Origin of the sequence: Flavobacterium tructae (genome assembly GCF_001853485.1) — a bacterium.
In the GTDB taxonomy this organism is placed as follows: Bacteria; Bacteroidota; Bacteroidia; order Flavobacteriales; family Flavobacteriaceae; genus Flavobacterium; species Flavobacterium tructae.
In genome coordinates, this window is record NZ_MIKE01000011.1 from 980,415 (window position 1) to 1,038,085 (window position 57,671).

The 57,671-nt window shown below is 36.1% G+C and carries 47 protein-coding genes (2 of these 47 cut by a window edge); 25 read left to right on the forward strand and 22 right to left on the reverse strand.

What is annotated here, in order from left to right; translation table 11 throughout:
• The 4 genes from BHE19_RS22245 to BHE19_RS06225 form a co-directional block, all read left to right on the forward strand.
• A protein-coding gene (locus tag BHE19_RS22245; RefSeq protein WP_083342473.1) for a T9SS sorting signal type C domain-containing protein crosses the window boundary here: on the forward strand, positions 1-1,436 show its end. It extends 2,782 nt beyond the left edge of the window; 1,436 of the gene's 4,218 nt are visible here — the last part of the coding sequence; its start codon lies off the left edge, out of view; the stop codon is at positions 1,434-1,436.
• Positions 1,437-1,614: 178 nt separating this feature from the next.
• The gene (locus BHE19_RS06215) at positions 1,615-5,643 is read left to right on the forward strand and encodes a T9SS sorting signal type C domain-containing protein (protein ID WP_070906370.1); all 4,029 of its coding nucleotides are present in this window, start codon (positions 1,615-1,617) and stop codon (positions 5,641-5,643) included.
• A 170-nt stretch (positions 5,644-5,813) separates the two neighbouring features.
• Positions 5,814-9,674 carry a T9SS sorting signal type C domain-containing protein gene (locus BHE19_RS06220; protein ID WP_233431359.1) on the forward strand — a complete coding sequence of 1,287 codons (3,861 nt, stop codon included), beginning with the start codon at positions 5,814-5,816 and terminating at the stop codon, positions 9,672-9,674.
• A 468-nt stretch (positions 9,675-10,142) separates the two neighbouring features.
• Positions 10,143-13,643: a T9SS sorting signal type C domain-containing protein gene (locus BHE19_RS06225; protein WP_070906371.1), complete on the forward strand. Its 3,501-nt coding sequence runs from the start codon at positions 10,143-10,145 to the stop codon at positions 13,641-13,643.
• Positions 13,644-13,660: 17 nt separating this feature from the next.
• Here BHE19_RS06225 and BHE19_RS06230 read toward each other — a convergent pair whose 3' ends face one another.
• From BHE19_RS06230 to BHE19_RS06245, 4 genes are all read right to left on the reverse strand, one after another.
• Positions 13,661-14,527: a cupin-like domain-containing protein gene (locus tag BHE19_RS06230; RefSeq protein WP_083342474.1), complete on the reverse strand. Its 867-nt coding sequence runs from the start codon at positions 14,525-14,527 to the stop codon at positions 13,661-13,663.
• An 81-nt stretch (positions 14,528-14,608) separates the two neighbouring features.
• The gene (gene bioB / locus BHE19_RS06235) at positions 14,609-15,697 is read right to left on the reverse strand and encodes a biotin synthase BioB (protein WP_017497387.1); all 1,089 of its coding nucleotides are present in this window, start codon (positions 15,695-15,697) and stop codon (positions 14,609-14,611) included.
• Positions 15,698-15,868: 171 nt separating this feature from the next.
• Entirely contained in the window at positions 15,869-16,306 is a 438-nt protein-coding gene (locus BHE19_RS06240; protein ID WP_017497388.1) for a hypothetical protein, read from the reverse strand.
• A 325-nt stretch (positions 16,307-16,631) separates the two neighbouring features.
• Positions 16,632-17,561, reverse strand: coding sequence for a bifunctional riboflavin kinase/FAD synthetase (locus tag BHE19_RS06245; RefSeq protein WP_070906373.1), 930 nt, complete (start codon positions 17,559-17,561; stop codon positions 16,632-16,634).
• A gap of 247 nt (positions 17,562-17,808) precedes the next feature.
• Here BHE19_RS06245 and BHE19_RS06250 point away from each other — a divergent pair, with 247 nt between their 5' ends.
• Entirely contained in the window at positions 17,809-20,454 is a 2,646-nt protein-coding gene (locus tag BHE19_RS06250) for a zinc-dependent metalloprotease (RefSeq protein WP_083342488.1), read from the forward strand.
• 84 nt (positions 20,455-20,538) lie between these two features.
• On the opposite strand, the gene BHE19_RS06255 is transcribed toward BHE19_RS06250, so the two are convergent.
• Positions 20,539-21,222, reverse strand: coding sequence for a ComF family protein (locus tag BHE19_RS06255; RefSeq protein WP_165607906.1), 684 nt, complete (start codon positions 21,220-21,222; stop codon positions 20,539-20,541).
• Between the two features lie 98 nt (positions 21,223-21,320).
• On the opposite strand from BHE19_RS06255, the gene BHE19_RS06260 reads away from it, so the two are divergent.
• The 5 genes from BHE19_RS06260 to BHE19_RS06280 all read left to right on the forward strand — a co-directional run bounded on the left by BHE19_RS06260 (position 21,321) and on the right by BHE19_RS06280 (position 27,196).
• On the forward strand, positions 21,321-22,862 hold the full coding sequence (locus tag BHE19_RS06260; RefSeq protein ID WP_070906375.1) for a glycine--tRNA ligase: 1,542 nt from the start codon (positions 21,321-21,323) through the stop codon (positions 22,860-22,862).
• Positions 22,863-23,123: 261 nt separating this feature from the next.
• Positions 23,124-23,933, forward strand: a complete 810-nt coding sequence (locus BHE19_RS06265; RefSeq protein ID WP_070906376.1) for a LytR/AlgR family response regulator transcription factor — start codon at positions 23,124-23,126, stop codon at positions 23,931-23,933.
• Between the two features lie 175 nt (positions 23,934-24,108).
• The gene (locus BHE19_RS06270; RefSeq protein ID WP_070906377.1) at positions 24,109-24,354 is read left to right on the forward strand and encodes a hypothetical protein; all 246 of its coding nucleotides are present in this window, start codon (positions 24,109-24,111) and stop codon (positions 24,352-24,354) included.
• 95 nt (positions 24,355-24,449) lie between these two features.
• Entirely contained in the window at positions 24,450-26,501 is a 2,052-nt protein-coding gene (locus BHE19_RS06275) for a tetratricopeptide repeat-containing sensor histidine kinase (RefSeq protein WP_070906378.1), read from the forward strand.
• The gene (locus BHE19_RS06280) at positions 26,498-27,196 is read left to right on the forward strand and encodes a response regulator (RefSeq protein ID WP_070906379.1); all 699 of its coding nucleotides are present in this window, start codon (positions 26,498-26,500) and stop codon (positions 27,194-27,196) included. Before BHE19_RS06275 ends, BHE19_RS06280 begins: the two co-directional genes overlap by 4 nt.
• Before the next feature lie 144 nt (positions 27,197-27,340).
• On the opposite strand, the gene thiL is transcribed toward BHE19_RS06280, so the two are convergent.
• The gene (gene thiL, locus BHE19_RS06285) at positions 27,341-28,387 is read right to left on the reverse strand and encodes a thiamine-phosphate kinase (RefSeq protein WP_070906380.1); all 1,047 of its coding nucleotides are present in this window, start codon (positions 28,385-28,387) and stop codon (positions 27,341-27,343) included.
• Positions 28,388-28,782: 395 nt separating this feature from the next.
• Between thiL and BHE19_RS06295 the strand changes: the two genes are divergently transcribed.
• Together BHE19_RS06295 and BHE19_RS06300 are read left to right on the forward strand one after the other, a co-directional pair.
• Complete coding sequence (locus tag BHE19_RS06295; RefSeq protein ID WP_017497400.1) at positions 28,783-29,262, forward strand: DinB family protein; 480 nt, start codon at positions 28,783-28,785, stop codon at positions 29,260-29,262.
• A gap of 50 nt (positions 29,263-29,312) precedes the next feature.
• Positions 29,313-29,813, forward strand: a complete 501-nt coding sequence (locus BHE19_RS06300; RefSeq protein WP_070906382.1) for a DinB family protein — start codon at positions 29,313-29,315, stop codon at positions 29,811-29,813.
• 44 nt (positions 29,814-29,857) lie between these two features.
• Here the strand turns inward: BHE19_RS06300 and BHE19_RS06305 are convergent, their stop codons facing one another.
• The 6 genes from BHE19_RS06305 to BHE19_RS06330 all read right to left on the reverse strand — a co-directional run bounded on the left by BHE19_RS06305 (position 29,858) and on the right by BHE19_RS06330 (position 37,192).
• Complete coding sequence (locus tag BHE19_RS06305; protein WP_070906383.1) at positions 29,858-30,814, reverse strand: helix-turn-helix transcriptional regulator; 957 nt, start codon at positions 30,812-30,814, stop codon at positions 29,858-29,860.
• Between the two features lie 750 nt (positions 30,815-31,564).
• Positions 31,565-33,361, reverse strand: a complete 1,797-nt coding sequence (lepA, locus tag BHE19_RS06310) for a translation elongation factor 4 (RefSeq protein WP_017497407.1) — start codon at positions 33,359-33,361, stop codon at positions 31,565-31,567.
• 262 nt (positions 33,362-33,623) lie between these two features.
• Positions 33,624-34,298 (reverse strand): hypothetical protein, encoded by a 675-nt coding sequence (locus BHE19_RS06315; protein ID WP_233431360.1) that lies wholly within the window; start codon positions 34,296-34,298, stop codon positions 33,624-33,626.
• 4 nt (positions 34,299-34,302) lie between these two features.
• Positions 34,303-35,295, reverse strand: coding sequence for an alpha/beta fold hydrolase (locus tag BHE19_RS06320; RefSeq protein ID WP_070906384.1), 993 nt, complete (start codon positions 35,293-35,295; stop codon positions 34,303-34,305).
• Between the two features lie 133 nt (positions 35,296-35,428).
• Positions 35,429-36,529 carry a helix-turn-helix domain-containing protein gene (locus BHE19_RS06325; RefSeq protein WP_070906385.1) on the reverse strand — a complete coding sequence of 367 codons (1,101 nt, stop codon included), beginning with the start codon at positions 36,527-36,529 and terminating at the stop codon, positions 35,429-35,431.
• Positions 36,530-36,664: 135 nt separating this feature from the next.
• Positions 36,665-37,192 carry a CvpA family protein gene (locus BHE19_RS06330; protein ID WP_070906386.1) on the reverse strand — a complete coding sequence of 176 codons (528 nt, stop codon included), beginning with the start codon at positions 37,190-37,192 and terminating at the stop codon, positions 36,665-36,667.
• A gap of 241 nt (positions 37,193-37,433) precedes the next feature.
• Between BHE19_RS06330 and BHE19_RS06335 the strand changes: the two genes are divergently transcribed.
• From BHE19_RS06335 to BHE19_RS06345, 3 genes are all read left to right on the forward strand, one after another.
• Positions 37,434-37,790, forward strand: a complete 357-nt coding sequence (locus BHE19_RS06335; RefSeq protein WP_029270935.1) for a hypothetical protein — start codon at positions 37,434-37,436, stop codon at positions 37,788-37,790.
• A 108-nt stretch (positions 37,791-37,898) separates the two neighbouring features.
• Positions 37,899-38,918 carry a phenylalanine--tRNA ligase subunit alpha gene (gene pheS / locus BHE19_RS06340; protein WP_070906387.1) on the forward strand — a complete coding sequence of 340 codons (1,020 nt, stop codon included), beginning with the start codon at positions 37,899-37,901 and terminating at the stop codon, positions 38,916-38,918.
• 80 nt (positions 38,919-38,998) lie between these two features.
• Positions 38,999-39,406, forward strand: coding sequence for a hypothetical protein (locus BHE19_RS06345; protein WP_070906388.1), 408 nt, complete (start codon positions 38,999-39,001; stop codon positions 39,404-39,406).
• 272 nt (positions 39,407-39,678) lie between these two features.
• Here BHE19_RS06345 and BHE19_RS06350 read toward each other — a convergent pair whose 3' ends face one another.
• From BHE19_RS06350 to BHE19_RS06360, 3 genes are all read right to left on the reverse strand, one after another.
• Positions 39,679-40,674, reverse strand: coding sequence for an NAD(P)H-dependent glycerol-3-phosphate dehydrogenase (locus BHE19_RS06350; protein WP_017497416.1), 996 nt, complete (start codon positions 40,672-40,674; stop codon positions 39,679-39,681).
• A 327-nt stretch (positions 40,675-41,001) separates the two neighbouring features.
• Positions 41,002-42,159 carry an iron-containing alcohol dehydrogenase gene (locus BHE19_RS06355; RefSeq protein WP_070906389.1) on the reverse strand — a complete coding sequence of 386 codons (1,158 nt, stop codon included), beginning with the start codon at positions 42,157-42,159 and terminating at the stop codon, positions 41,002-41,004.
• A gap of 377 nt (positions 42,160-42,536) precedes the next feature.
• Complete coding sequence (locus BHE19_RS06360) at positions 42,537-43,298, reverse strand: type 1 glutamine amidotransferase domain-containing protein (protein WP_207544107.1); 762 nt, start codon at positions 43,296-43,298, stop codon at positions 42,537-42,539.
• An 85-nt stretch (positions 43,299-43,383) separates the two neighbouring features.
• Here BHE19_RS06360 and BHE19_RS06365 point away from each other — a divergent pair, with 85 nt between their 5' ends.
• The 9 genes from BHE19_RS06365 (at position 43,384) to BHE19_RS06405 (ending at position 50,722) form a co-directional block, all read left to right on the forward strand.
• Positions 43,384-44,289, forward strand: a complete 906-nt coding sequence (locus BHE19_RS06365) for a LysR family transcriptional regulator (RefSeq protein WP_070906390.1) — start codon at positions 43,384-43,386, stop codon at positions 44,287-44,289.
• Between the two features lie 67 nt (positions 44,290-44,356).
• Positions 44,357-44,713, forward strand: a complete 357-nt coding sequence (locus BHE19_RS06370; RefSeq protein ID WP_070906391.1) for a PKD domain-containing protein — start codon at positions 44,357-44,359, stop codon at positions 44,711-44,713.
• Positions 44,714-44,827: 114 nt separating this feature from the next.
• Positions 44,828-45,520, forward strand: coding sequence for an NUDIX hydrolase (locus BHE19_RS06375; protein WP_070906392.1), 693 nt, complete (start codon positions 44,828-44,830; stop codon positions 45,518-45,520).
• Between the two features lie 76 nt (positions 45,521-45,596).
• Positions 45,597-46,430 (forward strand): ribose-phosphate diphosphokinase, encoded by an 834-nt coding sequence (prs, locus tag BHE19_RS06380; protein WP_070906393.1) that lies wholly within the window; start codon positions 45,597-45,599, stop codon positions 46,428-46,430.
• Positions 46,431-46,518: 88 nt separating this feature from the next.
• The gene (locus BHE19_RS06385) at positions 46,519-47,046 is read left to right on the forward strand and encodes an NADAR family protein (RefSeq protein WP_017497423.1); all 528 of its coding nucleotides are present in this window, start codon (positions 46,519-46,521) and stop codon (positions 47,044-47,046) included.
• Between the two features lie 7 nt (positions 47,047-47,053).
• Positions 47,054-47,608 carry an RNA 2'-phosphotransferase gene (locus BHE19_RS06390; RefSeq protein ID WP_070906394.1) on the forward strand — a complete coding sequence of 185 codons (555 nt, stop codon included), beginning with the start codon at positions 47,054-47,056 and terminating at the stop codon, positions 47,606-47,608.
• 45 nt (positions 47,609-47,653) lie between these two features.
• On the forward strand, positions 47,654-48,493 hold the full coding sequence (locus BHE19_RS06395) for an ADP-ribosylglycohydrolase family protein (protein ID WP_070906395.1): 840 nt from the start codon (positions 47,654-47,656) through the stop codon (positions 48,491-48,493).
• A 3-nt stretch (positions 48,494-48,496) separates the two neighbouring features.
• Complete coding sequence (locus BHE19_RS06400; protein WP_070906396.1) at positions 48,497-49,228, forward strand: metallophosphoesterase family protein; 732 nt, start codon at positions 48,497-48,499, stop codon at positions 49,226-49,228.
• A gap of 24 nt (positions 49,229-49,252) precedes the next feature.
• Positions 49,253-50,722: a nicotinate phosphoribosyltransferase gene (locus BHE19_RS06405; protein WP_070906397.1), complete on the forward strand. Its 1,470-nt coding sequence runs from the start codon at positions 49,253-49,255 to the stop codon at positions 50,720-50,722.
• Between the two features lie 157 nt (positions 50,723-50,879).
• Here the strand turns inward: BHE19_RS06405 and nadD are convergent, their stop codons facing one another.
• The 4 genes from nadD to BHE19_RS06425 form a co-directional block, all read right to left on the reverse strand.
• Entirely contained in the window at positions 50,880-51,461 is a 582-nt protein-coding gene (nadD, locus tag BHE19_RS06410) for a nicotinate (nicotinamide) nucleotide adenylyltransferase (RefSeq protein WP_070906398.1), read from the reverse strand.
• A gap of 109 nt (positions 51,462-51,570) precedes the next feature.
• Positions 51,571-52,143 carry a guanylate kinase gene (gene gmk / locus BHE19_RS06415; protein ID WP_017497430.1) on the reverse strand — a complete coding sequence of 191 codons (573 nt, stop codon included), beginning with the start codon at positions 52,141-52,143 and terminating at the stop codon, positions 51,571-51,573.
• 89 nt (positions 52,144-52,232) lie between these two features.
• Positions 52,233-53,093, reverse strand: a complete 861-nt coding sequence (locus tag BHE19_RS06420) for a YicC/YloC family endoribonuclease (RefSeq protein ID WP_035746767.1) — start codon at positions 53,091-53,093, stop codon at positions 52,233-52,235.
• Positions 53,094-53,298: 205 nt separating this feature from the next.
• Positions 53,299-53,652, reverse strand: a complete 354-nt coding sequence (locus tag BHE19_RS06425; RefSeq protein ID WP_017497432.1) for an arsenate reductase family protein — start codon at positions 53,650-53,652, stop codon at positions 53,299-53,301.
• Between the two features lie 77 nt (positions 53,653-53,729).
• On the opposite strand from BHE19_RS06425, the gene BHE19_RS06430 reads away from it, so the two are divergent.
• Positions 53,730-54,185, forward strand: a complete 456-nt coding sequence (locus BHE19_RS06430; RefSeq protein WP_070906399.1) for a DinB family protein — start codon at positions 53,730-53,732, stop codon at positions 54,183-54,185.
• 79 nt (positions 54,186-54,264) lie between these two features.
• Here the strand turns inward: BHE19_RS06430 and BHE19_RS06435 are convergent, their stop codons facing one another.
• From BHE19_RS06435 to BHE19_RS06445, 3 genes are all read right to left on the reverse strand, one after another.
• Complete coding sequence (locus tag BHE19_RS06435; protein ID WP_017497434.1) at positions 54,265-54,756, reverse strand: septal ring lytic transglycosylase RlpA family protein; 492 nt, start codon at positions 54,754-54,756, stop codon at positions 54,265-54,267.
• Between the two features lie 90 nt (positions 54,757-54,846).
• Positions 54,847-55,269: a hypothetical protein gene (locus tag BHE19_RS06440; RefSeq protein WP_070906400.1), complete on the reverse strand. Its 423-nt coding sequence runs from the start codon at positions 55,267-55,269 to the stop codon at positions 54,847-54,849.
• 105 nt (positions 55,270-55,374) lie between these two features.
• On the reverse strand, positions 55,375-57,671 hold the 3' portion of the coding sequence (locus BHE19_RS06445; protein WP_070906401.1) for a TonB-dependent receptor. 532 nt of this gene lie beyond the right edge of the window; the window shows 2,297 of its 2,829 coding nt (coding positions 533-2,829); the start codon falls outside the window, past its right edge; its stop codon occupies positions 55,375-55,377.

Consider the following 57,671-nt stretch of genomic DNA (forward strand, 5'->3'; position numbering starts at 1 on the left):
TTAAGGTATATAGCGGAGGTACAATGACTTTCAAAAATACAGCGGCTTTAGTTCAAATAAATAATGTAGTAAATACAGGTGATATCACTTACGAGCGTACCACTCCTCCTATATTGCTAAAAGATTATGTGTATTGGTCAACTCCGGTAAGTCCACAAACCTTAATTAATCTTTCGCCTTCAACCCCTAGTACTATGTATTATGGTTTCGATGGTACACAGTGGGTACGAACGAATAGAAATGATAATATGGTAGTAGGTAAAGGGTATATTATTCGTGCTCCGTCAGGTTATTCGAATAGTTCTAAGACAGCCTATCCGGCAAGTTTTAAAGGAGTTCCGAACAATGGAAATATAGAAACGGAAATGTTGGCTTCAGGCAAAAGTTATTTGATAGGGAATCCTTATCCGTCAGCTTTAAGCGCAGAGAGGTTTGTTTCAGAGGGCATAGAAGGGTTTATAAAAACTAATGAAAATGTAATAAATGGTACTCTTTATTTCTGGACCCACAACACACCGGCAAAACCTGTTGCAAGTAATCAGTATACTTCGGATGATTATGCTTCATTCAATCTAACTGGAGCGACAGCGGCGGAATCGGGTGGTGATAAACCAACTGGAGAAATTGCGGCCGGACAGTCATTTTTTCTAACTGCTAAAGCTGCAGGAAAAGTTCTTTTTACCAATGCCATGCGATTAGGGGCAACAGATAATGGCCAGTTTTTCAGACCTGCAAATAGTTCGAGAAAAGCTACTATAGAAAAGAATCGTATCTGGTTAAACATGACCAGTACAACCGGAGCGTTTAAACAATTATTGTTAGGTTATATAGAAGGTGCAACCAACGATTATGAAACCTTATATGATGGTCTAACTCTTGATGGTAACCAGTATTTGGATTTTTATAGTGTAAGTAATACGAATAAATTTGTAATTCAGGGACGTGCCTTACCATTTACAGATGCTGATATTGTTCCGTTAGGTTACCGAACTGCCGTTGCAGGTGATTTTACAATTGCAATAGACGAGGTTGATGGTAAAATGGCCAATCAGAAGATTTATGTTGAAGATAAAACAACTGGTGTTATTCATGATTTAACACAGAGTAATTATACTTTTAAAACCGAGGAGGGGAACTTTACTGAACGTTTGGTATTGCGTTACACTGATAAAACTTTGGGTGTCGGAGATTTTGAAAACGTTAAAGACGGGATCTTAGTTTCAATAAAAGACAAAGTAATTGCAGTACAATCTTCGCAAGAAAATATTAAGGAGGTTACAATATATGATGTGTCAGGTAAAATGCTTTACAATAAAAAGAAAGTAGGTAATACAGAATTGCAGATTCAAAACCTACCATCTTCAAATCAGGTTTTATTAGTGAAAGTTACTTTGGCAAATGATTTTACAACGACAAGAAAAGTTATTTTTCAGTAAATCATAAATAAAAGTTCATTTCAAAAAATCCATTCCGTTTTTCGGAGTGGATTTTTTTTGCATTTTAAGAAAATAAAGTTGTCAAAAAAATCACCAAAATTGGTGATTGTGAGTTTTATATGAGGGTTGTAGTTTTGAGCCAAATTATTATCAGAGAAAAACTTAAGCCCCAGAAGTTATGATAAAAAAAATACTTTTTTTTCTTGTTTTGACTTGTTGCTTTAATAGTCCGGTACTTTTAGCCCAACAAGAAACTATAGCACAAAACGGAAACTGTCCTGTTGCAGCCGGTGTTACCATTTGTCAGGGAGGTTCCGGCTCTTTAACCGCGTCCTCTTTCTGTGCTGGGATTGACCAAACTCCTATGACTGCCAGTGGTAGTGGAGGAACATCAAATAGTACATCTTATGGAGGTGGCGGAAATAGAGACATAACTATAACTTTTCCTTCGTTACCGGATGGAGCGGTAGTAACGGCTACAAATGTTACGATAAGTTTTACAGCAATTGCTCCTTCCTTAAAAAGTGAGTTGTTGGTTAGGGTAACTCCCCCTGTAACAGTTGATAGAGTGCAAACTAATTTGAATCCTCTTCCTGCTACTGTTTCTGAAAATAATAACCCTGGTGGTGCAATTAATATCCCTTTAGGAACATGGGGTACTGGAAACCCGTCAGGAGATTGGCGCTTCGAATTTAGAGAATCTCTTAATAATCCTGAAGTTATGCCCGATGCAAATATTACAGATGTCACCATTACAGTAAAATATACTTTACCGGCAACGATAGATTGGTATACAACGGCTTCCGGAGGAACAAAAATTGGCTCAGGAGCCTCATTTAATCCTGTAGGGATAAGTGGTTCCGGTCTTATTGATACTAATACTGGGGGCACGACTTCTTATTATGTGGCTTGTTCCGGTGACCCCACCTGTAGAACAAAGGTAGATTTTGTGATTCATGATGATCCTCCAGCTGTAGCGGATGTTGTCATTTGTCAGGGAGGTTCCGGCTCTTTAACCGCTTTATCTATCTGTCCTGCGACTGCTCAAATCCCTATGACTGCAAGGGGTAGTAACGGAAGATCAAATAGCATATCTTATGGAGGTGCCGGAAATAGAGATATTACTATCAATTTTCCTTTGTTACCGGCCGGAGCGATAGTAACAGGTACTGATATTAAGATAAGTTTTACGGCAGTTGCTCCTTCCTTTAAAAGTGAGTTGTTGGTTCAGGTAACTCCGCCAGTAACAGTTGGTGCAAAGCAAAGTAATTTGAATCCTCTTCCTGCTGATGTTGCGGAAAATAATAGTGCCGGTGATGCAAGTAATATTTCTTTGGGAACATGGGGCACTGGAAACCCATCAGGAGATTGGCTTTTCGAATTTAAAGAAGCTCTTAATAATCCTGAAGTTATGCCAGATGCAAATATCACAGATATTACCATTACAGTAAATTATACTTTACCGGCAACGATAGACTGGTACACAACGGCTTCCGGAGAAGATAAAATTGGTTCAGGAACATCGTTTAATCCTGTAGGAGTCAGTGGTTCCGGTCTTATTGATACTAATACTCCGGGTACTACTTCTTATTATGAGGCTTGTTCCAGTGATCCTGCTTGTAGAAGAAAGGTAAATTTTGTAATAAATAAATCTCCTCTTGTTGCAACCGGTGTTACCATTTGTAAGGGAGGTTCCGGCTTTTTAACCGCTTCATCTGCATGTGCTGCACTTGCCCAAACCGCTACGACTGCCAGTGGTAGCGGCGGAAGATCAAATAGCAGACTTTATGGGGGTGCCGGAAATACAAACATTACTATAACTTTTCCTTCGTTACCGGATGGAGCTGTAGTAACGGCTACAAATGTTAAGATAAGTTTTACGGCAATTGCTCCTTCTCTTAAAAGTGAGTTGATGGTTAAGGTAACTCCGCCTTTAGCAGTTGGTGCAGTGCAAACTGATTTGAATCCTCTTCCTGCTATTGTTGCTGAAAATAATAGTGCCGGTGATGCAAGTAATATTCCTTTTGGAACATGGGGTACTGGAAACCCATCAGGTGATTGGGTCTTCGACTTTAGAGAAGTTTTTAATAATCCAGAAGTTAATCCTGATGCAAATATCACAGATGTTACGATTACAGTAAATTATACTTTACCGGCAACAATAGATTGGTATACGGTAGCCTCGGGAGGAACAAAAATTGGCTCGGGAGCATCATTTAACCCTGTAGGGGTCAGTGGTTCCGGTCTTATTGATACTAATACTGCTGGGACAACTTCTTATTATGCAGGTTGTTCCGGTGATTCCGCTTGTAGAACAAAGGCTAATTTTGTTGTAGATCTGGCAACACCTGTATTAGGAACAGTTACTCAGCCAACCTGTAGTGTTACTTCCGGTAGTATTGCTTTAAGCGGACTGCCATCTGGTGGAACGTTAACAAGATCACCTGGAGCAGTAGCGGTGTCTTATACAGGAACTAAGGTTACAGACGCTAATCTGGCAGGCGGGACATATTCGTACACAGTTGGAAACGGCAACTGTACATCAGCTGCTACTACGCAAGTTGTTATCAATACACCACCGGCAATAGCAACCTATGGTATGGGTGGATGGGATGATACTCCAACCATAGATAAGAAACTCATTTTTAGCTCTGATTTTATGTCCACAGGGGATGCAAGCGGATGTTCTTGCGAAGTTAATTCAGGAACAAATGTCGTAATAGGAGAGGGACATACCCTAACCATTGCGAATGATGTTAAAGTATTTACAGGAGGTACAATGACCTTTAAAAATACGGCAAGTTTAATGCAAAAAAATAATGTAGTAAATGCGGGTGATATTATGTATGAACGTACTACCTCACCCATATTTTTAAAAGATTATGTGTATTGGTCAACTCCGGTAAGCCCGCAAACATTAGTGAATCTTTCGCCTTTAACGCCCAGTACTATGTATTATGGTTTCGATGGTACACAATGGGTGCGAACGAATAAGACTGATAACATGATAGCGGGCAAAGGTTATATTATTCGTGCCCCGTCAAATTATTCGAATGTCTTTAAGACAGCCTATCCGGCAAGTTTTAAAGGAGTCCCAAATAATGGAAATATAGAAACAGAGCTGTTAACTTCAGGAAAAAGTTATTTGATAGGGAATCCATATCCGTCTGCAGTAAGTGCGGATGATCTTATTATTAATGCCACAAATAATGCGGTAATAAATGGAACGCTTTATTTCTGGACTCACAATACGGCTGCGGTGCCTACACTGACGAATCAGTATACTGCAGATGATTATGCTTCTTATAATATTAGCGGCGGAGTATCGGCAAAATCAGATCCTGGTTACAATAATAATCCAACACTTGACAAAGGTGTTAAACCAACAGGTAAAATTGTAGCCGGTCAAGCCTTTTTTGTGACTACTAAAGCTGCAGGAAAAGTACTTTTTACCAATGCAATGCGATTGGGGGCATTAGATAATGGCCAGTTTTTTAGATCAGCGAATCCGAAGAAAGGAACCGCGATTGAAAAGAATCGTATTTGGTTAAATATGACCAGTACAACCGGAGCTTTTAAGCAATTGTTAGTGGGGTATATTGAAGGAGCGACCAATGAATATGATAGTAATTACGACGGATTAACTTTTGATAGTAATCCGTATTTAGATTTTTACAGTATAAGTAATGGGAATAAATATGTCATTCAGGGACGTGCCTTACCGTTTACAGATGCTGATATTGTTCCGCTAGGTTATCGAACTGCTGTTGCTGGCGATTTTACTATTGCAATAGACGAAGTAGATGGTAAGATGTTGAATCAGAAGATTTATGTTGAAGATAAAGCAACCGGAGTTATTCACGATTTAACACAAAGCAATTATACTTTTAAAACCGAGGTGGGGAATTTTACTGAACGTTTGGTATTGCGTTACACCAGTAAAACTTTAGGTGTCGGAGATTTTGAAAACCTTAAAGACAGGGTTCTAGTTTTTATAAAAGACAAAGTGATTGTGATACAATCTTCGCAGGAAAATATTAAAGAAGTTACGGTATATGATATGTTAGGAAAAATGCTTTACAATAAAAAGAAAGTAGGTAATACAGAAGTACAAATTCAAAACCTACCATCTTCAAATCAGGTTTTATTAGTGAAAGTTACTTTGGCAAATGATTTTACAACGACAAGAAAAGTTATTTTTCAGTAAATTTTAAATAAGAGTTCATTCAAAAAGAATCCATTCCGTTTTTCGGATTGGATTTTTTTTAAGAAAATAATGTGTTTGAAAAATCACTAAAAGCAGGTATTGTAGATTTCATAAAGAGTATTTATTTTTGAGTTAATTCTTACAAATAAAAAACGCCTGAATTTCTTATTTTGATAAAAAATGTAATTTTTTCCCTGTTTTTGGTGGTCTATCTTTATGGTCCGGCACTTTGCGCTCAACAAGGCAAGGTAGATATTTCTTTTAATACAGATGATAATGGGAAAAAGGGAGATGGTTTTGACAATGTAGTACGAACGGTATCTTTACAGTCCGATCATAAGCTTTTGGTCGGAGGTGATTATTTAAACCTCAATGGAACTAAGTGCCAATATTTAACCCGTTTAAATCTAGATGGTAGTATCGATGAAACCTGGGACACAGGGACAGGTTTCAATGGAAAAATTTATACGAGCTGTATTCAGCCAGATGGAAAAATAATTGTAGGCGGTAGTTTTACCTCTTTTAATGGAATCAGTTGTGGAAGACTGATCAGATTAAATATTGACGGTTCTTATGACGCAGCATTCGATACTACGATTGCTGTTAATACGGGTATTATTTATAACATTTGTCTGTATCGTGATGGAAGAATAATTATAACCGGAAGTTTTACTAAATATAATAATATTACCGTAAACAGGGTTGCCTGTATTTTGTCCGATGGCAGTTTAGATTCTTCTTTTAATACAGGTTCCGGGTCTTCTGCAAATATTATAAATGCAAATGTTATGTCCGATGGTAGAATTTTACTAACGGGTAATTTTTCAATTTTTAATACAATCGCGGCCAATAGAATGGTTTGTTTATTACCAAATGGTAAAGTTGATACTGGTTTTAATACAGGTTCCGGTTTTAATGAAGATGTGAATGCAGTTGTTGTCCAATCTGATGGGAAAATTATTGTGGGAGGGAAATTTACAAGTTATAACGGATCGATTGCAAATAGAATAGTAAGATTGAATCAGGACGGCACTATAGATAATAGCTTTGTAACCGGAACCGGTTTTAGTGGGGATGCAGTCCAGATTATTAAAAACGATTTGTCCGGTAATATTATGGTCGGAGGTTCATTTACAGGTTTTTATAATGGGGTGGCAGTCAACCGAATTTGTTTGTTGAATTCAAATGGAAGTCTTCAAACAAATTTTGATGTTGATTCAGGTCCGGGATCGGGATCAATTTTGACATTAGCGAATGACAGTGAAAACTTCTGGTATGTTGGTGGCTCATTTTCAGTTTTTGATAGTCAGAATCAGGGAAGATTAGTAAAAATTAGCAAGGACGGAGAACGCGAAGAAGCATATTTATCAACGGGAGTTGGTTTTGATGATTCAGTTTTAAAAGTACTGCCCTCATTAGATAAAAGTACAGTCGTACTGGGAAATTTTCAAAAGTTTAATGGAAACTTTAGTTCAAGAATAGTTCGGGTTCTGGCAGACGGATCCTATGATACAACTTTTAATTCCGGACAATTAGGGGCAAATAATGTGATAAAATCAGGTGTCTTACAATTGGACGGAAGGATTATTCTTGGTGGAAATTTTACAAAGTATAATGGAACTGCTTTCAATAGAATCATTAGGGTTTTGCCGGATGGAGCAATAGATAATACATTTAATGTAGGCTCAGGATTTAACGGTCAGGTTTACAGCATTGCAATTCAACCCGATGAGAAAATAATTGTAGCAGGAAATTTTACAAGTTATAATGGGGCACCCGTTGGAAGAATAATTAGGTTGTCACAAAGCGGTTTACGAGATCTTAGTTTTGATACTGGCGGTGGTGCTGATGGAATTATTGAAACAATAATAGTTCAGTCTGATGGAAAAATCTTGGTAGGAGGGCGATTTGATAGTTTTAATGGAAAGTCTTCCCATAGATTAATTCGTCTTAATTCTACAGGAAGTATTGATTCTGATTTTAGCGCAGGGACAGGTTTTGATAAAAATGTCTATGCAATTGGACTCCAGTCCGATCAGAAGATAATTGTGGGAGGGGCATTTTTAAGTTACAATGGAATTCCGCAAAAAAGGATTGCTCGCTTGAACGCAGATGGGAGTCTGGATTCTTTTTTTGATAGTGGAGTAGGCTTTGATAAAGGCGAAGTTCGCAGTATTTTAATTCAGCCGGATGATTGTATTTTGGTGGGAGGAACTTTTTCCGGGACTTATAAAACCAATACTGCTTTACGGTTAATACGTTTGCAAAAATCGGGAGAATATGATATTTCATTTAAAAGTGAGCTTAATAACAGTCTCTTTACAATGGGTTTTACTGTAGATCATAAGTTAATTATTGGAGGAAGCTTCAACTCCATATCGGGGATTTCAAAACACAGGATTGCCAGAATCAAACTTTGTTTAGACGGGACAGTTTGGGATGGTAAAAGTTGGTCAAATGGTTTTCCGTCAGTGGCAGAAGCAGTAGAGTTTAGAGGAAATTATGAAAACCTAACTTCTGTAAATATATGTAGTTGTTTTATTGATGAAGGAAAACAGGTTATACTTTTGAACGGTAACACTTTGGGAGTAGAATTTTCATATACAGGTAAAGGGATATTAGTACTGGAAGATTCGGCTAGTTTCTATCAGTCTGATGATGATGTAGTGAATACTGGTATCGTTTATTTAAAAAGAAATTCAACGCCTATACGAAAATCGGATTATACGTATTGGTCTTCGCCGATAGACCTGCAAAAATTAATAGATGTATCTCCTAAATCACATTTGGAAAAATTTTATTCATACAATTATGATGACAGAAATTGGAAAAAAGAAAATCCTGTAAATTATATGTCTGTCGGAAAAGGATATATCATTCAGGGGCCACAAGATTATTCTGAAACCGTGCCTTTAAAATTCGAAGCAGTTTTTAAAGGAATTCCTAACAACGGTAAAATTGAGATTAAGTCTGGCGTAGCTGATACTTTTAATTTAATAGGTAATCCGTATCCCTCTGCCCTTGATGGAGATGCTTTTTTATTGGCAAACAAATCAAAAATCAAAGGTACACTTTATTTTTGGACGCATAATACACCAATTACCAAGTACAAATATACTTCAGATGATTATGCAGTTTATAATTTACTCGGCGGTGTAGGAACAAGAAAATCCGAAACATCCGGAATTAATGAAACAGTTCCCGACGGGACGATCGCCACGGGACAGGCATTCTTTACCAATAGTAAAGGTTCAGAGACAATAGAGTTTATGAATAGTATGCGGGTTGTAGGTAGAAATGCAAGATTCTTCAAACAGCCAGATAGAAATACTATGACAGTATTTAAGAACACAATTGAAAGACATCGTATTTGGCTAAATTTTGATAATAGTGAAGGAAGTTTTAAACAAATCCTGATTGGTTATATCGATGGAGCTACAAATCAATACGATACAGATTATGATGCAGAATCACTGAATGGTAACCCGTTTGTTAATTTTTATAGTAGGATTGAAAATAAAAAATTGGTAATTCAGGGAAGAGCATTGCCTTTTATTGAAAACGATTCGATAACACTTGGTTATGAAACTGCTATTGCAGGAAAATTTAATCTTAGTATCGATCATGAGGATGAGTATTTTAAAAAAGAGAATGTTTTTTTAGTAGATAAAAAAATAAAAAAGATACACAATTTGAAGCAGGGTGCTTATTTGTTTTCAAGTGATGCAGGAACTTTTAATGAGCGATTTGTACTGCTCTTTACGAATGAAACTTTAACGATCAAAGATTTTTCGGAGAAAAATCCGGAGGTACTCATTTCAGTAGAAGATAGAATTATTAAAGTAATCTCAACTCAGGAATTAATCAGTCAAATAACCGTTTTTGATATTTTAGGAAAACAAATGTATCGAAAAGAAAATCTTGAAATCTTAGAATTTCAACTTCCAAAATTCAATTTAAGCCATCAGATTTTAATTGTAAAAGTTATACTTGGAAACAGGAAAATAGTGACAAGGAAAATTTTACTTTAAATGTCTGTCTTAAAGGAATAATCTTTTTTATCATTCTAAAAATATTCAGAGTATAAACCGCCATGTTTACTGGTAAAATGCTGTTTTTAATCCTGTTGAAAAAGTTATAAGTGTTAAATTCTCACAATTAAATCAAAAATATTTAGTTTGAATGTAAATAAAATCGTACCTTGTTGCTGCTTTACGATTCAAAAACTTAAAAGCCTGTTAAGTTAATTTTTATCATTTCTTATTGAAGCTTATAAAATAGAGTGTCTATACTCTTTACCTGCCTAAAATACTGATTGCTAATTTAAATGCCCCGATTAAATGAAACAAAAAGTACTCTTCACTTCAACATTTCACTTGTACTATCAGGATTAGTCTATCCTGTTTCGGCGTTTTATTTTTTGAGGTATTTAGAAATTACTTCAATCAGATTTTTATCTGATTGAGAAGTTCTGTTTTTAAATATTAAAAAATACCACGATGAGAAAATATTTACTTACACTTCAGTTATTTGCATTCCCTTTATTTTTTTATGCACAGACTAAAACAGTCTCTTTTTCAAGTGTTGGAACAAGCAGTTTTTATGTTCCTGCAGGTGTATCATCAGTAACTATGAGTGCCTGGGGAGGCGGTGGAGCCGGAGGTGGCTCAACGGTTCCGGGTCTGACTTTACAAAGAGCCGCTGGCGGAGGAGGAGGTGGTGCTTTTGCAGGGGGTATCTATTCTATGAACATGTCTATTCAAACGACCTTATCGATTACTGTTGGTAAAGGTGGTGCAGGAGCTTTGTCAGGTAATGGAGGTGCTGGTGATAATTCATCGATTACCGGTTATTTAATTGCATTGGCAGGAAATGGTGGAGCTGTCAATAATGGTACAGTTACCAATCCGGCGGGAGGTGCCGGAGGATTAGCTTCCGGATCTACAGGAGCTACTAAAGTCGACGGAGTAACCGGTGGAGCCGGTGAGACACTTTTACCCGCTGTAACCGGAGCCGGAGGAGCCGGAGGTACCAGTGGCGCTGATGTTGGAGGGGCAGGAGGTGCGAGTATTACAGGTTTATTAGCTAATAGTAATGGTAATCCCGGAACTCAGCCCGGAGGTGGTGGGAGCGGTGGAAAATCGGCACTTTTAGGTTCCGCTTCAACAGGGGGAGCCGGAGGAACCGGAAAAGTTGTGATTGTTTATACCTGTCCAACTTATAGCCTAACAAGTATATCAGCCTCGACCGTAAATATTTGTACCGGAACATCATCAACAATAACCCTAAATGGTAGTTTACCAGTAGGAGCATATAGCGTTGCTTATCAGGTAGACGGAGTAACTCAGACACCGGTAAGTATGACTGTAAGTACAAGTGGAACCGGTACTTTTACAGCTCCCGGATTTTCAGCTTTAGGAAGTAAAAGTTTAACAGTTACATCTTTAACTTCCGGAACAAGTGGCAATGCTGCCGATAATTGTGCTTCAACCATCAGTGCAAATAATACTGCTTCAGTAAATGTAACATCATCCGGGACAGCCCCTGTTGCTTTAGCAGGAACCGGAGCAACCTGTACCCAGATTACAGCAAATTGGCAATCTGTTTCGGGATCAACTTATTACACATTGGATCTTTCGACAGATATTAATTTCGGAAGTTTTGTTGGAGCCTATAATGGTTTGAATGTTGGAAATGTTTTAACGGTAAATATTACAGGTTTAAGCAATGCGACTACGTATTATTACAGAGTTCGAGCATTTAGCGGTACCTGTTTGAGTGCTTATTCGAATACCATAACTTACAAACCTGCTGTTTCTCCTGGTAATGTTGTATTGCAGGCAGCCACTAATACTTTGTGTACTTCATTTATGGCAAATTGGAGTGCGGAGGTTAATGCCGTGAGTTACTTATTAGATGTATCACTTGTCAGTAATTTTGCAAGTACTGTCTCAGGTTATAATGCTCTTGATATAGGAAATGTAACGACCTATTCAGTGACCGGACTGACTGCAAGTACAACCTATTATTACAGACTCAGATCAAAGAATGGTTGTGGAACCAGTGCTACTGGTACCGCAACAGTACAAAATATAGCGACGACTACTCAGCCAGGTACACCACTTAATGATCCGGTGGTTCAGCCCACCTGTGATGTTCTGACCGGAACGGTGGTTTTAAAGAATTTGCCAAACAGAAACGATTATACGATTACTCAAACCGGTACGTTCTCCAATACTTATTCGGGAGGAATAGGTGCCGATTGGACTAAATATACAGTTGCAGGACTGGCTCCTGGTACTTACAATTTTACGGTACAATATCCGGGCAGCTGTGCTTCTACGTCATTGTCGGGTATTGTCGTAAATGCTTTAGCAACGAATACCTATACCATTGCAGGAGGATGGTCGCTAGGAACGCCAACAACAAGCCAGAATGTTGTTTTTGCAGATGATTTTTCTTCGTCCGGAGATGTGAATAGCTGTGGCTGTACGATAAATGCCGGAAAAAAAGTAACCATAAATAGTTCAAATACGTTAACAGTTAAGAATGCACTAATTGTGGATTCGGGAGCGGGAACGGCTTTGACTTTTAAAACCAGTTCAAGTCTGGTTCAGGTGAATAGTGCAGTTAATTCTGGAAATATTTCGTACGAGAGAACAAGCCCGGGAATTCTAAAAAAGGATTATTTATATTGGTCCACTCCGGTAAATCCACAAAGATTAATCGATCTTTCGTCCGGAACAGCAGTGACAAAGTATTTTGGTTTTGATGGGACACAATGGGTCGTTACCGATAGAACAACTAATATGGTAGTGGGTAAAGGTTATATTATTCGTGGCCCGGAGTCCTATTCCAATACGGTTAAAGTAACTTTTACCGGAATTTTTTCAGGGGTTCCGAACAACGGAAATCTGGAAGGAGAATTGTTGAGTTCGGGAAAAAGTTATTTAGTAGGGAATCCTTATCCATCTGCTTTAAATGCCGATGCTCTTTTAAGTGCGAATAGTCTACTGGGCGGAACAATCTATTTTTGGACACATAATACGCCTGTACAACTTACCTATACAAATCAGTACACAACCGATGATTATGCTTCTTATAATTTAAGTGGAGGGGTTTCAGCAAAATCCGATCCGCTACATAGTGACATTCCGGCAAATGATAACGGAATTAAACCAACAGGTAAAATAGCAGCCGGACAATCCTTTTTTGTGACTACCGTAGCAGCAGGAAAAGTACAGTTTAACAATTCAATGCGATTAGGGGGTGCCAATAACAATCAGTTTTTTAAAGCTGAAAGCACATCAAAGGAAACTACTTTGGTCAAAAAACGTATCTGGTTAAACATGACCAATACGTCAGGAGCTTTTAAACAATTGCTGGTAGGATATATAGAGGGGGCGACTAATGAGTATGATAGTAATTATGACGGAATTAGTTTTAATGCGAATCCTTATCTTGATTTTTACAGTGTAGCAAACGGAAACAATTATGTCATTCAGGGTAGAGCTTTACCTTTTGCAGATACTGACATTGTTCCCTTAGGATATCGTACGACAATCGCGGGTGATTTTACTATTTCAATTGATGAGGTAGATGATAGTATGAGTGAACAGGCTATTTATATCGAAGATAAAACAACTGGAGAAGTTCATAATTTAAAACAGAGCAATTATACTTTTACAACCGCAGTCGGAACCTTCTCAGACCGATTAGTGTTGCGTTATACCGGAAAAACATTAGGGACCGACGATTTTGAAAACAGAAATAACGCTGTTGTTGTTTCTGTTAAAAATAGAATAATAAATGTGTCATCAAAAAAAGAACAGCTTAAAGACGTTTTTGTATATGATGTGTCGGGGAAACTGCTTTTCAGCAAAAGTAAAATTGGGAATAACGAGTTTCAAATACAAAATTTAGCATCAGGTAATCAGATGGTACTGGTAAAAGTGATTTTGGAAAATGATGTTGCAGGAACTAAAAAAGTAGTGTTTTAGGAAAAAAAAGAATGTTGTTAAGGGCTTTTTTGCAGATTTTCATTGGTATTCCGGATTGCTTTTTCATTCTTATAATCAATCCATTTTTGACCTTTGAATTTACGCATCATGATATCAAAATAACGCATAATAAAAACATTGTAAAAGGCTTTTGAGAGGTTTGTAATGTTTTTAGGAAAAGCTCTCAGACTCATCGAAAACCCCGGGGTTAAATATTTCATGTAATGCCAGTATCCTTCGGGCATGTACAGCATTTCGCCATGTTTTAAATTGGTGATAAATCCCTGTGTATTTTTAAGGGCAGGAAATTTTTCATAGTCAGGGTTATCAAAATCAATGTCTTCTCTTGAAATTAAGGCATGTGGTACCTTGTACATATATTTGGACTGATCGGGAGCAAAAAGCATGCACTGTTTTTCTCCATGAAAATGAAAATGTAAAATATTGGAGTAGTCAATGTCGTAATGCATGAACACCCGCGCATTTTCTCCGCCAAAAAACAGCATTGGCATTTGTTTGACCAAATTTAAGCCAATATCCGGCCATAAAAAGTCCTCTTTTAATAGCGGAACTTCTTTCATCAGATTATAAAGAAAAATGCGGTAGTTAGTTGGTTTTGATTCCAGAAGATGAATGTAATCACTCATTTTCATAGTCGTATGAGCTTCGTTAAAACCATCTTCATGATTTACAGGTCTGTCATCGTATAGAGGAACGATAATGTTTCCGGCAATTTCGTTGATATAGGATAATTTCCATTTGTGATAAGCCGGCCAGTCTTCGGTCAATTCTTCGACAACTACAGGAATTTGATTTTTCACATACTGGGAAATAAAATCAGCCTTTGAGATTTTTTTTACCCTTTCGATTTGTTTTAATTTCATCTCTATTAAATAAAAAAATTGCTTATAACACATGTTATAAGCAATTTAGAAATATTTATCGAGATTTATGAACTCTTTTTCTTAAATTTTTGATTTAGCTGTAGCTTCAAGATTTCTTTCAATAGTGTGTCCCGGTCTTGACCATTTTGGTTTTTCTCCTAGAGGAACAAACTGAGAATCAGCTGCCTCAACTGTTTTAGGTTGTGAAACTTTTGTAAATGGTTTTTGCGGATTCAATCCTAACATTTCAAACATCTTCATGTCTTCATGAACATCAGGGTTTGGTGTCGTAAGCAGTTTATCACCTGCAAAAATAGAATTGGCACCTGCAAAAAAGCACATTGCCTGTCCTTCACGGCTCATGTTAGTTCTTCCTGCTGATAAACGAACCTGTGTATCGGGCATTACAATTCTTGTTGTCGCAACCATACGGATCATTTCCCAGATTTCAACCGGCTTTTCCTCTTCCATCGGAGTTCCTTCAACAGCTACCAGCGCATTAATTGGCACAGATTCCGGTTGAGGGTTTAAAGTAGAAAGAGCTACAAGCATTCCGGCTCTGTCTTCGATACTTTCCCCCATTCCAATGATTCCTCCACTGCAAACCGTAACATTCGTTTTACGAACATTTTCGATAGTTTGCAAACGGTCTTCGAAACCACGGGTTGAAATAACATCTTTATAATATTCTTCAGAAGTATCTAAATTGTGGTTGTAAGCATATAAACCTGCCTCAGCCAAACGCTGCGCCTGATTTTCGGTAATCATACCTAGGGTACAGCAAACCTCCATGTCAAGTTTGTTAATGGTACGAACCATCTCTAAAACCTGGTCGAATTCTTCACCATCTTTTACATTTCTCCAGGCAGCTCCCATACATACACGTGATGATCCACTGGATTTTGCGCGTAAAGCCTGTGCTTTAACCTGGCTAACACTCATTAAGTCGTTTCCTTCAACACCCGTGTTATAACGTGCAGCTTGTGGGCAATACCCGCAGTCTTCCGGACAGCCTCCGGTTTTGATTGAAAGTAAAGTAGACACCTGAACTACGTTAGGATCATGTTTTTGCCTGTGAATTGTTGCTGCTTCATACAGCAAGTCCATCATAGGTTTATTATATATGGCAATTATTTCGTCTTTTGTCCAATTGTGTTTTGTAATGCTCATTGATGCAGTTTTTTGATGCTCCAAAAGTAGTTAAATAGTTCCAATCAACCAATGCCCAATCCTGTAAATGAATATTTGACAGCTATTTTCAAAAAAGAAACACTCTAAAATCATATTATTTTAATTTTTTATGATTTTAGAGTGCTATTTAGTTTGATTTATTTTGAAAAATTAATCAGCTGCATATTTGTTATTCCAGTACAGCATCATCATCAATGTAACGATTACTGACGAGGCAATTCCTTCAAAGAGTAAGCAGATGCAATAAGTTGGTACCGAAGGATTTCCGCCAAACATAAAAGTTTCCGAAAGTGTTTTTACATAAGCATCTCCGCCCCGCGCATAACTGTAAACTAACAGTCCGAATACACTTAGCGCCACACCTACTACAGAGGTAGCCATTGCCGAGACTGCATTGGACACAAAATTAGTTTCACCTTCATGAAGATTCATTCGCATGGTTTTATTTACACCATAAAATATAAAAAAGACATTTAGGGTTCGCAGATAGAATAAATGAGCCAAACCTAATACGTTCATCAATAAAAAGTAAATTCCAATTCCAAGGAAAATCAGAAAACCGTTGGTAATTTCTTTAGGTAATTTCATAATGGTTATTTTTAAAGAAGTTAATAGCAAATATTTGATAAACAGAGTTCTGTATCAAATTTACTAAAAAAATAACTACGATGATTTAAAAAGGGTAAAAAGTATGTCCGACCATACCATCGTAAAAAGAAACGATGAATTTTTATGGTAACACATAGAAACATTAGGTATTAATGCTCAGAAATGGTAGGATGAGAAGAAAAGACTTTCTTTTACATTTTTTATTATGTGTTTTTTAACCAGTGAAACACCTTTTTTAAGTTTATAAAAGGCTGTTTTCTATGTGTTAGAATGATTTCAACTCACAGGTTGAGGTAATGCTATCCTAAATTTTGTTTAAAAATGTGAGAGCATTTTTTCTATCCAGATGCAATTGTTCTTTTAACAAATCGACAGAACCGAATTTTTGTTCGTCCCTCAGGTATTGTAATAACGAAACCTGAATCTTTTTACCATAAATATCTGCATCAAAATCAAAAAGATTCACTTCGATGGTTTGTTTTTGCCCGTTAACAGTTGGATTAAAACCAATGTTCATCATTCCGGAAACTTCCTTTTGGTCGATCAAAGCTTTTACAACGTATACGCCGGCTTTCGGAATTAATTTATATTCATCATTGATTTCGATGTTAGCTGTTGGAAAATCAATAGTTCTTCCCAATTGTTTTCCCTGAACAACTTCACCGGTTAAAAAGTAGTTATAGCCCAGATAATCATTTGCCAAAGACATATTTCCTTCGTTGAGTGCTTTTCTGATTTTGGTTGAGCTTACAGAAACGTCCTGAATTTCCTGAGCGGAGATTTGCTCAACTTCAAAACCGTATTCATGACCGAAAGCGATTAAATCATCAATATTAGCCGTTCTGTTTCTGCCAAAGCGATGATCATGACCAATAATTATTTTCTGAATATGAAACTGATCTACCAGAATGGAATGTACAAACTCTTCTGCAGTTAGTCTGGAGAAACTTTCGTTAAAAGGATGAATGACCAGATTTTCGATTCCGGTTGCTTCCAGGAGCTTTGACTTTTCAGTGATGGTATTTAAAAGTTTTATTTCTGATTTTTCCTGCAGTACCATTCTTGGATGAGGAAAAAAGGTAAGCACTAAACTTTCATACTTTCCGTTTTCAGTGTTTTGGGTAATGCGTTCCAGAATTTTTTTATGTCCAATATGTACACCGTCAAAAGTTCCAAGAGTTAAAATTGTTTTCTTGGTTGACTGAAAATCGTTTATAGAATGAAAGAGCTTCAAAACAAATAATTTAAGATGGTGCAAATTTATACTATTCTATTTTAAATTTAATGCTTAGCGTAATTGATTTTTTACTCTCCAACCGTTAGTTTTTGTGAAAATGGAGTAGTCTATAAATTTAAAACTGTATAATTGTCTCTAATAAGTGTAAGATTTTGATTTAATTCGCGTAATTTTGATATACTTTTATATTTAGAATATGAAAAAAAACCTACTTTTTTTATTTTTTATTTTTTGTAGCGCAAGTATGTATGCCCAAAACGATGGTTTGTGGCAGAAAGTTGATGCTGTTTCGCTAAGCAAGAGAGGGATTACTTCTGAGCCGGGGCGATTGTATTATAAGCTGAATTCGGATTTTCTGAAAGCAAAACTAACTGCTACTACCGCTAAAACAGCGAAAAATACTTCGACAGAAATTACATTCCCCAATTCGGGAGGTGTACTGGAACGTTTTTCTGTTTGGGAATCTTCCAATTTTGAGCCTGAGTTACAGGCAAAATATCCGGAAATCAGAGCCTATGAAGGACGCGGTTTAGACGATAAGACGGCGAAGATTTATTTTAGTGTAGCACCAATTGGGGTTCAGACTATGGTGCTTCGTACAGATAAGCCATCAGAATACATCGAGCAAAATCAGGAAGATAAATCGTCCTATGTTTTGTTTACTAAAAATGATACAGCTTCAAAATCGCGTTTGACTTGCAAAACAACAGATGTACCAGAAAATAAAAGTACTTCTTCTACGGCAAAATCGGCAGCAAACAATAAAGTTTTCAAAACCTTTAGGCTGGCATTGTCTTGTACAGGTGAGTACACCGCTTATTTTGGAGGTACAAAAGCAGGTGCATTGGCAGGGATGAATGCTACTCTAGCACGAGTAAATGCTGTTTTTAATAAAGACCTTGCTGTAAGAGTGGTTTTAATTGCCAATAATGATGCTGTAATTTATACAAATGGATTAACGGATCCTTATTCTAACCCAGACAGAGGAACCTCTAAAGATCCTTCAGACGGGAATGATTATTGGAGTAAAGAAGTTCAAAGCACTTTAACAAGTGTAATTGGAGAAGCTAATTATGATATAGGACATTTGTTTGGGGCGTCCGGAGGAGGAGGAAATGCGGGCTGTATTGGCTGCGTATGCGATAGTCCGACACCGTCTGATGCAATGGGGAAGGGAAGTGCCTATACATCACCGGCAGATCAGAAACCGGAGGGAGACAACTTTGATATTGATTTTGTTGCTCATGAAATGGGACATCAGTTTGGAGGATATCATACTTTTTCTTTTGATGCATCAGAAAGAACAGGCCTAAATGTTGAACCGGGAAGCGGATCAACTATAATGGGCTATGCAGGAGTGTCTAAGGGGTATGATGTTCAAAATCATTCAGACGATTATTTTGCTTACGCCAGTATTCTTCAAATCCAGAATAGGTTGTCCGGAAAGAATTGTCCTGTTAGTGCATCCATAGCAAATAATCTTCCAGTAGTTGATGCTGGTGCGGATTATACAATTCCTATTAGTACACCGTTTATTTTAACTGGTATTGGCTCAGCCGTTGCTGGTGTGACCTATACCTGGGAGCAATTTGATAGTGCGTCAGATTCATCAACTGGAAACAGTAATAGTACGGCTTATCCTGAAAAACCCAATGGGCCTCTATTTAGGTCTGTACGTCCGGGGAGTTCACTTGTTCGTTATATGCCCGAGTTGAATACAGTACTTTTGAACAAGTTAACCACAACTTGGGAGTCGGTTTCTTCTGTTGCAAGAACATTGCATTTTACCCTGACAGCAAGAGATAATGGAGCATCGGCAGTTGCACAGACGAACACTGATACAATGATTGCAACGGTTGTAACTAATGCCGGACCATTTACTGTTACTTCGCAAAATACAGATGACGTTAGCTGGCCAATAGGTTCAAACCAAACGATAACATGGGCAGTGAATAATACCAATACACTACAAGGATCTTCGGCAGTTAATATCAAGCTATCAACAGATGGAGGTTTGACATTTCCAATAATTTTAGCCTCAAACACACCGAATGACGGTTCGCAAACCGTTCAGATTCCGACCAGTGTAACTGCTTCAACAAATTGCAGACTTAAGATTGAGCCAACAGCAAATATTTATTATGCTTTAAATAGTAAGTCGTTTGCAGTGGGGTATACTTCGACGACAACTTGTGATTCTTATAGTTTCGGGAATGCTTTTGCTATTCCTCCCGGAAATTCTTTCACTTCTAAAACGGTAAATGTTCCGGCATCAACCGGAACGATTTCCGATGTAAATGTTTTGGTTAATGTAACACACGATAAGCTTTCAGATTTCGAATTGCAAATAGTAAATCCGCAGGGTACAGTGGTTAATTTATATGATCGTAACAGTTGTGGCGGAATAAATTCTACTTTGGCTCTTCAGTTTGACGATGCCGGAGTTGCTTTAGATTGTTCTAAAACTACGAGTCAGATTGTTGTTCCAATTGATTTATTGAGTGTGTTTAACGGTCAGGATCCTAAAGGGACCTGGAGTTTTAGAGTTCGCGATGCAGTTACGGGTAATTTTGGAACTATAAATTCAGCTTCATTGAATATTTGCAATAAAACGTTTGTTTTAGGAGAGATTGATATTGAAAATGTAGCATTTACTTTATACCCGAATCCGAACAGAGGAAATTTTACCATTCAGTTTAGTAGTGATTCCATCAATAGAGTTCAGATTTATGTACATGATATTCTTGGCAGGCAGGTATATTTTAACTCTTTTGATAAAACGCCTTATTTTAATCAAAATATTCAATTAGCAGGAGCTACAGCAGGGATGTATCTGGTGACTGTAATAGAAGGGGAGCGCAGAACGGTTAAGAAAATAGTCCTATACTAGAGAAAAGATAAGTTTTAAAATAAAATCCAAATTTCAATAACTGCTGTTGTTGGAATTTGGATTTTTTTTGATTGGAATTCTATCTTATGAATTTGCCATTGCCATACAGACAATGCTGATTTTGGCTCCGGGAATTTTTTGTAAAGCTCTGGAACAAGCCTCAAGTGTAGCGCCCGTAGTCAATACATCGTCAACGATTAAAAAATGTTTGTTGTGATTTTCATTCGAAAATTTAACGTCAAAGATGTTTTCGATGTTTTCAGATCTTCCTAAAAGATTTTTTTTAGATTGGGTTTTTGAATATTTTTTTCGGTACAATAAGCCGGGATCAAAAGGAATTGCCAGGTTTTTAGATAAAGTGGTGCCAAAAGTAGTAACCTGATTGTAACCTCGTTTTTTTAGTTTTTTGGGATGCAGCGGTACTGGAATGATTACATCAAAAGGAATTTTTAAGCTTAATTCTTTTAAATCTTCGGCATACCAATTACCAAGAAAAGTTCCAATTTCTTCATGACCTTTGTATTTGAGATTATGGATCAGTTCCTGAACAACTCCTTTTTTGTTGAAATGTAAAAATGCCGATGCATGCTGGATGTCGATTCTTCCATAAAATTTCTTCACAGCCTCGTTTTTTGGGTTCAAATGATATTGAGTAAGAGGTAATTCGTGGCGACAACGAGTGCACAAAATAGTTTCACCACTAAGTAAAAGGGTGTGACATCCGACACAAACTTTAGGAAAAAAGAGGTTGATGAGATAATTAAACACAAATAGAAAGAATTTAGTTACAAAAATAACCAAATCATTGTTTCAAACTTTATTATTTTTCTTTTTTTTAAAAGTACTTTTTATATTTTTGCATCACTATGGCAAAACAAGAAGATTTATTTAAGAATGTGGTTTCGCACGCAAAAGAGTACGGATTTATTTTTCCGTCAAGCGAAGTATACGATGGATTAAGTGCAGTGTATGATTATGCACAAAATGGCGTCGAGTTAAAAAAGAATATTCGTGAATATTGGTGGAAATCAATGGTTCAGATGAATGAGAATATTGTCGGCTTAGATGCTGCAATATTAATGCACCCGACAACCTGGAAAGCTTCAGGCCACGTTGATGCATTTAATGACCCATTAATTGACAATAAAGATTCAAAGAAAAGATACAGAGCCGATGTTTTGGTAGAAGATTATGCAGAAAAACTTAATCTGAAAGCTAAAAAAGAAATTGAAAAAGCAAGTGCTCGTTTTGGAGACGCTTTTAATGAGCAGGAATTTGTTACGACAAATGCCCGTGTAATTGAATATCTGGCTAAAGAAAAAGAAATTAGAGAGCGCTTAGGACGTTCTTTAGGAAATGGAGATTTAGAAGACGTAAAAGCACTAATCGAAGAATTAGAAATTGCTGATCCTGAAACGGGTTCCAGAAACTGGACGGATGTGAAACAGTTCAATTTAATGTTCGGAACGAAGTTAGGAGCTTCTGCAGAGTCTGCAATGGATTTATATTTGCGTCCCGAAACGGCTCAGGGTATTTTTGTGAATTTCCTTAATGTACAAAAATCGGGTCGTATGAAAGTTCCTTTTGGAATTGCTCAAACGGGTAAAGCGTTTAGAAATGAAATTGTAGCAAGACAGTTTATTTTCCGTATGCGTGAATTTGAACAAATGGAAATGCAGTTTTTTGTACGTCCGGGTGAAGAAATGAAATGGTACGAACACTGGAAAACTACTCGTTTAAATTGGCATCTGTCTTTAGGCTTAGGAGAGCAAAACTATCGTTTTCATGATCATGAAAAGTTAGCACACTATGCTAATGCTGCTGCAGATATCGAGTTTAACTTCCCATTCGGATTTAAAGAATTAGAGGGAATTCACTCTCGTACAGATTTTGATTTAAAAGCGCACGAAGAATATTCAGGTAGAAAATTGCAATATTTTGATCCTGAGTTGAATGAAAACTATGTGCCATATGTAGTTGAAACTTCTGTAGGTTTAGATCGTATGTTCCTGGCTGTTTTTGCAACTTCATTGCAAGAAGAAGTTTTAGAAGACGGATCAACAAGAACCGTATTGAAATTGCCGGCTGTTTTAGCTCCAACAAAAGCAGCTGTATTGCCTTTGGTTAAAAAAGACGGACTACCTGAAATTTCTAAAAAAATCATCGAAGATTTAAAATGGGATTTCAACGTAGCGTACGATGAAAAAGATGCAGTAGGTCGTCGATACAGAAGACAGGATGCACTTGGAACACCATTTTGTATTACTGTAGACCATCAAACGATCGAAGACGAAACCGTAACTATCCGTCACAGAGATACTATGAAACAAGATCGCGTTAAAATCTCTGAATTAAAAGATATAATCGAGAACGAGGTTTCAATGAAAAACTGGTTGATGAAAATGTAATATTTATGACATTTATATATAAAAGCCCAAATTCCTTTAAGGAGTTTGGGTTTTTTTAATACCAAAAAGTGTATTTTGGCGATTATTTTTGCATTTCATCCTTTTGTGTTAACATTTGTTTGTAATATATCAACAATGAAATAGCAGAATAATTGAAATTTGTATTTTTAATTGCGAATAAATGGCCAAACAGGAGCCTTTCAAAAGGATCGATGAAATAAAAGTTTGTCGGGGGTTCATGAAAAATCAATAAAAATAAGATTGAAAAAGTATTCGTATATTATTATTGACGATGATGTGGAAAGTATTTTGAAAACCAGAACAATTGCAGAAGGTTTTTCAGAACTTACTTTTGCGGGATCGGCTGCGAATTATCAATCGGGATTGAATTTGGTTTTAGAGCATAGACCACATCTCATTTTGTTAGAAATAGATCCGAAAGACGGATCGAGTAATTTGTCACTTGCTTTTATAAATGAACTTCATCGGTTCTTGTCGCTTATTCCTAAGATCATCATCACCACAACAAAAAAAGAGCTTGCTTTTGATGCTATTCAGCATGGTGTTTTTGATTATATCTTAAAACCAGTTCTACGGATCGACTTGATGAAGACTATTCTGAAACTCGAAAAAGCTTTTCCTGCAGATGATTCTGAAACCATTGAGGAAGACAGTACGCCATTGAGTGAACTGTTTGCTGAACCGGCAAAAAGTGCTGAGCAGCCCCTTGTATTATGTGTGAAATCCTATGGAGATTATCGCTACATCAATTCCAATGATATTAGTTACTTTCAGGCAGATAATAATTCGACCGATATTTATTTGAATTCAGGCGAAATGATAACTGCTTTTAAAACCTTAAAGCATTTTGAAGGGGTATTGTCGCATCCTTTTATTAGGATTCATAACAGTTACATCATCAATCAAAATTATATTGCAAGAATCCATAACGGGAACTCGACTTGTTACATCAGGAATTCCTCTAAAAAGATTCCCTTTTCAAAAACATATAAATCAAATGTTGACTTAATTATTGCTGATTTCGCTATAGGAAATTATTTAGAAGTGTAAAAATTATACAACTACATTGATTTGCCCCTCATTGACTATCAATTGGGTACGATTTACCATAAACCTTTTTTTTCGTATTATTTTTTTTAAATGTGTCCTTAGTTTTACACCATGATTCGCGCATAGCGATGATTTTTAAAACTAAAAAAAAACAAACATTTAATACCCTCAGATCATGAAAAAGACAGCTTTAAAAATCGTATTATTTTCTACAGTAATGATAGCAACTTCGTTTGCAACTCCACAAAGAATTTCTCCATCAGATTCAATCGCTAAATTCTCTACGAATACTATTGATGACCAGTTTACAGGTCGTGGAAAAAGAAAACAGGATAACGTAAATACACTACATAATTTAAACCAATCTGAAGGATTTCGCCAGGACAGACAAGCTATAGGTGTTGTTAAGAAAATGGATTAAATTCATTCAAAATAAAATTGAAAGGCTGTCAAATTCTGACAGCCTTTTTTTTATGTCTTTAGTTTTAGTATTTTTGATAAAATTCAAAAAAGACATTGAAAAAAACTTTATCTATATTACTTTTTTTATCTCTTATTCTATTGGGATGCACTGGCAAAACTCATGTAGATGAAGATGAATCTTCTCCAATTGATAGTCTCCCTACGTTTTTATCTTTGGCAAATGATGTTGATTTAACGTATGATCTGAAACAAAAGTATAATAAGAAAGCATTTGCAATAATCATAAAGCAAAAAGACGATTCTGTCAATAAAGTCAATTTGTTTAAAATAGCCAATCGTTATTATAATATGAGCGATTGGAAATCGTACCTTCAAACGACTGAACTAATTCTGAAGAGATCAAAAGAGACTAAGGATTCTGCCAATATTGCCAAGGCTTATACTTACTTAGGTGACTATTATGTTTCAAAATCGGTTTCTGACAGTGCCTTTATGAATTTTTATCATGCCGAAAAATTATATTTAGCAATTAATGATCACTATAATCTGGCTAAAACTTATTTAAGTAAAGCTAGTCTGCAATACAACGAAGGAGATTTTTTTGAAAGCGAAATTGCTGTTTTTAAGGCATTGCGCAGTTTAAAAGGTCAGAAGAATGCTAACGATCAGTTTTATGAATGTTATAACTTATTAGGGATCTTGTACAATGATAAAGAAGAATATGGTAAGGCATTAAGTTTTCATAATAAGGCATTACTAAATCTTAATGATAAATCTATTCCCCTGGAGCTTCAGTTAAAAGCGGCATCATTAAATAATATTGGTTTTGTTTACATCAATATGCGTAATTACCGGGATGCCAAAAGATTTTTTGAAAAAGGTCTGAAAGAGGAAAATTTATTTAAAGAAAATACCATTTTGTACGCAATGCTGCTGGATAATCTGGCATACTCTAAATTTAAATTAGAAGAGTTAGACGGTCTTTCGGATGATTTCTTCAGATCACTGAAAATTAGGGATAGTCTAGGATTAAAATCAGCGATTGTGTCCAGCAAGATTCATTTGTCTGAATATTATGCCTTTAAAAAGGATACTTTTAAAGCAATTCAGTTCTCCAGGCAGGCTTTGCTTTTGTCCCGATCGACTAATAAAATTAATAATACACTCCAGGTATTAAAGCAAATTGCGGTTGTTGATCCGAAAAATGCCTCAGCTTACTCTAGGGAATATATTAAGTTGAATGATGAAATGTTGAGAGCCGAACGTAATATGGGGGAAAAATTCTCCAGAATCGAATATGAAACTAATGAAATAAAAGATCAGAACTCCAGTTTGCAGGAGAAAAACAAAACCTTAATATACATCTTTAGTATTTGTACTCTGATAGGCTTGTTTTTCTATGTGTATAAAACACAACAGGCAAGAAACAGAGAGCTGCTTTTTAAACAGCAGCAGCAGGTTGCTAATGAAGATATCTATAATTTGATGATATCGCAGCAAAATGATATTGAGCAGACTCGTATTAAAGAAAAGAAAAAAGTAGCTCAGGATTTGCATGACGGGGTGTTGGGCAGAATGTTTGGTGTGAGAATCAGTCTTGATAGTTTAGATAAAGTAGATGAGGCTGAAGCAGCTCCCAAAAGAAAAAAATACCTGACAGAACTTAAACATATTGAAGAAGATATTCGTGAGATTTCACATGATTTAAACCGTGAGAAATCAGAATTAATTAATAATTTTATCGCGATTTTAAACAAATTGTTTGAGGATCAGAGAAACACCTATGATTCCGCTTTAATCACTTCTTTTGATTCTAATATTAAATGGGAACTGGTTACAAATGCAGTAAAAATTAATTTATACAGAATTGTTCAGGAAGCCCTTCAGAATTGTAATAAGTATGCGAAGGCAAATACAATTACGATAGATTTTAAAAGTGAAATAAACCATTTGATTTTGTCAATTTCTGATGACGGAATCGGGTTTAATACCAAAACGACAAGAAAAGGTATCGGTTTGCATAATATTCAATACAGAGCGACAGAATGTAAAGGTTTTGTTTTCTTAAAATCGGCCAAAGGAGAAGGAACTCTTCTGATAGTCAAAATTCCAATAGATCAAAAAATAAACCTACAGCATACATGACAATTGACCCCAATCCCCAGGCTCCTCAATTAATTAGAAAAAACATTTTAATTGTTGACGATCACCCCTTTATTATTGAAGGATATAAGAATGCGATAACACGTTATAATCCTAATAAGTATGAGTTTTTTATTTTGCAGGCCCACGACTGTAAATCAGGGTATGATTTAATCGAAGATGTTCAGACTCCTGAATTTGATGTTGCTTTTTTAGATATCAGCATGCCTCCATACGAAGAAAAGAATATTTTTTCGGGTGAAGATCTGGCGAAATTACTTCTGAAGAAAATGCCAAAATGCAAAATAATTCTGTTAACAATGTACACTGAATTACTGAAAATTAAAACAATCATCAGAACCATTAGTCCCAATGGTTTAATTATCAAAAATGATCTCACTTTTGATGAATTGCTTTTTGCATTTGATAAAGTAATGAAAAGTGATAAATATTACAGCCAGTCCGTTCAAAAGATACTCAATCAATCTGCTCATAATTCTATTGAAATTGATGAGTTTGACAAGCAAATTTTATTTCATTTGTCAAAAGGAACTTCTTTAGCCGACATGCCGCAATACATTCCAATTTCTGTTAATGAAATCGAAAAACGCAAAGCGGGTCTTAAAGAACTGCTTAAAGTGAGAAGCGGTTTTGATGAGGACCTGGTCAAAGAAGCGAAATGTAAAGGGCTTTTTTAGAAGGGGAAATTCCAAATAAAAAAAATCCAAATTCCAGAGATATTACCGGAATTTGGATTTTTTTTATTTCAGTTTTAGGGTTTTGTCGGCGATTTTACCAGATGCTGTGACTGCGACTGAAAACTGAACACTGCGACTAAAAAACTACTCCGTCAGAGCGTCCCAGCCACGGGCTTTTAAAGCAATTTTTGTATTGGCACGTGTTACCAGATGAACTCCTTCGCTTTCATCGGCCATGTGGCCAATAATCGAGAAGTTAGGGTTGCCTTTTATCTTGTCAAAATCATTAATGTCGATGGTAAAGAGCAATTCATAATCTTCACCACCATTTATAGCCACTGTTGTACTATCGATATTGAATTCTTCACAGGTCGAGATAAACTGAGGGTCCAGAGGAAGCTTGTCCTCATATAAATTACAACCCACCTTCGATTGTTTGCAGAGATGCATGATTTCAGAAGATAATCCGTCTGAAATATCAATCATCGCTGTAGGTTTAATTTCAAGTGCATGCAATAAGGTACGAACATCTTTTCGGGCCTCTGGTTTTAACTGGCGCTCGATCAAATAACTGTACATATCCAGATCCGGCTGGCTGTTAGGATTCACCTGAAAAACCTGTTTTTCACGCTCCAATACCTGCAATCCCATATAAGCAGCTCCAATATCTCCGGTAACAACAAGTAAGTCGGTTTTTTGAGCACCATTTCGATAAACAATTTCTTCTTCGTTAGCTTCACCAATTGCGGTGATGCTAATAATTAGTCCTTTTTGCGATGAGGTAGTATCGCCACCAATAACATCTACTTTGTACTCTTTTGCAGCATGTGTAATACCTTCAAATAATTCTTCTAAGGCTTCTAATGGGAAACGGTTAGAAACTGCCACAGAAACCGTTATTTGCGTTGGTTTTGCATTCATCGCACAAATATCGGACAGGTTAACAACAACCGATTTGTAACCTAAATGTTTTAAAGGCATATACGCCAGATCAAAATGCACTCCCTCGATTAATAAATCGGTAGAGACCACTACTTTTTTGTCCTTAAAATCAAGAACAGCGGCATCATCGCCTATACTTTTCAGGGTAGATTCCTGAGTGATATCAAAATTTTTGGTTAAATGGTCAATTAGGCCAAACTCGCCTAATTGTGCTATACTGGTACGTTGCGGATTTTTATCTTCGATCATTTTCTTTTAAGTTCCAAAGTTTGTAAGGGGCAAAGGTACAAAGGTTTTGTTTAATTTTTTGGATTGTCGTCTGCATTACTTTTTCATTATGAAGAGCTTTACCGGAAAAATCGATTCCGTTTATTTTCGATAGGATTCTTTCCTCCTTAAAATTAGATAAATTCAAAAGGGAAGAAACTACTTTATCTGTGTTTTTACTGAGCAAATTTGTTGTTTTGTTGTTTAGTGTTTGTTTGTCAGTGATTTATGTTATTGAATCTGAGCAAAATGTAATAAATTTGTACGTCCTGCTGTTAGAAAAGAAAATATTTTTAAAATTTTATTTTCCTGCTGACAAACTGTTGTCACCGACCCTCAATACTTTTGAAGTATCAAATAATTAAAACTTTAAAACTATGAAAACATTAGCAGCCCAAGTAATTACTCCGGAAGATTTATTGATACACTGGCAAGGACACCGTAAGCTTACACGTAACCTTATTGAAAAATTTCCGGAGAAAGATTTTTTCGAATTTTCAATCGGAGGAATGCGAACTTTCGCTCAGTTGACTGACGAGCTTTTGGCTATCGCAGCTCCGGCATTAAAAGGAATCGTTAATAAAGAAATCAAACCTTACACCGAAGCATCTGAAAAATTGATTTTTAAAGCGCAGTATCTGGAAAAATGGGATGAAGCGACAGCCGAAATTAACGAATATTGGAAACAATTGTCGATCGAAGATTTTAGTGAAACCTTTAATCTGTTTGGGCAATACGAATTTCCTATAATTCAGAATGTATTGTATTTTATTGATAACGAAGTGCATCACCGTGGACAAGGTTATGTGTATTTAAGAGCTTTAAATATCGAACCTCCGTTTTTCTGGGAAAGATAATTGTAACCGGAAGTATTTAATAAATTTTATTCTAATATAAATCGAACAGTATGAGTTTTAAAAAAATTATGACCAATTATGCCGCTTATAATTTATGGGTAAATCAACAATTTGTGAATTGGCTTTCGGCAAAAACCGATGAATTGCTGCATAAAGAAGTTCTTTCAAGCTATCCAAGCATTATTAAAACGCTAAATCATATTTGGGAAACCGAAGAATATTGGTTTTCAATAATAGCCGAAATTCCACAGCCGGAAAGAAGAGAAGCTGTTGATTTAAATAAGGATGAAATATTTGAAGGTTTATTGAATACCTCCACAAAATTAGCTGCATTTATCACATCATTATCAGACGAACAGTTATTGAAAACAATCAAAATTGAAAATCCATGGTTTCAGTGCGAACAGCCTGTAAGCGACTACTTGCTGCAGGTGGTGAATCACGGAACGTACCACCGAGGACAGATTGTAACTATTGGAAGAAATGTTGGTATTACTGACGCTTCTAACACTGATTATAATTTTTACAATGTGGTAAAAGAGAAACACTAGATTTGAAAAACTCCTAAAGATGAACTTCACCTTTAGGAGTTTTTTTATAGCAATCTTTTACGGTTGACTTCCAGTAATTCCAGTGTTTTGGCCTTGAGTATTTCAGGTTCCAGAATCGTAGCGTAATCTCCATACATTAGAAACCATCGCGGAAATGAGTTTTCGATATCGCGTGACATAAAAGTCATTTCTATTTTTCCGTCTACTTCTTTTTCTGAAATGAACCCGTGGTACTTTTTTTCGGTACCCAGATAACGGGCGATTTTCTTGTCAATTAAAATTCGGACTTTTGTTGTTGGACAAGTTTCTGTTTTATTGATATAAGTTTCTAAAGCATCGTGTTCGATCGTAAAATCAGCATCTGTTTTTCGAATACCCTGAATTCTGTCTGCTCTAAACTGACGATAATCTTGTCGTAAATGGCAGTATCCTAAAAAATACCAATTGTTATTATCGTGAAAAACCCCCACAGGTTCTATATTTCTTTGCGTAGCCGTATCGGTTTCGTAGGTTTTGTACGAAAGTAAAAGCTGTTTTTTCTCTGCAATACCTTCAAACAGAAGTGCCAAAGTATTTGGTGAATTATCATTAAACATCGGTTCGGCAGTGTTCATTATAACCCGCGATTCGATATTGGAGAGCCAGTCTTTATCGGTACTTTTTAAAACTGATTTTAGTTTATACATGGCCGATGCATAATGTGCTCCAAGAGAGGGATCGGTAAATTTTTGCATGAGTTTTTCGGCTGCTATAAAACTGCTTACTTCTTCACGAGTAAACATAACGGGAGGCAATCTGTAGCCATCCATCAAAGCATAACCCACTCCGGCTTCACTGTAAATAGGGACTCCTGAAGCTTCCAGCGTTCGAATGTCTCTATAAATTGTTCGTAAACTACAATCAAAACGATCGGCCAATTCCTGCGCTTTCACAATTTTTTTGGATTGTAATTGGATGAGGATGGCAATAATTCGGTCAAATCGTTTTGGAGTTTCGTCCATTTTTTCTAGGTTCAAAGGTTCAGAGGTTCAAAGTTACAAAGGTTTGATGTTTAAAGAAATAAAAAGCTGTTCCAAATTGAGACAGATTGCTTTTGTTTTGACGTCTGCAATATAATGTTCTCATATGATTATTGTTGAAATATAAAATAACAGTTTGGTGGTCTCAAAAAGGTATTTCGCTCCGCTGGAGCAGTTTGAGATAGAAAAAGTAATAGTTTTTTTGAGAAAGATTTTAATTGATATAAGACAAAGGGGTTGACTCATTTTTGAGTCAACCCCTTTGTTTATTCAGATAATTGACATCCGTTTGCTCTGTTGGAGCAAAATATTTATAGATAATAAAAAGCAGTAGGGGAAAAGCTCCAGCGGAGCGGTATATTTTGCCGCCTCTTCTAAAGTATACTATCTGTTTTTAAAGAGTAATTCAAAAGCTATAGTTTTTTGAAATATCATATTAATCTAAAAGCCTTTCTGAGTTAGCTTTATTTTTAATGAGTATGTTAGGTTGAGTCAGAGTTAAAATTCTAGTTTAATCAGTTTTCAGCTATGGGGCTGAGCGAAGTCGAAGCTATTTTTAGTTCTATAAGCCTTCGACTCCGCTCAGGGTGACTCGCGGTTGTCCGAAGTTTTTATTGACTTTGTTTTGTTCCGAATACGCCGATAAATATATTAAAACTAAAAACCCAACAACTTTCGTCATTGGGTTAGTCTATATTCTTTGTTCTTTCTTCTATTTTCTAAAATAAAAATCTAGTCGTTCAGTTTCAAAACAGCCATAAACGCCTCTTGTGGAATCTCAACGTTTCCTACCTGACGCATACGTTTCTTACCTTTTTTCTGTTTTTCAAGAAGTTTACGTTTACGGGAGATATCTCCACCATAACATTTTGCGGTAACGTCTTTACGAAGTGCTTTGATGGTTTCACGAGCGATAATTTTAGCACCAATCGCTGCCTGAATCGGAATGTCGAATTGTTGTCTTGGGATCAATTCACGCAATTTTTCGGTCATTTTTTTACCGATGTTGTAAGCGTTGTCTTCGTGAATCAAAGCAGAAAGTGCGTCAACTGTTTGAGCATTCAGAAGAACATCCAGTTTTACCAGTTTTGAAGTTCTCATTCCAATAGGAGAGTAATCAAAAGAAGCATACCCTTTAGAAACTGTTTTTAAACGATCGTAAAAATCGAATACAATTTCGGCCAATGGCATGTCAAAATTCAGCTCAACACGTTCTGTTGTCAAATACGTTTGATTGGTAATCTGACCACGTTTTTCGATACACAAACTCATTACGTTTCCAACGAAATCAGCTTTTGTAATGATGGTTGCTTTTATAAAAGGTTCTTCAACTCTGTCTAGTTTTGAAGGTTCAGGTAAATCTGATGGATTGTTTACAACTAATGGCGTTTCCGGATGTTTTTTGGTATACGCCAAATACGAAACGTTAGGTACAGTAGTGATAACCGTCATGTCGAACTCACGCTCTAAACGCTCCTGAATAATTTCCATGTGAAGCATTCCTAAGAATCCGCAACGGAAACCAAAGCCTAAAGCAGCAGAACTTTCGGGAGCAAAAACTAATGAAGCATCGTTCAATTGTAATTTTTCCATAGAAGAACGTAAATCTTCATAGTCTTCTGTGTCTACAGGGTAAATTCCGGCGAAAACCATTGGTTTTACATCCTCGAAACCTGTAATCATATTCGTAGTTGGCACTTTTGCGTCGGTAATGGTATCACCCACTTTTACTTCGCGTGCTTCTTTAATTCCTGAAATTAAATAACCAACATCTCCTGCAGAAACCACAGTTTTAGGAACCTGATTTAATTTTAAAGTTCCAATTTCATCAGCAAAATATTCATTGTCCGTAGCCATGAATTTAATTTTCTGCCCTTTTTTGATTTCTCCGTTTACTACTCTAAAGATAACTTCAATTCCACGGAACGGGTTGTAAACCGAGTCAAAAATCAATGCCTGTAATGGTTCGTCAGGATTTCCTTTTGGAGCCGGGATTTTTTCGATAATGGCTGCTAAAATATTCTCAACACCAAAACCTGTTTTTCCGGAAGCATGGATAATATCTTCTAATTTACATCCTAATAAATCAATAATATCGTCGCTAACTTCTTCAGGATTGGCACTAGGTAAATCTACCTTGTTCAAAACCGGAATAATCTCAAGATCATTCTCTAAAGCCAAATATAAGTTGGAAATAGTTTGTGCCTGGATACTTTGCGCTGCATCAACAATCAAAAGAGCACCTTCGCAGGCTGCAATAGATCGTGAAACTTCATATGAAAAGTCGACGTGACCGGGAGTGTCAATTAAGTTTAAGATATATTCTTCTCCTTTGTAAGTGTATTCCATTTGAATGGCATGACTCTTAATGGTAATTCCACGCTCACGCTCCAGATCCATGTTGTCAAGCAATTGTGCTTTTTCTTCACGAGCTGTAACGGTTTGTGTAGCGCCCAATAAGCGGTCTGCCAGTGTACTTTTACCGTGGTCAATGTGTGCAATAATGCAAAAGTTACGTATCTTCTTCATTTTAATATGTCAATTCTCTAAACGAGTTTAAGTAATTTCCGGGTCTAAATCTGCACTGTAGCGATTGCCTTAGAGCATGTTAATAAACCGCAAAGATAGCGCAAAGTTTTGGATTCTGGAATGTTGATCTTCGATAGTTGAATACGGAATTTTAAAATAGTTTTTAAAACGTTAAAATACGCTGTGATTTTCTTTAAAAAGAGTGGAGAAATAAAACCCGACAGGTTTAAAAAAACTGTCGGGTTTAGTGTAATTAACTAAATCATTCTAACTTTAAATTATAACCCAGTTGAAAGTATAGTGGAATCAGTGGTTCTGTTTTAAAATCTTGCGTAATTACTTTTCCCAGTCGTAAAGTAAGGTCACTTCGGCGAAAGGAATATCCGGCTTGTATGCCATAGTTGAAATTGCCTCCGGTTGACGGTTCATACCAGCCATTTTTCACATCGGGATAGACTTCTTTATAAATTGCCGAATTTTTAAAATGAGTAGCAATCGCTTTGTCAAAACCAAATTCTCCAGCGGCAAACCATTTTGGTTTGTAATAGCCAATAATCGCAGTTGCATCGGCACCAAAGTTTTGTAAGGTGACTAACGGATTTTCGTATCGGCGATAAATTCCGTGAATGGCGGCATTAAAACGGAAATGATTTATTTGGTAAAGATTAATTTGTCCGCCAATTTTACTTTTAAAATCATCGAATACTGTTTCGCCTGATGGTAAGGAAAAAGATGCTTCGACTACAATTGGCAGTTTCGTTTTGAGATGGTAGCCGTAAGCAAGTCCGTAAACAAAACTATGTTCCCAGCCAGCATTTACATTTAGAATGTGTTTTTGATTCTCTTTAAGATTTTCCCAGTTTAAGGTTTGAGAGTAGGTTTTGCCTATGAAAATAGAGAAGATAAAGATGCTGATTAATAATATTGTTTTCATCATGGGATTATTTTAGATCGTTTAAATAGTTCAGTACAAAAGGATGCACATTTTCCCATTTGAAGTAGATCATCTCGTGTCCGGTACCTTTTACTTCGGCTATGGTGGTATTAGGAAAAAAGGCAGCTTCTTTTTGGGCGAAGGATAAACCATAGGACTGATTTAATTCGCCATATAAAAACAGGACTTTCGTTTTGTACTGACTTAGATTTGTAGTAAAATCAAAACCTTCATTTTCGGCAATGTCGGCTAAACTTTCTAAAACGGTTGTTCCGATTCGCCAAAATGGGGATGGCCCTGAAATACCTTCCTTGTTGCCTTTCGCATAAGAGAAACCTGAAGAAACTCCCAGTTTATAGTCAAGAATTTCGTGCTGGTTTTCTTTTCCTGTTAAAAATTGATCGATATACAATAAATTGCTGGTGGCCTCAGAGAATAATTTTATTTTACGGCTCATTTCTCCGTAATCGTCTAATAATTTTTTGTTTAAACCTCCCGGTTCTGCCAAAATAACCCCATTGATGGCCATTGGGTATTGGTTGACATAAGCCGCGGCGAGCATAGCACCCCAGGAATGTCCGAAAAGAAATATCTTTTGAGTGGGTGTTTTACGGTAATATTTTATGACTTCAGAGAGATCGTCGATCATCAATTGAATGGAGTACGTATTTTTGTCATGTCTTTTGGATAATCCGGAGCCTCTTTGATCGTAGAAGATCACATAATAACCTTCGTCGGCGAGTTGTTTTACATTCAGACCATTTCTGTAATCGGATCCGGGACCACCATGCAGGAAAACGAGCATTGGGTTGTTGGGATTTCCGAAAGCCTCGGAGTGCAGCTGCGTTCCGTTTACAAAAATAGAAGCGATAGAGGCATCCTGATCGACAGTTTTGGGAACTAAATTTCCAAGTCCCTGAATGTCGTTTTCATTTTCGCATCCAATAAAAAAGAAAATTGAAACAGCGATTACGGCTGAGTAAAGTACTTTGGTTTTCATTGCATAAATTGGTTTAAATTTCTGCAAAGATGAGCTGTGGTGCTATGCTGGTCGCCCCAACTTGTAAGGTGGTTCCAGTTTATAATTCAAAAACCCGACAGGTTTTTAAAATCTGTCGGATTTAAGATGAAAGTTATTTTAAATATTCAGATGGAGAAACGCCAGTTGCTTTTTTGAAGTTTCGGTTGAAAGCCGTTTTCGAATTAAAGCCACATTCTAATGCGACAGACAGGAAGGTGAATTTTTGATTTTCGGGTAAAAGAATGGTTCTTTTAAATTCTTCAACACGTTGAGAGTTGATGTAATCATAAAAGTTTTTCTGTTCGACCGAATTGATAACCTGCGAAAGTGTATTGGGATGAACACTGATCTTCTGGGCAAGCTCGGTTAAAGTTAAATCGGCATTTTTGTAGATTTTTTCATCATTCATGAGTTGCGTCAGTCTTTGATGGATAGCCATAAGTTCTGAAGAAGTAAGTCCTGATTTCTCATATTTAATTTTTTCAGATGTATTTCCGGTGTTAACGCTTTCAAGTGTTGAAGTCTCAGAATGGTTATTTTCGGAAAGCGGCTGATTGGTGAAAATTCCAACCTGTTTGACGCCAAAATATCCAATAAATATCAAATAGAAAACGACAACCGAAAAAATATACTGATCGTCAGAAAAAATGATTACGAGCCAGATGATACCGGATCCAATAATTAGATATCGCAGCCAGGTCAGGTTGATTCGTTCGGTATGCGAAAATTGATTGTTGATGTTCTTGCGATGTTTTATGAGTTTTTGCAAGGAAAGTAAAGGATAAATAATTCCCGAAAATACGATTGTAGCATACAAAATAGATATTAGGGTTTCGTAGCCTTTGCCTTTGTTTTTAAAAACGGCTGCTTTTTCTTCGAAAGACAAATTATAAAACGGAATCAGTACCAGAATGGCAGCTAGAAAAGGAATAAAATGTAAAAGATTAAACTTTTTATAGCGATTTTGGTTCGTTAAAGCCGAAGTGTATAAAAATAAAAAGGGTCCCTGAACTAAAGGCATTGGGAGTTCTAAACCCAGTAAAAAGGGAAAGTCGCTATAGTCATTTTTGTAATGAAGATAGAACAGGAATAAATGAAAGCCGGTAAAAAACAGCCAGAGTGCCAGAATCTTGTCGGCCTCAGTTTTGTTCCTTTTGCTTGCCAGTACAACAACCAGAAAAAAGGTGATTATAATGCCGGTTAAATACAACATACAGGTCTGGGGTATAAATTAAATCGGTTGTTAAAATATCGACCAAGATAATTTATTTTACTCAATTGTCTGCGGTTGAGGTGTTTTGCAAAGATTAATTTTTTTTATAATCTGTTAGGCTTAGTAGTGAGGTTGTTATTCCTCTTTAGAAGTTTCAGTATGATGGTCTTTAAATTCCCCGTACCATTTTTCGACAGAAGGATAAACAAATGCGGCTACCTTTTTAATCGGATTGTAAAAAATAGAATGATCTAAGGTTTCTTTTTTAGCAAAAGTATTATTGAAATTGATTTTCTCAAAAAGAGCGATAAAAATACTGATGATCAAAATGGTTTTTAAGATTCTGAAAAAGCCTCCGCCTAATTTATTGGGTAATCCCAAAAAGGCAAAATCAGCAATTCCGGTAAGGATTTTAGCTAAGAAGTAAATACCAATTACCACTAAAATAAAAGTGAGAATAAAAGCAGTGATCTGTATTGTATTAGGATTCCAGGAAACATGTTTCATGATCAATTCTTTCATAAAAGAAGAGAATTTAATCGCAATATAAATTCCCAACAATAAAGAAATGAAAGAAGCAACTTCTACAAAAAGTCCGTTTTTAATTCCTTTATATAAACTAAAAGCTAAAAGAGCGGCCACAATTATATCAAAAAAACTCATATTTGGGTGTGTTTAAAAAAGCGCAAAGATATACTTTTTTAGGTTTGGAGGTTCAGAGTGGCAAAGGTTCAGCCGTTTTTTGGAGTTCTTCTTTTCTAAGTGTTTAATTTTTTTAGGTGCAATGTGTTGAACTATGTATCTTTGTAAATCAAAATTTAGCGTTAAGATTGTAATTCTGTCCCCTTCAGAATTAAATTTTGCAACAATCTAAGATCTAAACTCAAGAATCTAAAATCATACAATGTCCAGAGATACACAACTAAAAGAGCGATGGGAAAAGCTCGTCGATATATTGTCTAATCAATTTTCGCAAGGCGAAGATTTAGATTTAGACGCCATAATTTATTTAATCGGAGTTCAGGAACTTGGAAAAGTACACCGTGAATTTAAAAAAGATGAAAAATTAAACCTGATGCACATCGCTATTTGTCGATTATTGGAACCTTACGGGTTTTATGAATTTGACTTTTTTGATGCCGAAGGATGGCCACATTATAAAGTAAAAGAAGAATTACCGCCACTAAAAGCGGGAGAACAATCGGTTTTGATGAAAGAAGCCATTGTGAATTATTTTTTAGAAAGAGAACTGATAGAGTAGTTTTTAGTCTCAGTCTCAGTTTTCAGTCCAATTGAGACTGAAAACTGAGACTGAGACTGTATACTTTCAACTAAAATTACGTAAATTTGCACCTTCAAAGCAAGACTGATGATAGACAAGATAAAAGAACATATAGAGGAAGCAAAAGCCTTTAATGATAAAAATAAAGAATCTTTAGAGCAATTCCGTATCAAGTATTTAGGGAGTAAAGGTTTGTTGAAAGAGCTTTTTACAGAGTTCAAAAACATTCCAAACGACCAGAAAAAAGATTTTGGACAGGTAATAAATACTTTAAAATCGGTTGCCGAAGAAAAAGTAAGAGTTATTCAGGAAGAACTGGAAAGCAAACAAGAAGTAAAAGGAATGTTTGGTGATTTAACTCGTGCGGCAGAGCCAGTAATTATTGGTTCACGTCACCCGATTTCAATTGTTAAAAATCAGATTATTGATATTTTTGCGAACATTGGTTTCAACGTTTCTGAAGGTCCGGAAATCGAAGACGACTGGCATAATTTCACCGCTTTGAACTTACCGGAATACCATCCGGCGCGTGATATGCAGGATACTTTTTTCATTCAGACTAATCCTGATGTGTTGTTGCGTACGCATACATCATCTGTTCAGGTGCGTTATATGGAAAATCATAAACCGCCAATTCGTACTATTTCTCCGGGACGTGTATTTCGTAACGAAGCCATTTCGTCTCGTTCACACTGTATTTTCCATCAGGTAGAAGGTTTGTATATTGACAAAGAGGTATCGTTTGCCGACTTAAAACAGACTTTGCTTTATTTCACTAAAGAAATGTTCGGAAAATCGAAGATTCGTTTACGTCCGTCGTATTTCCCATTTACAGAACCAAGTGCCGAAATTGATATTTATTGGGGTTTAAAAACCGAAACTGATTATCGTATCACTAAAGGAACTGGCTGGCTGGAAATTGGTGGTTGCGGTATGGTAGATCCAAATGTTTTGAAAAATTGTGACATCAATCCTGATGAATACAACGGTTTTGCTTTCGGAATGGGAGTAGAGCGTATTGCTATGTTACTGTATCAAATTGGTGATATTCGTATGTTTTACGAAAATGATGTTCGTTTCTTAGAACAGTTCAAGGCCAATATTTAAAAATAAAGTTATTAGTAAATAGTGATTAGTGAGAAGTCTTCTTTCTAATCACTATTTATATTTTACGAATTACTAAGATTATGAAAAAAGATATAACAATTCCCGAAGTAGAAAACGTATTTCTTGCAGCAGTACAGGAATGGAGCGATGACTTTATGGAAAAAGTATGGTACGCTTACCTGGTAAACGACAGTGATTTTAACCTGGACAGCGTGATGGTAGTTTCAAAAGCATTTGGAACGATCGATGGCGAGATGAAAAAAACGTCCGTTTTACGTCATGCCTTTGTAGAAGTTCCTGCAGTTTCGGTCGTGAAAATCGAAATGGTTGAAAAAAGCTTACTGGTCCTGAACAACGAATTTATGGTGACGTTTTTCATTGGCAATACGTTGTACGACAAGAAATTTACTTTTAAAGCAAACCTGATCAACGAAAACGATACGGAGGAAGTGCCTATTTTATTTGTTGAAGGAGTTATGGTGAAGTAGGTAGAGCGGAGTGCAGGTTTGTAGAAGCAAGAAGCTAGAGCAAAGAAGCAAGAATATAGAGTAAAGACTATAGAGTAAAGACTATAGAAGCTAGAAGCAAGAGTTTAGATTTCTTTATATTAAAATAAAAAAGAGTCAAGGTGAATTTTAATTCTGTCCTGACTCTTTTTTTATCTGTCAAAAACAAGTTCACAATCTATAATCTTGCTTCTTTGTTCTTGTCTCTATATTCTATTTTCTATTCTCTATAATCTCACTTCTCTAAAAAAAAACTAATCCAAAGACTCCGTTAATTTTTTGAAAACCGATTTTGCATCTTTTCCTTCGTATAAAACAGCGTAAACAGCATCGATAATTGGCGTTTTTGCACCATAGCCCTGATTTAGCTTATAAGCGCTTTTAGTGGCATAATAACCTTCGGCCACCATACTCATCTCCATCATCGCACTTTTTACCGTATAGCCTTTACCAATCATGTTTCCGAACATTCTGTTTCTCGAGAACACAGAGTAACCTGTAACCAATAAATCGCCTAAATAAGCGGAGTCATTGATGTTGCGTTTCATTTTATGAACTTTTCGGATAAATTTCTTCATCTCGCGAATTCCGTTACTCATCATAACCGACTGAAAGTTATCTCCATAACCTAATCCATGAGCAATTCCCGCTGCAATGGCATAAATGTTTTTAAGCATTGCCGCATACTCAGTACCAATAATATCATCTGAGATTTTGGCTTTGATATAATTTCCGGATAAATGTTTTGCTACGATTGAAGCTTTTTCCGGATCCCCGCAGGCAATTGTTAAATAGGAAAGTCTTTCTAATGCTACTTCTTCAGCATGACAAGGACCTGTAATTACACCGATATTGTAGTAGGGAATGTCGTATTGAATGTGAAAATGTTCTCCAACAATCAAACTTGTTTCAGGAACGATTCCTTTAATAGCAGAAAAGATAATTTTATCAGACAATGAAACCGTCAAATTTTTCAATTCACCATCTAAAAATGCAGAAGGAATTGCAAAAATCACATAATCTGCATAAGCGACTGCTTCATTAATATTATTGGTCAGTTTAAGTTTTGCCGTATCAAATTCAACCGAACTTAAGTAATTCGGATTGTGTTTGTATTTCTGAATGTGTTCGATAGCAGCGTCATTACGCATGTACCAGGCAATTTCTGAAAGATTTACACATAACATCTTTGCAATTGCCGTTGCCCAGCTTCCTCCTCCAATTACTGCAAATTTTAAATTTTCACTCATTATTTTAATAATTTAAAGCAAAAGTACTTAATAATGTAGTAATAATACAAAATCTCATTTAAGAAATTTGGAAAGCCTCTTTAAATACAATGGTTTCCAGAGGATTTAAATTGAAACAGAAAATATTTTAACGATTATACAATAAAAAGGCAATCCGTACGTTGTAACTATTTATAAATTAGAATTTAATGAGTTTAGCAAGAATTGAGTTAGTTAATTTTGTTTTAGTATTGTAAGAAGGCGTTCCCATAAAATGAGAACGCCTTTTTTGTAAAATTCCAAATGAGCTTAAAACTGGAATTTGTTTTTTTATTTGGAATTTATGCCTTAGTAGCTCATTTCAACAATCGATTTTACTTTGTCTAAAGTAATTAGTTGTTTTTCACCCAAACCTTTCCAGCCTCTTTCATTAAATCGGTTTACAATAAAATCAGCCGTTTTGCTATAATCGTCTGTGTATTGCGAAAGTTTAGTATCCATTCCCATAGTATGGAAAAATGCTACAGTTTGATTGATGGCTTCTTTTGCCACTTCATCGTCAGAACCCGTTAAGTTGAAAATTCTTCTGCCGTACTGTGCCAGCTTTTCTTTTTTGGTATCAAACATTATTTGGTACAAACTTGGTCCGATAATCGCCAACGTTCTGGCATGATCAATTCCGTATAAAGCCGTTAATTCATGACCAATCATATGTGTGGCCCAGTCAGAAGGAACTCCTTTTTGAATCAGTCCGTTTAAAGCCATTGTACAGCTCCACATAAAATTAGAAGCCAAAGCATAGTCGGTTGGATTTTCAACCACTTTAGGACCAACTTCAATTAACGTCTGTAAAATTCCTTCGGCAATACGGTCTTGTAAATATCCTTCATGCGGGTAGGTCAGGTATTGCTCCATCACGTGTGTATAAGCATCGACAACACCATTTTGCAATTGTCTTTTTGGTAATGAGGCAATTACAGTTGGGTCACAAATTGAAAATTTAGGAAAAAGGGCACTTCCGCCAAAAGCCAGTTTTTCCTGTGTTGCTTCGATGGTAACAACAGCTCCTGAATTCATTTCGCTTCCCGTTGCAGGTAAAGTCAAAACAGTTCCAAAAGGCATAGCGTTTTCTTTAATAAGTAATCGTTTTTGCAAAATGTCAATCGGATTTCCGTCGAAATTTACGGCCGCTGAAATGAATTTCACACCATCAATTACAGAACCACCGCCAACAGCTAAGATGAAGTCAATTTTTTCAGCCTTAATAACAGCAACCGCTTTCATCAATGTTTCAAAATGTGGATTGGGTTCAATTCCGCCAAATTCTACGATATCAAAACCTTTTAAGTTTTGAATCACCTGTTCGTGAATTCCGTTTTTAAAAATACTTCCGCCGCCATAAGCCAGTAAGATTTTGGCATCTTTAGGAATTAAAGTCGAAAGTTTTTCAATTTGTCCTTTTCCGAAAATTAAATTCGTCGGATTGTATAATTCAAAGTTTAGCATTTTTTTTTAGAGTTTCTAAGATGCTGAGGTGCTAAGGTTCTAAGTTTTTTTTAGATTCTTAAAATCTCAATGTCTCAGCATCTTTCATTATTTTTTTATTGTTAAGTTCGTTAGTTTAATAACTTAGAATCTTAGTGTCTTAGTACCTCAGAATCTTTATTAATTCAATTGCTGTAATAATTTTTCAGCCACTAATTTAGATGAAGCCGGGTTTTGTTCGGTAATTTTTTAAGTTTCTAAGATGCTGAGGTTCTAAGTTTTTTTAGATTCTTAAAATCTCAATGCCTTAGCATCTTTTATTAGGGTAACTGTTTTATTTTAATATTTCTAAGTTCTGTTACTTAGAATCTCAGAATCTTAGTATCTCAGTGTCTTTATTAATTCAATTGCAGTAATAATTTTCCGGCTACTAATTTAGATGAAGCCGGGTTTTGCCCCGTAATTAAAAGGCCATCTTCTACAGCATACGGTTGCCAGTTGGCTGCTTTTGAAAAGGTAGCGCCATTTTTTGTCAAAGCATCTTCTAATAAGAACGGCACTACTTTAGTTAACCCCACCGCTTCTTCTTCGGTATTTGTAAAACCGGTTACTTTTTTGCCTTTTACTAAAAATTCGCCTTTAACTTTTACGTTTTTTAAGACTGCCGGAGCATGACAAACAAAAGCTACAGGTTTTTTATGAGTATAGAAGGATTCAATTAAAGCAATGGAACTTTTATCTTCTACCAAATCCCAAAGCGGACCATGACCTCCAGGGTAAAACACAGCATCGTAATCTTTTTGGTTGATAGTCGAAAGTTTATGGGTATGTTTTAACTTCTCTTGCAAAGTTTTATCAGCGTCAAAACGTTTGGTGTCTTCAGTGGCTGATGCCGGATCGGCACTTTTAGGGTCAATTGGAGGTTGACCTCCCAGTGGAGAAGCAATTGTAATCTCGACGCCCTGATCTAATAGCTCATAATAAGGTGCAGCAAATTCTTCTGACCAAAATCCGGTTTTCTCTCCGGTATTTCCCAGTTTATCGTTACTGGTTACAACAAACAGTACTTTTTTGGTGCCTTTTTTTGTTGCTTTTTGCGCTATAGCTGAAGTACTAAAAGCACTAAAGGCTATAATCGTAAGTAAGGTTATCTTTTTCATAAGTTTAAATTTTGATCAAATTTACGACTAAAGTGATATCAGTAAAAATAAAATAAACTATGTTTGTTATAAATATATTTATGTCATGGTGAATCTGGAGTGGTACAGAACCTTTAAGGCTGTATATAAAAACGGGAATTTTTCTATCGCTGCAAAAGAGTTATTTATGAGCCAGCCTGCGGTGAGCCAGCAAATTTCTATGCTGGAAGCACATGTTGGAAATAAATTGTTCAATCGAAAGTCAAAAGGCGTAGAACCAACGGAATACGCTAAGTTACTGAATAATTTAATCATAGATGCGCTGGATCGGCTTGAAAATGTAGAAAGCAGCTTTCGGGCAAAAGCAGAAGATGCCAATCGGTTAATTTCTGTTGGGATCTCCAAAAATCTTTTTAATTGTATTGGAAACCTGTTGATTGCTAAGTTCGATTTAATCGATTTTACTTTTGCAGAAAACGATGTTCTTTTTGAGTTAGTGGATGCTAAAAAGCTTGACTTTGCAATTACCACAAAAAGATTTGACACCTTTGATACGGTCTACGAAATTGTGGGGAAAATTAAGCTCATTATGGTGGCACCAGTACGTTTGGATGGTACAGAATTTCGTCAGAAATTAAAATCAGATAACTATGCGGAAGTAGAGCAATGGCTCAATGAACAAAAATGGTACAGTCACGATGCCAGAATTCCACATATAAAACTATTTTGGCTACACGCTTTTAATAAAAAAAGGCCCTCTATGGTTCCGAACTATATTATTCCGTCTGAATCTGAAATGTTAAGGATGTTATCCGATAATGAAGGAGTAGCGATAACCTGGAACTGCAATGCACGAAAATATATTAAAGAGAATAAATTGCAGTTATTGTGGAACAGTTTTCATGTGCCGGAAGAGTATGTGTATGTATTGACCGCTAAAAACAACAATTTGAATTCGTTTTTTGAAATTATCTCCAAAGAGTTAAAATTGTTTTTTGGTAACCGATTATGACAGAAATCATTGTTTTCTGTATTTTTAAAGAATAATTTTGGGAGATAAATTCTTAATATTTTTAAAAATGAAAAAGTTAGTATCTGTTATAATGGTTGCGCTTGTGTTGTATACAGTTAATTCCTGTACTAAACGTGAAGAAGATGAGATCGCAGATTGCCTTACAGAAGCAATTTTTGTAAAACTACATAATTCAACTGATGCTACTAATCCGAAACTAATGAACTATTCCGTTGGATATAGCGGATCCGGAACTCTAATTGGTGTAAAGTGGACATTTGGAGACGGGACCACCGGAACCGGTAAAGATATTACGCATACCTATCCGGCAGCAGGAACTTATGAAGTTAGTGCAGAGGTTACTGTTGGGATAAATGGTTCAGAATGTACTTCTATCCCAAAAAGAACAGTAACAATAAACTAGAAGACCGAAGGAAATAGAATATTGATGAGAGTCAATTTTATAATTTATTGCTGATGTGATAGATTATGAAATTGACTCTCATTCGTTATATTTGTGAGATAGGAGTTTTAAAATATGGAAAATTTTCAAAATATTCGAATTGCGGTTGATGCCATTGTGTTTGGATATAAGAACAACAGTTTGTATGTGCTTTTAATAGAGCAAAAGTTTGGGTCTGCCGATAAGTATTGGGCTTTGCCGGGTGGTTTAGTAAAACAGGACGAATCTTTGAGTGATGCCGTTATCAGAGAACTGCACGAAGAGACCAATGTTCAGCTTACTTTTATGGAGCAGCTGTATACTTTTGGAGATGATATCCATAGAGATTCCAGAAATCGTGTTATTTCCGTTGCTTATTATGCTTTAGTAGACGCTTCAAGTCTGGAAATTAAAGCGGATACTGATGCTGAACGTGTACAATGGTTCAAAATAGATGAAATTCCCGATCTGGCATTCGATCATAATTTAATTGTAAAAACTGCATTAGCAAGATTAAAAGCAAAACTGACTTACGAACCGGTAGGTTTCGATTTACTTCCTCAGGAATTTTTGTTTTCTGACCTCGAGAATCTTTATTGTACGATATTAGAGAAGGAAATAGATCGAAGAAATTTTAGAAAGAAGATACTCAGCTATGGTTTTCTGGATCAAACAGATCATTTTTCACCAATAAAAAGCGGTCGCCCGGCTAAACTTTTTAAGTTTAATGATTTGAAATACAAAGAATTAATTGGTAGTGGTTTTCACTTCGAAATAAAGTTTGCGTAAATTTTACACAAAATAAATTGTTTAATAAATATATTGACTTATATTTGCGTATAATTAACGCAAACTAAAAAAAACTATGATACTTAATTTAGACCCAAAATTCACTCCAATTCTTAATAAGGAAGAAATCAAATTTCAAAGTTTCACATTTTCAGGAGGAGAACCTCATATTAAAATCAGTCCTGATTTTGACAATACCCAAAAAGTAACGATCACACACCGTTTAAATTCATTCAACGATTTAGGTTTGTTGTGCATCACGGTTGATGCTTTACGCAGAATGGACGTGAAAGTAATCGACTTGTTTATTCCGTATTTCCCGGCTGCCAGACAGGATCGTGTGATGATTAAAGGCGAATCTTTATCTGTAAAAGTATATGCTGATATCATTAATACGCTTCAGTTGAATAAAGTGTTTGTTTTTGATGCACATTCTGAAGTTACACCTGCATTAGTAAACAATTGCGAAGTAATTCCGAATCATACTTTTATTGCAGCGGTTTTGAAAGAAATTGGTGAAAACGTAAAATTAATTTCTCCGGACGGTGGCGCATTAAAGAAAATTTACAAAGTTTCTGAATTTCTTGGCGGAATTGAAGTGGTAGAATGTAGCAAAAGCCGAGATGTAAAAACCGGAAGATTATCTGGTTTCAAAGTTTATGAAGACGATCTAAACGGAATGGACTGTTTAATTGTAGATGATATTTGCGACGGAGGAGGAACTTTCGTCGGATTAGCTGAAGAATTAAAAAAGAAAAATGCCGGAAAATTATACTTAGCAGTAAGCCACGGAATTTTCAATAAAGGTTTCGAAGTTTTAAATTGCTTCGACACTATTTTTACCACCAATTCAGTAAAAGATTTCGAAGGCGAAAGCGTTCAGGTGATTGGATTGGATCAATTAGTTTAAAAAGTTTCAGATTTCAAGTTATATAGGGAACCTGAAACTTGAAACAAAATAACAGAGAACCCGCTTCTTTGTTTCAATAACAAAAAACATGAAATACAATATAGATACCATAGCTCCGGAAAGTAAGTTTTTATTTTTCTGGGGACATCAGCCCAGTAAAGACGGAACGATTACCAAAACCTGCTTTAGTCAGTGGTGGTTAAGTTCTTTTAAAGTAAATGGCGTGACGTATAAAACTGCCGAACACTGGATGATGGCAAAAAAAGCCGAATTGTTTAACGATAATGAAGTTTTAAATAAAATCATTAAAGCTAATTCTCCTGCTGAAGCTAAAAAGTTGGGACGTCAAGTTAAAAATTATGACGATGCAATTTGGTTAGAAAACCGATTTGAGATTGTAAAAGAAGGAAACTACCATAAGTTCAGTCAAAACCCCGATTTGAAAGCTTTTTTGCTAAACACAGATGAAAGAGTAATAGTCGAAGCGAGTCCCGTTGATCCAATCTGGGGAATTGGAATGGCAGGTGATCATAAAGATGTTCTGAATCCTGCTAAATGGAAAGGGCTTAACTTATTAGGTTTTGCTTTGATGGAAGTTAGGGATGAATTGAAATAGTTGAGTTATGAATGAAAAAACAGCAAAAAGCGTCAGCAAATTTCTAAGTCTGGTGCTCAGACATTCACCCGAAACCATCGGTCTTAAGTTAGACGAAAACGGCTGGGCAGATGTTGAAGAATTGATTATAAAATGTAATAAAAATGGAAGCCAAAATCAGATGACGGCCGAACTTTTGGATTATGTGGTAGAAAACAACGATAAAAAACGTTTTGCTTTTAATGAAGACAAAACAAAGATCAGAGCAAGTCAGGGACATTCAATTTCAGTTGAGCTCAACCTGAAGGAGGCCGAACCTTCAGAGTTTTTATACCACGGAACTGTTGGAAAGTTTATGGAGAGTATAAAACTTGAAGGCTTACAAAAAATGAGCCGTCAGCATGTACATCTTTCCAAAGACAAAGAAACGGCAATAAAAGTAGGAAGCAGGCGGGGAGCTCCGCAGATTCTGACAGTAAGAAGTGGTGTCATGTACAGAGATGGTTTTAAATTTTATCTGTCCGAGAATAATGTTTGGCTGACCGCTGAGGTTCCGGCAAAGTACATAGAGTTTAAATCATAAGGAGGAGGAGTAGGCATCATTTAAAATTATAAAACACAACAAATTATGATACTAGAAGCAGCAATAGGTGATGCATATGGTGCAGGTTTTGAATTTCGGGATCTGGATTTCATTTCTCAGAACAACCATTTAACCCAGTATCACAAACACGGACTTTATACTGAAATTTACAAACGCTATACAGACGATACGCAAATGGCAATTGCCATCTCGGAATTGTTATTAGAAGAGGATAATTGGAACGAAATCAAAGTAGCAGATAAGTTTGTTGAAGTATTTCACCGAGATAAAAGAAGAGGTTATTCCGACAGAGTTTACAATGCCTTGGACGCGAGTAGAAATGGATCTGATTTCATTAAAATAATCAACAACGGAAGTAACGGAAACGGTTCTGCTATGCGAGCCTATAGTATTGGTTATTTAAAAGATATAGAGCAATTGATGAGCTTCTGTGAAATTCAGGCAAGAACTTCTCATTATACTGTTGAAGGGATCAGTTGTGCGAAGCGTATTGCCTTGGCTGTTCACTATTTTAAATACAATTTGGGTGACGGATCGAGTTTAGTGTCATTTTTAAATGAAACGCTGAAGGAGAATGAAACCTATAAAATTACTTCGCCAATCGATATGCATGGATACCCAACTACACAAGCGGTTATTAAAATCGTTTCCGAAGCGACTTCCATGAAAGATTGCTTAAAAACAAGTATCGATTATGGTGGAGATACCGATACGGTTGCTGCCTTGTGTATGGCGATTTTAAGTAACAAAGAAAACTGCGATAAAACCCTGCCTGCTTTTTTGTATGAAGGTTTAGAGAATGATACATTTGGAAAAGATTTTCTAATAAAATTAGATGCAGCTCTCGATAATAAGTTTAATTAAATCATGAAAAGAACCTTTGTTTTTGGGGATATTCACGGCGGATTAAAAGCATTAATTCAGTTATTAGAGAGAATTGACTGCTCAGAAAGGGATCGGTTTATTTTTTTGGGAGACTATGTAGACGGCTGGAGTGAATCAAAACAATTAATTGATTTTCTGATTGATTTGTCCCAAAAACAACAGTGTATTTTTATCAAAGGAAATCATGATGTCTGGTGTCAGGAGTGGTTAGAGAATAATGTTATAAACGATATTTGGTTTTTGCATGGAGGGAAATCGACTATAGAGAGTTATGTCGATATTGAATGTTCGGAAAAAGAAAAACATCGCCATTTTTTCAATAGCATGAAAGATTACTTTGTAGACGAAAACAACAATTTATTCATTCATGCCGGTTTTTCGTCGATGCATGGCCCGGAGAAAGAACATTACCAAAGCAATTATTCGTGGGATAGAACGTTGTGGGAAATGGCTTTGACAATGGATAAGAGAATTAAAAAAAATTCGCTTTCCTATCCGAAAAGATTGTTACTTTATAATGAGATTTATATTGGTCACACACCAACCCTTCATTATAATGTAGAGATTCCAATGCAAGGATGCAATGTGTGGAATGTCGATACCGGGGCTGGCTTTTATGGCAGATTAACGGGTCTTGATGTGGAAACAAAAGTATTTTGGCAAAGTGATATAGTACAAGGGCTTTATCCAAATGAAAAAGGAAGAAATAAATAATTGAAAAAATAACTAAGAAATTTTATGAACCCATTATTATTAACCGACGGTTACAAAGTTGACCACAGAAGACAATACCCAGACGGAACAACATTAGTATATTCCAACTGGACGCCAAGAAAATCAAGAATTGAAGGATTAGAAGAAGTAGTATTCTTCGGATTGCAATATTTCATCAAAAAATATATCATTCATGATTTTGAGGCCGATTTCTTTAAAAAGCCAAAAGAAGAAGTCGTTAAAAAATACGCTCGCAGAATCAATAATTATTTAGGTGAAAATCAGGTTGGAACCAAACATATTGAAGATTTACATGATTTAGGATATATTCCGATGGTTTTTAAAGCGTTGCCCGAAGGTGTTAGCGTGCCATTAAGAGTACCCATGTTTACGATGTACAATACACTTCCGGAGTTTTTCTGGTTGACTAATTATTTCGAAACCTTATTGTCTGCAATAGTCTGGTTGCCTTGTAACTCTGCTACTATTGCAAAAGAATATCGAAAAGTATTGGATAAATTTGCCGACGAAACATCATCAGTTCCTGAATTTGTAGATTGGCAGGCGCATGATTTCTCCATGAGAGGAATGGGGGGAATCGAGGCAGCAATTACTTCTGCGGCTGGACATTTATTGAGTTTCACGGGTTCTGATACCATTCCGGTAATTGACTTTTTTGAAGAATATTACAATGCTGATTCTGATGCCGAATTGATTGCAGGTTCAGTTGCGGCAACGGAGCACTCTGTAATGTGTATGGGAACAACCGAAGGAGAGTGTGAAACGTTTAAAAGATTGGTTACAGAAGTGTATCCAAAAGGAATCGTATCTATCGTTTCGGATACCTGGGATTTATGGAAAGTTCTGACCGACTATTTACCACGACTGAAAGAAGAAATAATTGCCAGAAAAGGTAAAGTTGTTATCCGACCTGATAGTGGCGATCCGGTAGATATTATTTGTGGTAATCCAAACGGAAAAACAGAAGAAGAGAAAAAAGGGGTAATTGAGCTGCTTTGGGATGTTTTTGGAGGTACAGTTAATGCAAAAGGATATAAGGAGCTTATTCCGCAGATTGGCGCCATTTACGGTGATAGTATTACGGTAGCAAGGGCGACCCAAATTTGCGAAAGATTAAAAGAAAAAGGATTTGCTTCTACAAACGTTGTTTTGGGAATCGGTTCGTTTACCTATCAATACAATACCAGAGATACTTTTGGTTTTGCAATGAAAGCAACTTATGGAGAAGTTAAGGGAGAAGGCAGAGCGATCTTTAAAGATCCAATTACAGATGACGGAACTAAAAAATCAGCCAAAGGATTAATGAAAATTGATTTAATTGATGGTGTATATCATCTAACGGATAATGTTTCCTGGGAAGAAGAAAAACAAGGCGAATTAAAAGAAGTTTTCAGAGACGGGAAACTTTTAACAGAACAGTCGCTAAGTGAGATTCGAACAAGAGTGAAAAGCGCGGTAAACGTTGAAGCATAAAAACAAGAAAGCCTGAATTTGATTTCAGGCTTTTTTTTGTGCTTGTCATTCCGAGGAACGAGGAATCACACCAGAAACTCTACAATCAAAATCGTCAAGCTTTGTCGAATTACTTGTGTGATTCCTCGTTCCTCGGAATGACAATATTGTGTTTTTTTTACTTCTTGTAAAAATTATTGTGATCAATATATTCCCAAACTTTTGGTGGTAAAAGAGGCTGTATGTTTTTGCCTTCTTTGATACTGTTTCGGATAAAAGTAGAAGAGATTTCTACAATTGGAGCATCAATAATATGCACTTTTGGGTGCGATTTTAATTCGATGTTTTCCTCTTCTTCAGATATTCGAGGATAAACATAAATATCGTAATCTGCTAAAAGCACTTCGTAGTTTTTCCATTTGTGAAGTGTTTTCAGGTTGTCTTCGCCCATGATTAAAGAAAAGTCATGTGTTGGATACTTTTCATGCAAATGAACCAGTGTATTGACCGTATAACTAGGCTGTGGTAATTTGAATTCGATGTCTGAAGGTCTTATTTTCGGATAATCTTCAGTGGCCAAATACACCATTTGCAAACGTTGGTGATCGTCTAACAAGGTAGATTTCTTTTTAAGCGGATTGTGTGGTGTAACGACCATCCATATCTGATCTAAATCGGCAAACTCAGCCATGTGGTTGGCAATGATTAAATGACCAACATGAATGGGATTATACGTTCCGAAATAAAGGCCTATTTTCATAAATGTTTTGTTTCACAAAGATTCGCAGAGTTTTCGCAGAGATTCACGAAGTAATTTATAAAATTTTGGTGAATCTCTGATTTCTTCTTTGCGAATCTTAGTGTAATAGCTATTTGTTCACAAAATCTTTTACCAACTGATATGCTTCTTCTTTAGCGGTATCTAAATCGTAATTTTTGATAATCGTATCAAATTGCGGTGCAGTTGCCAGTTCAACTGAAGCCTTTGCAATTCGCATGTTTATTTTGTCATCACTTTCTGTAGAACGTTGTTTTAGTCGACGTTTTAGTTCGTCAACACTTGGAGGTTTCACAAATACAGCCAAAGTTTGTTCCGGAAATTTGTGCTTGATACGCAGTCCGCCTGCAACATCAATATCAAAAATCACATTTTTTCCTAAAGCCCAGATTCTTTCAATCTCCGATTTTAAAGTGCCGTAAAAGTTGTCACGATACACTTCTTCCCATTCCAGGAATTCCTCAGCCTTGATGTGTTTCTTGAATTGCTCCAGCGAAATAAAATAATAATCCTTTCCGTGTTCTTCCTCTCCGCGTGGGTCGCGGGAAGCTGCTGAGATTGAAAATTCTAAATTTAAATCTTCTTTCCCTAATAAATGCTTTACTATAGTTGTTTTTCCCGATCCTGATGGTGCTGAAAAAACAATTAATTTTCCTTTATTCATTAATTTATGCTTTAGGCTTTAGGCGGTACGCTTTAAGCTCACTTACTCTATGTTTTTTGCTTATAGCCTAACGCTTAAGCTTACAGCTTTTAAAGTACATTTAAAACCTGTTCTTTGATCTTTTCCAATTCATCCTTCATCATGACAACCAGTTTCTGCATTTGCGCATGATTTGATTTTGAACCCATGGTATTGATTTCACGACCCATTTCCTGAGTGATGAATCCAAGTTTTCTACCGTTAGCTTCAGAACCTTTTATAGTTTCAAGGAAATAATCCAAATGATTGGTTAAACGAACTTTTTCCTCAGTAATATCAAGTTTTTCCAAATAATAAATCAATTCCTGCTCGAAACGATTTTCATCCACATTCACTTTCAATTCTGAAATAGCAGTTTGTAAGCGGTCTTTAATCGCTTTAATACGTTCCGGATCAAGTGCCAGAGCGTCGTTCATGTATTGACGGATATTCGATATTCTGAGATTGAATTCTTTTTCAAGAGATTCTCCTTCGTCTTTTCTGAAAGTCAGAATGTTTTCCAGAGCCTCTTCGATGATCAACTGAATTTGTTCCCAGTCATTTTCATCAATTTCTTCACGCTCGGTCTTTAGGGTATCCGGCATTCGTACGGCCATTTTCATCAGTTCCGTTTCATCCGCATCCGGGTAAACTTCTTTTAGTTGAGCGATGTAGTTTTTTACAACAGGAACATTTACCTTAGTTGAGGTTTGTTCAGAAGTACTTTCAACGTAAATTCCGAAATCAATTTTTCCTCTTTCCAGTTTAGTAGAGATTTGAGTTCTTAAACCTAGTTCCATTTCGCGGTATACCGATGGCATTCTAACATTTAAATCTAAACCTTTACTGTTTAAGGATTTTACTTCAACGGTAATTTTTTTTGTAGGCAATTGCAAAGAAGCTTTGCCAAACCCTGTCATAGATTGTATCATATAATTGAGTATAAAGGCGCAAAGATACTAAAAAACTTTAGAGTGAGGTTTTCTAGTTTCTATTGCCTTATTTTTAAAAGGTTTTGGGCGTTCCCTTCGGTCGGGCTATTCGTTTCAATCTTTTTTTGAGCAGAAAAAACTCAAAAAAAGGATTTCCACTTCTATCCCTAACGCAAACCGGGAATCTTTACAGCTTTTAGCTAAATTATTGTTCTAAGGCTTTCATTACCTGTAAAATATTCTGCTGACTGTTGCCGATGTAGATTTTACCGTCAATAATAAAAACAGGACGGCTTAAAAAAGTATAGTGTTCTAAGATGTATTTTTTAAAATCGGCTTCCGTTAAAGATTTGTTCTTTAAATCCATCGATTTATACAGTTGTGCTTTTTTGCTGAACAAAGCTTCGTAACTTCCCGAAAGTTGATACATTTCTTCTAATTCAGTTGCTGTAATCGGGTTTTGTTTAATGTCGTGAAAAACCAGGTTGTTGCCTTCCGGTAATGCTTTAATGATTTTTCGGCAAGTATCGCAGGATGCTAAGTAATATATTTTGTTCATAAGTTTAAATTTAAGAGACTACAAAGAAAATCCATTTGAAACTTAAAATTGCCTAATTTTAGAAAAAAAATAAAAATATGAACCCAGTTTTTGAAGTACAAAAGACCATTAGAGAGATTCTTTTGAAAGTTTTAGACAGTCATTCATTAGAACAATTAAACAAAATTCCGCAAGGATTCAATAACAATATCATTTGGAATATCGCACATTGCGTTGCTTCACAGCAGGCTTTGGTTTATAAATTATCAGGATTGCCGGTTACCATTTCTGAAGATTTTATTGCTAAATACCGAAAGGATACTAAGCCGGAAGGAGACGTTTCGCAAGCAGAAGTTGATGAAATACGTGAACTGCTTTCGACTACTTTAAAGCAGGTTGAAAATGATTTTGCGGCAGGTATTTTTATGAATTATAATGAATACACCACTAGTTTAGGATATACTCTGAAGAATATAAACGGAGCTTTGGATTTTAATAATTACCATGAAGGTGTTCATACCGGAGTAGTGATGAGTATTCGAAAGTTTGTTTAGATCTTTTTAAGACAACTTAATTTACGAAAAAACCCGACAGTTTCTAAAAAACTGTCGGGTTTTGTATTTTAAAAGGATGTTATTCTACTATAGTTTCGATTGTAACTTTCATAGCACCGCTTCCTTTACTTTTTGTGATTTCCATAAAGGCTCTTTTGGATAAATCAAGATCTCTTGTTCGAACAAATGGACCGCGATCGGTAACTTTTACAATTACGAATTTCCCGTTTGCTTCATTGGTGACTTTTATTCTCGTTCCGAAAGGAAGTTTTTTGTGTGCGGCAGTGTAAGCACTGTTGCTGAATCGGCTTCCGTTAGCTGTTTTTTTACCATTAAATCGGTCAGCATAATAAGAGGCATGTGCATTTTTTTTATAAGGTTTTAATTTCAAGCCCTTATCCGTAAAAACAGAATCAGTTGGTATTGCAATTAAATTAGGTCTGGCAGTTTTGACAGTATCCTGAGTAATTTTAGGTTCAGTTGCAGGCTTTGTTTGGCTTATAACATAGGTAAAACAACTTAAAAAAGTTATAGTAAGTGCAGTGAGTAAAATATGTTTTTTATTTCTCATGTTTTATTTTTTTTCAGACTTGGGGAGTTTGTACAAATAATATGCCGAGATAAAAAAAGCCCTATTTTTAGGGCTTTAATTGGTTTTTTCTTAGAACCACAGGTTCCATGGGATTCTGCTTAAAATAAGCAATAATCCTAATCCGTAAAATATAGCGAAAGTTTTAAACTTCGCTTCGCTATTAACTAATTTTTTATGTTTAGACCATCCGATGGTGATCAAAATGATAGCAATAATGTTGATTAGAGGGTGTTCTAATGAAGTAAGTCTAAGCGCTGCATTAGACATTTGGCCAAAGGCAGCTTTCCCTAAAGGTGATACAAAATAAAGGATTAAACCAACTAATAATTGTGTATGAGTTCCAATCAAGGCAAATAATGCAATCTTGCGGTCTTTGCCTGTAAATTCTTTTTTAGATGTAAGTCCAATAATGGCATTTACAGTAGCAATTAATAAAAGCAAGAGCGCTAAATAAGCCCATCCTGAATGGAACTTTTGTAAAAAATGGTACATAAATTAGATTTTTTGATAAAACAAATATAGCAAAAAAGGGTATAAAAAAAGCGGCATCAGACTAAAAGTCAATGCCGCTTTAGGTATTTATTTAGATTCTAAATATTAGAAATCGTAACGTAGAGAGAAGTTCCATGTTCTTCCGAAACCGAAGAATACCTGGTTAACGTTTGCTACTCCATTGTAAAGCATTCCGTTAGATGCGTAAGTTCCTTTTGAACCAGCTGGTTGACCAGTAGCTACAGGAAGGTTGTCATCAGCGAAAGTATTTGTTCTTGATTCAGCGATATAAGTTTTATCAAGTACGTTGTTTACGTTTAATCTGAAGTTAACAGATTTGTCTTTGTTTTTTCCAGTTAACATTTTGTATGAGAAACCAGCATCTAGTAAACCATAAGAAGGCAATTGTAATGCTCCTTTGTTGTTTGGATCTGCAAAGTTGATTGGGCTTAATCCAGCGTACAATTTATCGTTGAAATTGTAGTTAGCATCAAGAGTTACTCTTGTTAAAACTTCATAAGCAGCACCTAAAGAAGCTGTCATTTGAGCAGCATCACCTACTTTTACTTTGTCCATGTAAACTGGTGTAGCAACATATCCTGCAACAGGGCTGTTGTCTGCTTGATTGTAAGCGTTTACAGTAGCATTTCCTTTGTATTCCCAGATTCCGTAAGATACCATTCCTGTTACTTTTAATCTGTCAGTGATGTTAGAACTTGCTTCTACTTCAACTCCTGAGTGTACCTCGTTTAGACCTAAGTATTCAGTGTAAGTATTTGGGTCAGTTGGTAATGCATTACCTTTTAAGTATCTGTCGTTCCAAGTTGTGTTGTAAACGTTTACTGTAGCGTTGAAAAATCTAGAACGGAAACCATATCCAGCCTCAAATCCAATGATTTTCTCATTAGTAAGGTTAGGGTTTACTGTTGATCTGTTGTTTGGATAAACAGAGTTAAAGAATGGTTGTCTTGAATAGTAACCAGCGTTTACGTAAACATTGCTTTTTTCGCTTAAGTTGTAGTTAGCACCACCTTTTACGTTTCCTCCTAGGATGTTTTTGTAAGGAGTAGAAGTTAATGGGTCAGTTGGAAGGTAAACAAAGTCATCTTCTCTTTTGAATCCTTGTTGAGAAACTGCTCCCTGAACGAAAGCTGTTAAGTTATCTTTAGAGTACTCTAATTGTGTAAATACTCCATACCATTTTACTTTTCCAGTACTGTTGAATGAAATCTTGTCATAATTTCTTTTGTCAAAAACATTCCATTGAACATTTGTAGATGCTGTAGTTGCAATACGTCTTCCAGTTGGTTTTAAGCTTGCAATATTGTTGTCAAAAAATTCACCTCCGCCTAATCTGTCGTTAACAACAGTAAAGTGGTATCCTGTGTAAGTTCTTCCATCAAGACCGAAATCTAAAGTAAGTGTATTTGATAATTTTTTGTTCAAGTTAATAACAGCACCAAACCAGTCATGAGAGTTGATTGATGAAGTTTGTGAAATACCTGATGTAGTATTGTAAACATATGGAGATGCAGTAGTTCCTGCTCCAGTTCTACCAGTTGAAGAACTGTTTTGGTAAACACCACCAATTTGAGTTCTTGTTCTGTTTGCTCCGTTAAAGAAAACTTGTCCAGTACCATTGTTCCAAGCTTGGATTTTGTTGTAATCAACTAAACCGTCAGCTGTTAAGAATACTGCACTGTTGTAAGTGTTTCCACCAACACCACCTGTTGCTCCTGCACCAGCTCCACGTCCCATAGACGCGTAAAGTACAGTTGAAAGTTTTGTAGTTTCGTTGATTTTGTAATCCCAGTTAAAAGAAGCTACCGGCTTGTGGTAGTAGTTTTTTCTGATGTTATATTCTTCACCATTCAAATATCCTGTATCAGCATTGTATCTGATGTTTGGATCTCCATTGATACCATATTTTTGGTAAGTAGCAATTGTTGGTACAGTAGATCTTTGGTTGTGCCATTGTGGAGCTCCTGTTACTGTAACTTGAAAGTCATGTTTTCCACTTTTGCTACCGTATCCTAAAGCAACATAGTAGTTAGAACCTTCAAATTGAGTTCCGTTCACATATCCGTCTCCCATTGTTTGAGACAATAAAATAGAAGCAGAAAGACCATTATCTAGTTTTCCAGTGCTGTATGAACCTTGAATTTTAAAGTTTCTTCCATTACCAAATCCAGAAGAAAAAGATCCTCCTTCTTTTCTGTCAGAAGCTTTAGTTACAATGTTGATTGTTCCTCCAACAGAAGGAGTTACCAATTTTGAAGCTCCTAAACCTCTTTGAACCTGAATAGCTGAAGCTACCTCAGATAAACCAGACCAGTTACTCCAGTAAACAGAACCATTTTCCATGTCGTTAACCGGCATACCATTGATCATTACAGCGATGT

Bases quoted from the DNA above. Each gene is read 5' to 3' on its own strand.
- BHE19_RS06230 (WP_083342474.1), bottom strand. From the start codon at position 14,527: ATGAAATTAAAACAAATCGAAAGGGTAAAAAAAATCTCAAAGGCTGAT.
- BHE19_RS06360 (WP_207544107.1), bottom strand. From the start codon at position 43,298: ATGAAAAAGATAACCTTACTTACGATTATAGCCTTTAGTGCTTTTAGT.
- BHE19_RS06385 (WP_017497423.1), top strand. From the start codon at position 46,519: ATGAAATACAATATAGATACCATAGCTCCGGAAAGTAAGTTTTTATTT.
- BHE19_RS06215 (WP_070906370.1), top strand. From the start codon at position 1,615: ATGATAAAAAAAATACTTTTTTTTCTTGTTTTGACTTGTTGCTTTAAT.
- BHE19_RS06280 (WP_070906379.1), top strand. From the start codon at position 26,498: ATGACAATTGACCCCAATCCCCAGGCTCCTCAATTAATTAGAAAAAAC.
- BHE19_RS06315 (WP_233431360.1), bottom strand. From the start codon at position 34,298: ATGATGAAAACAATATTATTAATCAGCATCTTTATCTTCTCTATTTTC.
- BHE19_RS06395 (WP_070906395.1), top strand. From the start codon at position 47,654: ATGATACTAGAAGCAGCAATAGGTGATGCATATGGTGCAGGTTTTGAA.
- BHE19_RS06405 (WP_070906397.1), top strand. From the start codon at position 49,253: ATGAACCCATTATTATTAACCGACGGTTACAAAGTTGACCACAGAAGA.
- BHE19_RS06345 (WP_070906388.1), top strand. From the start codon at position 38,999: ATGAAAAAAGATATAACAATTCCCGAAGTAGAAAACGTATTTCTTGCA.
- BHE19_RS06400 (WP_070906396.1), top strand. From the start codon at position 48,497: ATGAAAAGAACCTTTGTTTTTGGGGATATTCACGGCGGATTAAAAGCA.
- BHE19_RS06225 (WP_070906371.1), top strand. From the start codon at position 10,143: ATGAGAAAATATTTACTTACACTTCAGTTATTTGCATTCCCTTTATTT.
- BHE19_RS06250 (WP_083342488.1), top strand. From the start codon at position 17,809: ATGTATGCCCAAAACGATGGTTTGTGGCAGAAAGTTGATGCTGTTTCG.
- BHE19_RS06300 (WP_070906382.1), top strand. From the start codon at position 29,313: ATGAGTTTTAAAAAAATTATGACCAATTATGCCGCTTATAATTTATGG.
- BHE19_RS06240 (WP_017497388.1), bottom strand. From the start codon at position 16,306: ATGAAATTACCTAAAGAAATTACCAACGGTTTTCTGATTTTCCTTGGA.
- BHE19_RS06420 (WP_035746767.1), bottom strand. From the start codon at position 53,093: ATGATACAATCTATGACAGGGTTTGGCAAAGCTTCTTTGCAATTGCCT.
- BHE19_RS06305 (WP_070906383.1), bottom strand. From the start codon at position 30,814: ATGGACGAAACTCCAAAACGATTTGACCGAATTATTGCCATCCTCATC.
- BHE19_RS06365 (WP_070906390.1), top strand. From the start codon at position 43,384: ATGGTGAATCTGGAGTGGTACAGAACCTTTAAGGCTGTATATAAAAAC.
- pheS (WP_070906387.1), top strand. From the start codon at position 37,899: ATGATAGACAAGATAAAAGAACATATAGAGGAAGCAAAAGCCTTTAAT.
- BHE19_RS06375 (WP_070906392.1), top strand. From the start codon at position 44,828: ATGGAAAATTTTCAAAATATTCGAATTGCGGTTGATGCCATTGTGTTT.
- thiL (WP_070906380.1), bottom strand. From the start codon at position 28,387: ATGATCGAAGATAAAAATCCGCAACGTACCAGTATAGCACAATTAGGC.
- BHE19_RS06295 (WP_017497400.1), top strand. From the start codon at position 28,783: ATGAAAACATTAGCAGCCCAAGTAATTACTCCGGAAGATTTATTGATA.
- nadD (WP_070906398.1), bottom strand. From the start codon at position 51,461: ATGAAAATAGGCCTTTATTTCGGAACGTATAATCCCATTCATGTTGGT.
- BHE19_RS06330 (WP_070906386.1), bottom strand. From the start codon at position 37,192: ATGAGTTTTTTTGATATAATTGTGGCCGCTCTTTTAGCTTTTAGTTTA.
- BHE19_RS06370 (WP_070906391.1), top strand. From the start codon at position 44,357: ATGAAAAAGTTAGTATCTGTTATAATGGTTGCGCTTGTGTTGTATACA.
- BHE19_RS06270 (WP_070906377.1), top strand. From the start codon at position 24,109: ATGAAAAAGACAGCTTTAAAAATCGTATTATTTTCTACAGTAATGATA.
- BHE19_RS06260 (WP_070906375.1), top strand. From the start codon at position 21,321: ATGGCAAAACAAGAAGATTTATTTAAGAATGTGGTTTCGCACGCAAAA.
- prs (WP_070906393.1), top strand. From the start codon at position 45,597: ATGATACTTAATTTAGACCCAAAATTCACTCCAATTCTTAATAAGGAA.
- gmk (WP_017497430.1), bottom strand. From the start codon at position 52,143: ATGAATAAAGGAAAATTAATTGTTTTTTCAGCACCATCAGGATCGGGA.
- BHE19_RS06325 (WP_070906385.1), bottom strand. From the start codon at position 36,529: ATGTTGTATTTAACCGGCATTATAATCACCTTTTTTCTGGTTGTTGTA.
- lepA (WP_017497407.1), bottom strand. From the start codon at position 33,361: ATGAAGAAGATACGTAACTTTTGCATTATTGCACACATTGACCACGGT.
- BHE19_RS06320 (WP_070906384.1), bottom strand. From the start codon at position 35,295: ATGAAAACCAAAGTACTTTACTCAGCCGTAATCGCTGTTTCAATTTTC.
- BHE19_RS06425 (WP_017497432.1), bottom strand. From the start codon at position 53,652: ATGAACAAAATATATTACTTAGCATCCTGCGATACTTGCCGAAAAATC.
- BHE19_RS06440 (WP_070906400.1), bottom strand. From the start codon at position 55,269: ATGTACCATTTTTTACAAAAGTTCCATTCAGGATGGGCTTATTTAGCG.
- bioB (WP_017497387.1), bottom strand. From the start codon at position 15,697: ATGAGCATTACAAAACACAATTGGACAAAAGACGAAATAATTGCCATA.
- BHE19_RS06350 (WP_017497416.1), bottom strand. From the start codon at position 40,674: ATGAGTGAAAATTTAAAATTTGCAGTAATTGGAGGAGGAAGCTGGGCA.
- BHE19_RS06435 (WP_017497434.1), bottom strand. From the start codon at position 54,756: ATGAGAAATAAAAAACATATTTTACTCACTGCACTTACTATAACTTTT.
- BHE19_RS06390 (WP_070906394.1), top strand. From the start codon at position 47,054: ATGAATGAAAAAACAGCAAAAAGCGTCAGCAAATTTCTAAGTCTGGTG.
- BHE19_RS06355 (WP_070906389.1), bottom strand. From the start codon at position 42,159: ATGCTAAACTTTGAATTATACAATCCGACGAATTTAATTTTCGGAAAA.
- BHE19_RS06335 (WP_029270935.1), top strand. From the start codon at position 37,434: ATGTCCAGAGATACACAACTAAAAGAGCGATGGGAAAAGCTCGTCGAT.
- BHE19_RS06430 (WP_070906399.1), top strand. From the start codon at position 53,730: ATGAACCCAGTTTTTGAAGTACAAAAGACCATTAGAGAGATTCTTTTG.